We start from the raw sequence: 56122 nt of genomic DNA, 5'->3' as shown, positions 1-56122 counted from the left end.
AGCTGCTGAAGAAACTGGCCGCTCATCTGGATGTTCAGTTCATCGCAGCGACCGAGGGGCAGCTGCAGCGGATCATTCTGGAAGGCGACGAAGTCAGTGATGTCATTCGCACTGAAAGCGTCGGCTCCGGCGCTTCGCAAGTGGCTGCATTGCCCGCCGTGCGCGAGGCGCTGCTGCAACGCCAGCGTGCTTTCCAGGAAGCGCCGGGCCTTGTCGCCGATGGTCGCGACATGGGGACGGTGGTGTTTCCCGATGCTCCGCTGAAGATTTTCCTGACCGCCAGTGCCGAGGAGCGGGCGCGCCGTCGATATTTGCAGTTGAAGGGCAAAGTCGAGGGTGTTAGTCTGTCGAGTCTGCTAGATGAGATCCGTGCACGCGATGAGCGTGACACCCAGCGAGCGGTAGCCCCGCTTAAGCCGGCGGCTGACGCCATACAGCTGGATTCCACGGAGTTGTCCATCGATCAGGTGCTTGAACGCATCATGAGCGAGATCGCCATTCGCGATATCGCCGGGTGACCAAGAAGGCCGCAGGGGACCAGTCATAGTCCTGCAGCGCTTCTTTTTAATGAAACTAACCCACACCGTCTGGGGTGTGGAGATGGGCGTATCCTTCGCCCTCATTTACAGGAATTAAAATGAGCGAAAGCTTTGCGGAACTCTTTGAAGAAAGCCTAAAAACCCTGAACCTTCAGGCAGGCTCCATCATCACCGGTGTTATCGTTGATATCGATTACCAGGCTCGCTGGGTAACCGTTCACGCTGGCCTGAAGTCTGAAGCACTCATCCCGCTTGAGCAGTTCTACAACGACGCTGGCGATCTGACTATCAATGTCGGTGACGAAGTTCACGTTGCTCTGGACTCGGTTGAAGACGGTTTCGGTGAAACCAAGCTGTCCCGTGAGAAAGCCAAGCGCGCCGAGTGCTGGATCGTTCTGGAAGCAGCCTTCGCAGCTGAGGAAGTGGTCAAGGGCGTTATCAACGGTAAGGTTAAAGGCGGCTTCACTGTCGACGTTAACGGCATCCGTGCGTTCCTGCCAGGTTCCCTGGTTGACGTCCGTCCAGTGCGCGACACCACGCACCTGGAAGGCAAAGAGCTGGAATTCAAGGTCATCAAGCTGGACCAGAAGCGCAACAACGTTGTCGTTTCCCGTCGCAGCGTCCTGGAAGCCGAGAACTCCGCCGAGCGTGAAGCTCTGCTGGAATCCTTGCAGGAAGGCCAGCAAGTCAAAGGTATCGTCAAAAACCTCACCGATTACGGCGCATTCGTCGATCTGGGTGGCGTGGACGGCCTGCTGCACATCACCGACATGGCCTGGAAGCGCATCAAGCATCCTTCCGAGATCGTCAACGTTGGTGACGAAATCGACGTCAAGGTTCTGAAATACGATCGCGAACGCAACCGTGTTTCCCTGGGCCTGAAGCAACTGGGCGAAGATCCATGGGTTGCTATCAAAGCCCGTTACCCAGAAAGCACTCGCGTTACCGCTCGTGTAACCAACCTGACCGACTACGGCTGCTTCGCTGAGCTGGAAGAAGGCGTTGAAGGTCTGGTACACGTTTCGGAAATGGACTGGACCAACAAGAACATCCACCCTTCGAAAGTCGTACAAGTCGGCGACGAAGTGGAAGTCATGGTTCTGGACATCGACGAAGAGCGTCGTCGTATCTCCCTGGGCATCAAGCAGTGCAAATCTAACCCGTGGGAAGATTTCTCTGGCCAGTTCAACAAGGGCGATAAAATCTCCGGCACCATCAAGTCGATCACCGATTTCGGTATCTTCATTGGTCTGGACGGCGGCATCGACGGTCTGGTTCACCTGTCCGACATCTCCTGGAACGAAGTTGGCGAAGAAGCTGTTCGTCGTTTCAAGAAGGGCGACGAGCTGGACACCGTTATCCTGTCGGTTGACCCAGAGCGCGAGCGTATCTCCCTGGGTATCAAGCAACTGGAAAGCGATCCGTTCTCCGAGTACGTCTCGGTTAACGACAAAGGCGCAATCGTTACTGGCACCGTGAAAGAAGTTGACGCCAAAGGCGCCATCATCGTTCTGGCCGACGATATCGAAGCGACTCTGAAAGCCTCCGAAATCAGCCGTGACCGCGTTGAAGACGCGCGCAACGTTCTGAAAGAAGGCCAGGAAGTAGAAGCCAAGATCATCAGCGTTGATCGTAAGAGCCGCGTCATTCAGCTGTCGATCAAATCGAAAGACGATGCTGAAGAGAAAGAAGCTATCCAGAGCCTGAAAGCAGCTCCGGAAGGCGAAGCAGCCGACACCACTATGGCGGCACTGCTGCGTCAAGCAATGGCCAAACAGAACTGAGTTCTGCTTGATCATTAAAAAGGGCGACTTCGGTCGCCCTTTTTTGTGCCTGCGATTTGTTGATCGGCCCTTCCGTTTTACTGAAACGGGAGGGGGAAGTGAAACCAATCCATTTCCCGGGATGTCTGTTTCTTTAATCGGATCAATCGCCTATTCGCGACTAAGCTTGATTTCAGGTACGTAGTCGCCGGGCTTGGCCTGGCATAAGGAAGTGGATGAACAAGTTTATTGTCCTCGTTGCAGTGCTGATGCTGGTGGGCTGTACTACCAGTGCGAAGACTCATGCCATACGTGGCGTCAGTGGAATCGAGATCGACTGTTCGGGGTTGGGGTCTGGCTGGGAAAAATGTCAGAAGCGCGCGGCAAAGGAGTGCAAGGGCTCTGGCTACAAGGTGATCACGCGATCTGACGATGCCAGGGACGAAGACGATTATCCTTTTGGCTTTAATCCTGCGGGGTTCGTGACTCGCACCATGCTGGTGATGTGCCGCTAGATCTGCGGTCTCCCGGCTTGGCGGGATGCCCTGAAAATGGGCGTTGCGATGCTGTGGAAGATATGTCAATCCCTGGGCTGTTCAAAATCTTCCGGGCGTGCTAAAACCTTTCAAGCGCTGATCTAGCTGCTTGAAAAAGAAGGGAAAAATATGACGAAGTCGGAGTTGATCGAACGAATTGTCACCCATCAAGGGCTGCTCTCATCCAAGGATGTGGAGCTGGCCATCAAGACCATGCTCGAACAAATGTCTCAATGTCTGGCCACCGGTGATCGTATCGAGATCCGTGGGTTTGGCAGTTTCTCACTGCACTATCGCGCCCCGCGTGTCGGACGTAATCCGAAGACCGGGCAGTCCGTCAGCCTTGACGGGAAATTCGTTCCGCACTTCAAGCCGGGCAAAGAGCTGCGTGATCGTGTGAACGAGGAAGAGGAGGAGGGCGTTTGATCCTCGCTGCTCATTATCAGGGAGATGCTCATGCGTAATCTCAAGCGCATACTTCTTGGCGTTTTTGTTCTTTTGCTGGTGTTGGCGATTCTTGCGTTTGTGCTTGAGAACCAGCAATCGGTTTCGTTGTTGTTTTTGGGCTGGGCAGGTCCTGAACTTCCGGTGTCTCTGGTCGTGGTGCTGGCATTGCTGGCAGGCATGTTTATCGGCCCTATACTCGGCCTGTTCCTGGGACGCTCGTCCAGAGCTGCGCGCAAGCGCCTTGTCTGAAAACGACAAGTGCATGGCGTCTGTCGAAATTGCGCCTCTGCCTGTCTATATCCATTAGTAAAAGATTCATTAAGCTGTAAAATGCGTCCCTTGTTCGATAGTGGCCTATTCCCACATCGATTCAGACTGACTCTGACAGAAGCTTCAGTTTTGATGGCTTCTGCATTCATGGATTAGACAGTGCTCGTTGGTGTCACTGTCCGCAGCTCAAGGGTATGGTTTCGCGTGAAAATTCTAGTTACCGGCGGCGCCGGGTTCATCGGCTCGGCAGTCATCCGTCACATCATTTCCAACACTAGCGATTCTGTCGTTAACGTCGATAAGCTGACGTATGCCGGTAACCTTGAGTCGCTGGCTGAAGTTAGCGGTGATTCGCGCTACGTGTTTGAGCGTGTCGATATCTGCGACCGTGATCAGGTCGACCGCGTCCTGCGTGAGCACCAACCCGATGCCATCATGCATCTGGCTGCGGAATCTCACGTCGACCGCTCTATCTCTGGCCCGTCAGAGTTCATCCAGACCAACATCATCGGCACTTACACTTTGTTGGAAGCTGCCCGCCATTATTGGGCGGCACTGGATGACGCGCGTAAGGCCAACTTCCGCTTCCATCATATTTCGACCGACGAAGTTTACGGAGACCTCGAAGGTCCGGAAGACCTCTTCACCGAAACCACGCCTTATCAGCCAAGCTCGCCTTATTCGGCCAGCAAGGCCAGCTCTGATCACCTCGTTCGCGCCTGGGCTCGTACTTATGGCCTGCCAACGTTGGTCACCAACTGCTCGAACAACTACGGCCCTTGCCACTTCCCTGAGAAATTGATCCCGCTGATCATTCTCAACGCGCTGGAAGGCAAGCCGTTGCCGGTTTATGGCAAAGGCAACCAGGTTCGCGACTGGCTGTATGTCGAAGACCACGCCCGTGCACTGTACAAAGTCGTTACCGAAGGCGTTATTGGTGAGACCTACAACATCGGCGGCCACAACGAGAAGCAGAATATTGAAGTCGTGCACACTCTTTGTGCGCTGCTTGATGAGTTGCGTCCGGACTCGGCACATCGCCCGCATGCCAGCCTGATTACCTATGTTCAGGATCGTCCTGGTCACGACGTGCGTTATGCAATCGACGCCAGCAAGATCCAGCGAGAGCTTGGCTGGACGCCGGAAGAAACCTTCGAAACCGGTATTCGCAAGACTGTTGAATGGTACCTGAGCAACACCGAGTGGGTAGAGCACGTGAAGAGCGGCAGCTACCAGCAATGGATTGACCAGAACTACGCAGATCGCTCGAATAAAGCATGAAGATTCTCCTGCTGGGTAAGAACGGCCAGGTAGGCTGGGAATTGCAACGCGCTCTTGCTCCCCTTGGCGAGCTGGTCGCGCTTGATCGTCATGCAATCGATGGTTTGAGCGGTGATTTGGTCGATCTGGATGCCTTGCGCACGACTATCAGGCAGGTCAAGCCCGATGTTATCGTCAACGCGGCTGCCTACACGGCGGTCGACAAGGCAGAGTCCGAAGCCGAGTTGGCCCGTCGAGTGAATGGTGATGCCAGTCGGCTGATGGCCGAGGAGTCTGCGCTCCTGGGGGCCTGGCTCATTCATTACTCGACCGATTACGTCTTTAGTGGTGAAGGCTCGACGCCCTGGCAGGAAACTGATGCCGTCGCACCGGTGAATCAATACGGTGCGAGCAAGCTTGCTGGCGAGCAGGCAATTGTTGCGTCTGGCTGCAAGCATCTGATTTTTCGCACCAGTTGGGTCTACGGTGCTCGCGGCAACAACTTCGCCAAGACCATGCTGCGTCTGGCCAAAGATCGCGACACGCTGAGCGTTATCGCTGATCAGGTCGGAGCCCCGACGGGTGCAGATCTGATTGCTGACGTCACGGCGCTGGCAATTCGCCAAGTGCTGCAACAGCCACAGCTGTCGGGTTTGTATCATTTGGCGGCGAGTGGTGAAGTGTCCTGGCACGGGTATGCGAGTCACGTGATCGCGTTCGCTCAAGCCAATGGCGAGCAATTGGCTGTGACAGCAATCAATCCGATCGACACGACTGCTTATCCGACACCCGCGCGACGACCTCTGAATTCACGCTTGAATACTCAGAAGCTACGCGACAATTTTTCTCTACACTTGCCGGATTGGCAAAGTGGTGTAACCCGAATGCTTAGGGAAGTTCTGAACAAATGAACACGATAAATCGTAAAGGCATCATTCTCGCCGGTGGCTCGGGCACGCGCCTGCATCCGTTGACTCTAGGCGTGTCGAAACAGATGCTGCCTATCTACGACAAGCCGATGATCTTTTATCCGCTGTCGGTGCTGATGCTTGCCGGTATGCGCGAGATTCTGATTATCTCCACCCCTGAAGACTTGCCTTGTTTCCGCAAGCTGCTGGGCGATGGCAGCCTGTATGGCATCAAACTGACTTATGCCGAGCAACCAAGTCCTGATGGCCTTGCACAAGCTTTTATCATTGGCGAAGAATTCATCGGTAATGATCCGTGCTGCCTGATCCTGGGCGATAACATCTTTTACGGTCAGCACTTCTCCGACAACCTGCGTTCGGCGACTAGTCAGCAGCATGGCGCAACGGTATTCGGTTATCACGTTTCCGATCCGGAGCGTTTTGGTGTTGTCGAGTTCGATGCCTCCGGCCGCGCGCTGAGCATCGAAGAAAAGCCGCTCAAGCCAAAATCCAGCTACGCCGTGACCGGTTTGTATTTCTATGACAATCAGGTTGTTCAGATTGCCAAGAACATCAAGCCTTCTGAGCGAGGGGAGCTGGAGATCACTGACGTCAATCGTGCGTACCTCGAGCAGAAGTCGCTGAATGTGGAAATGCTGGGTCGTGGTTTCGCCTGGCTGGATACCGGTACCCATGATTCTTTGCTGGAAGCCAGCCACTTTGTGCATACCATCGAGCAGCGACAGGGCTTGAAAGTTGCCTGCCTGGAAGAAATTGCATTCAACAATGGCTGGATCACGGCCGAGCAGCTTGCGAGTCAGGCTGAAGCGTTGAAAAAGACTGGCTACGGCCAGTACCTGCAGAAATTGCTGGATTCGCCTTCACGCTGATTCGGGGGAGATACTCCCTTCTGTGATTATTTGTTGCAAGCAGGAATGGCATGCCATCAACACAACCCAAGGTTGCAGTTTTACTGGCTGCGTACAATGGTATGCAGTGGATCGAAGAGCAACTGGCTTCGATCCTTTGCCAGTCTGCGGTGGACGTCAGTATCCATATCAGCATCGACACTTCCGATGATGGCACAGAGGCGTGGTGTGAGTCTTTCGCGGCCTTGCACCCTAATGTAAGTGTGCTGCCATCAATCGGACGTTTTGGTGGCGCCTCGCGAAATTTCTTTCGCTTGATGCGCGACGTAAACTTCGGGGCGTACGACTTCGTCGCCTTCGCTGACCAGGATGATGTGTGGCATTCGGATAAGCTGAGCCGAGCAACCGACATGTTGCGTGGGCAGGGAGCTGATGCCTACTCCAGTAATGTGACGGCATTCTGGCCGAATGGAAAAACCCACCTTCTTGATAAGGCTCAAGTTCAAGTTGAGTGGGACTATTTGTTTGAAGCCGCCGGGCCTGGCTGTACGTATGTCTTTAGTCAGGATTTGGCTGAGGTGTTAAAGACATCGATCGTTGAAAATTGGCGGGATGTTCAGGACGTCAGTCTGCATGATTGGTATTGCTATGCTTTCTCGCGCAGCCATGGCTATGAATGGATCATCGATACTTATTCTTCAATGCAGTACCGTCAGCACGAGCGGAATCAGGTCGGGGCGAATACAGGCATTAATCCGTTAATTGCTCGTTATAAAACCATTCATGATGGCTGGTGGTTCTCGCAGGTAAAGTTGATAGCGAATCTTGTGGGTGCATCAAAGTCGCCGTTTGTCAGTCGCTGGTTCAAGCTGGGTCGAAAAGAATTGCTCGCATTGTCTTTAAGTGCGTGTAAGTGTCGGCGCAGGTTTCGCGACAAGATATTTTTCTTTTTTATATGTTTGGCGACCGCGGTTATTGGAAGTAAAACCAAATGAGTGTCTCGCGAGTTCTGGTGACAGGGGCGAGTGGGTTCGTCGGGGAGGCCGTTGTCTACAAGCTGCTTCTTGATCGGCGATACACGCCAATAGCGGCTTCGCGTGGCAGGACGCGATTGGATGGCCTCTGTCAGGTCGTGCCCTTCGAGTTGGGTGGCGCAGCTACTACGACTCCAATGATGGGAATTGACGTGGTAATCCATGCCGCCGCTCGCGTTCATGTAATGGATGACAAGGCGGTTGATGCGCTTGCGGAGTTTCGACGCATTAATGTCGACGGTACTGTCAGTCTTGCCCGGAGTGCCGCGGCGGCCGGTGTAAAGCGTTTCATTTTTATCAGCTCGATCAAAGTCAATGGCGAGTCGACCGAGCCGGGCGAACCGTTTCAAGCGGATATTGAACCGCAGCCGATGGATCCTTACGGTATTTCCAAGATGGAGGCGGAAATAGCGTTAAGGGTGGTCGCAAGAGAGACGGGGATTGAAGTGGTGATTATTCGCCCGCCCCTTGTATACGGCCCAGGCGTCAAGGCGAATTTCCTCAGTATGATGCGCTGGCTCGACAGGGGAGTGGTTCTGCCTTTGGGAGCAATCGGGAATCGGCGAAGTCTGGTGGCCATCGGTAACCTTGTGGATCTGCTGGTAACTTGCATTGACCATCCCGCGGCGGCCGGACAAACCTTTCTTGTCAGCGATGATGCTGATATGTCCACTACTCAATTGCTGGAAAACATGGCGCGTGCTCTTGGTAAAAAGGCGCGGTTGATACCCTTGCCAGTATGGGTCCTGAAGTCGGTGGCCTCATGTTTGGGAAAGCAAGGTGTTGCCCAGCGTCTGTGTAGTTCCTTGCAAGTCGATATCAAAAAAACCAGGGATGTACTCGGCTGGGTTCCACCTGTCTCCGTTGAGAAGGCGCTCCGTCAAACTGCGGATTATTACCAGGACTTAAAAAACAGATGACTGTCTGGTGGTTGTTGGGTGTGGTTTTTATCGTCGCCTGCGGGTTGACCTTGTTGTTGCGTCGTTACGCATTGGCCAAAAGCTTGATGGATATCCCGAATGAGCGCAGTTCTCATTCTGTGCCGACCCCGAGGGGCGGGGGAGTTGCAATAGTTGTCGCCTATGCGCTGGCACTCCCTGTCTTGGGGGGGATGGGGTACCTGGAAGGGGCGTCGTTGCTGGGTGTGTTGGGTGGTGGGTTGCTGATTGCAATCATTGGTTTTGCTGACGATCACGGCCATATAGACGCCAAGTGGCGGCTCCTCGGGCATTTCATAGCTGCAGGCTGGACGCTGTACTGGCTTAACGGTCTTGCACCACTCCAGTTGTTTGGTGAAAACGTCAACCTTTCGGTGTTAGGTGGTGTATTGGCCGCTTTCTATCTGGTCTGGATGCTCAATCTCTACAACTTTATGGATGGAATCGATGGGTTGGCGAGCGCGGAAGCGATCAGCGCCTGTTTGGGGATGTGTCTGATTTACTGGTGCTTTGGCACGATAGACCTGATCTGGGAGCCGCTGATTCTGATGGGGGCTGTAGCAGGTTTCTTTTGCTGGAACTTTCCTCCTGCGCGAATTTTCATGGGGGACGCAGGCAGTGGGTTCCTGGGGTTTATTCTGGGGGCATTCGCATTGGAGTCTGCCTGGGTTCGGCCTGAGTACTTTTGGTGCTGGATAATACTGCTTGGTGTTTTTATCGTTGACGCGACCTTGACACTGATCAGGAGGCTTCTTCGTGGTGAGAAGGTTTATCAGGCTCATAGGAGTCACGCCTATCAACACGCATCGCGCCGATACCAGAGCCATTTGCTGGTCTCTTCGATTGTGGTGCTGATTAACCTTGCTTGGCTATTGCCGATTGCTTTGCTTGTGGGGGCAGGTTGGTTGAGTGGCGAACTGGGGTGTCTGATAGCGTTTGTTCCGCTGGCAGTGCTTGCGTGGAAGTTTGAAGCGGGAGTAGCAAGCTGATCGAGGATCGCTGAACTACTCCGAAGATTATTTCTGATGGTCGGTTTGTTGTGTTGCCGTCGCCTTTATATTTTATTAAGTATCGCGGCGGCCACCAGGCTGATGTTTCCTTTGAGCGTCTGCCGATGAACTCCACTTTTCTTCATCAGGCAAAGTCTTGAGAGCAAGCCGCTTTTGCGTGCAGCTTCGAATCGTTCAAGGGTGCATTTATTGTCCTCTGTGAGCTCCGTTCTAATGGAGTTCAGAGTGATCAGGTTTTGCGTGCTCCACTCGCTGAAACGCCCACTTAGCATTTTCAGGATTCGAATGATCTGATTTCTGAAGGTTGCATTCGCTCCAATCAGGTTGTCCTCGTGCTGACGATAGAGCAGCGTAGGCTGCTGATCAAAGACCACCTGGCCACCGCACCCGGTTACCAACAGATACGCAAGCCAGTCATGTGCTACGACCGGGGCGTCATCGACGATCCGGCACATCAGATTACGAGCTGCATTGTTGATCAGCATCGTATTGGCACCGGCGAGGCTTTGCACCAATGCGTTTTCAAAGCACGGGCGCTTGTTGAATAGCGGAGAAAACCCCAAGGGTGCAAGGTTGGTGTTGACCAGCTTTGTTCTGGAGCAGTACATGTGGGGTTTGTTGGTGGGAGTTTGAGGTATCTGAGCGATACTTCGAGTCAGTTTGTCTGCAAGCCAGATATCGTCCTGGTCACTGAATGCGAAGTAATCAGCGACAATTTCTCGATTTTTAATTAGTGACAGAAAGTTTTTTGCAAAGCCTTGACGAGGGCCATGCCAGATGGCGATTTTATCTGCGCCCAGCTGTTTCTTGTATTCTTCAAGAATTTCCAGTGTCGCGTCGGTCGAACCATCATCCGATGCATGGATCGTCCAGTCTTCATGGGTTTGGTTAATGAAGGAGTCCAGTTGTTCCCTGAGAAAGCGCTGACCGTTGTAAGTGCAAACAAGTATGGCGACTTTTTTGCGATTTGTTGAGCGTTCAGTTATCACTGATGGGGCAGGGTCCAATTGGAAGTTATCCTTCGGTTGTTCGGCCATGTTTGAAATCTCTCGCGCCTCGGTGGTGTAGCGCATGTGCTCTGTTATTTAAGAGGCGCGTACGTTCTGCAAATAGCCTGTCAGGTAAGTTGCAGTATTGAATGTAGGTGGACTTTGCGCGAGTTTAACAGCATAGGCGGCTTGGTGGCGAGCGGCAGGGCGAGGAGGGGGCTTGGTACTGTTCGATTTCAGGCTCGATGTCTTCCGTTCAGTGGTCGTATTTCGGCGGAAAAAAGGGATACAATACCGCCGTTAATAAGGTTCAAGGAGCAGAGCGGTGATCGAGCGAATCAATGGATAAATTACGTTCATTTCTACTGGGGTTGCCACGTCGGCAGAAGCGCCTGCTACAGGTCGCCAGCGACGTTGTGCTGGTCTGGCTGGCACTCTGGTTAGCGTTCATCGTCCGCTTGGGCATTGATGACATGTACAACCCGATCAGGGTGCATGCATGGCTCTTCGTGAGCGCGCCCATTGTCGCCATCCCGCTGTTCATACGTATCGGGATGTACCGTGCGGTGATGCGGTATTTTGGTAATGACGCGCTTATTGCCATTGTCAAGGCTGTCAGTCTTTCGTCGCTGATACTCGCGGTGGTCGTCTATTGGTATAGCAATCACGCGAGCGTAGTGCCGCGTTCCATCATTTTCAATTACTGGTGGTTAAGTCTCGTGATTATTGGTGGATTGCGTTTGTGCATGCGCCAGTATTTCATGGGAGATTGGTTTTCGGCTGCCCAGCATGTGCCATTCACAAATCGCGATGATGGTTTGACAAAGGTTGCTGTTTATGGTGCCGGGGTTGCTGGCAACCAACTTGTTGCGGCATTGCGTATGGGCCGGGTAATGCGGCCTGTTGCTTTTATTGATGATGATTCGAGTATCGCCGATCGGTCGATTTCCGGACTTCAAGTTTATAAGCCAAAGCATATACAACAAATGATTGATGTGACGGGAGCTCAGGAGATTCTCCTGGCATTGCCTTCTTCAACGCGGGCGCGCCGGCGCGAAATTCTTAACTTCCTCGAAGGCTTTCCGCTGCATATCAGAAGTGTTCCCAACTTCACTGACCTGGCCAGTGGTCGAGTGAAAGTCGATGATATTCAAGAGGTGGATATTGCTGATCTTCTGGGGCGTGATTCCGTACCGGCACGAGCGGATTTGCTGGCTCATTGTATAAAAGGCAAGGTCGTGATGGTTACGGGTGCCGGCGGTTCTATCGGCGCAGAGCTTTGCCGACAGATTTTTTTATTGGGGCCTACTGCGCTTTTGTTATTTGATCATGGCGAATTCAACCTTTACAGCATTCTATCTGAGCTTGAGCGTCGAAAAGACCGTGAATCGATCTCGATTCGCCTGCTTCCGATCCTGGGCTCTATCCGTCATCCGCACAAACTTCAGGATGTGATGAAGACCTGGAAGGTCGACACGGTTTATCACGCGGCTGCTTATAAACATGTGCCAATGGTGGAACATAACATCGCCGAAGGCGTACTCAATAACGTCATTGGCACCTTGAACACTGCACAGGCGGCGTTGCAAACGGGGGTGTCGAACTTTGTTCTGATTTCTACAGACAAAGCGGTCCGTCCAACGAATGTCATGGGAAGTACAAAGCGGCTCGCGGAACTGATTTTGCAGGCGCTGAGTCGTGAAATGGCTCCGGTGCTGTTTGGTGACAAGGGCAACATCTCGCGAGTGAACAAAACCCGCTTTACGATGGTGCGCTTTGGCAACGTGCTCGGCTCGTCAGGCTCTGTGATTCCGCTCTTTCACAGCCAGATCAAGTCGGGGGGGCCCTTGACGGTCACTCATCCGAAGATCACCCGATACTTCATGACAATACCCGAGGCCGCCCAATTGGTAATCCAGGCGGGATCAATGGGGCAGGGTGGGGACGTTTTCGTTCTTGATATGGGTGAGCCGGTCAAGATTGTCGAGCTGGCAGAGAAAATGATCCATCTGTCAGGATTGAGCGTCCGATCGGAAAAAACTCCTCAAGGGGACATCGCTATCGAGTTCACCGGTCTTCGTCCGGGCGAGAAGCTCTATGAGGAACTACTGATAGGCGACAATGTTTCAGCGACTCCTCATCCCATGATCATGAGTGCGGATGAAGATCATGTGCCGTGGGATGTGCTAAAGGCCAGGTTGGGAGAATTGCTGGTCGCTGTTGAGCAGGACGACTACTCACGCGTTCGTCAGCTCCTGCGGGAAACGGTTAGTGGCTACTCGCCTGATGGCGAAATTGTGGACTGGATTTATCAGCAGCGCAGTCTCGATCCCTGAGGCTCCCGCCCGCGCTTGGCAAGGGGGGGCGGTATGATTCAGTGGCATTTTACGGTATCCTCGTTCGGCGTTTGAGGTGCCCTGTTAGCCTCGGAAAGAGAGTCGAATTTCCAGTTGTCAGGGCTCGCAATTTGTTCGTTCGAGAGATGTTCAGCTCTTCGTAGTATTGAAATGCAATCATTTTTAACAGAACTAAGTAGTCGTTTTGCTTGTCGGGGCGTTCATGAATATTACAGTTACGAAGCCGTTTGTCCCTCCCTTTGGTGAGTTTCAGACTTACCTGCAAGGGGTTTGGGAACGTGAATGGTTTACCAACAATGGGCCGTTGGTGAACGAGCTTGAATTAAAGCTCAAGGAAAAGCTTGACGTCGACCATTTGCTGTTTCTCAGTAATGGTACTATCGCGCTTCAAATTGCAATTCGAGCGCTCGATTTGCAGGGCGAAATCATCACTACTCCGTTCAGTTATGTGGCGACTACTTCCAGTATTGTCTGGGAACGTTGTGATCCTGTTATGGTTGATATCTGCCCGGATACTCTTAATATTGACCCGGAAAAAATCGAGCAGGCGATTACGTCGCGAACTTCCGCCATTTTGGCAACGCACGTTTTCGGTAATCCATGTGATGTTGAGGCCATTGAAAAAATTGCCGAAAAACATCAGTTGCGCGTTATTTACGATGCCGCTCATGCGTTCGGTACTCAATATAAAAATCGCTCGTTATTGAGCTATGGTGATGTTTCAACCTGTAGCTTTCATGCCACTAAACTTTTTCATACCATTGAAGGGGGGGCTGTAACTACGTCCAATCCTGATATCCTGAAAAATATGGCAATGATGCGAAATTTTGGTCATTCGTCGCTCACCGATTTCGGTGGCGTGGGCGTGAATGGCAAGAACTCCGAAGTGCATGCTGCGATGGGTTTGACGAATCTCAAGTATGTTGACGAGATTCTAAAAGTTAGAAAAGAGCTCTGCGAGCACTATAAATCTGAACTTACGGATCTCCCGATTCGGTTTCAGAAAATTACTGAAGACACTGAATACAATAACTCTTATTTCCCCGTCATCTTCGAAAATGAGAGTACGCTTCTGCATGTTATGGCAGAGCTGAATTTGAATAATATTTATCCTCGTCGTTATTTTTATCCGTCGCTTTCCGAGTTGCCTTACGTTCACGACCAAAGTAGCCCGATCTCTGAAGATGTTTCCAAGCGCATTATTTGCCTGCCGCTTTACCATACGCTGTCGCGTGAGGAAATCGACATGATATGCCGGATCATTAAGCGTTCGATCAGATATTGAAGAGTATTGGTTTTCAGGAGGCGGTATGAAAAAGTATTTTGGGATAATCGGCGCAGGTGGTTATGGTCGTGAAGTCATCCCACTCGCCAAGGCAATGGTAGACAAGCTCCCTGCCAGCGACGCTGCAGAGTTGTACTTTGTTGTCGAAGGAGATGTTGGGGACGAAACCATTAACGGTTATCCAGTCATTTCACTAGATGATTTTCTAGCCTTGCCGGGCGAGAGACTGTTCAATATTGCAATCGGCGCATCCGACGCTCGGGAGCGGATATCCGCTGCCTGTGAAAGTCAGGGCGCGCGAGCATTCTCGGTTATCGCTGGTAATGCGGTAATCCTTGATAATAATGATATTGCTGAAGGCGCGGTGCTTTCGCCATTTGTGACGGTAACGTCAAATGCGAAAATTGGTAAGCACTTCCACGCGAATATTTACTCTTATGTTGCCCATGACTGTGTAATCGGTGATTTTGTTACGTTTGCACCAGGTGTCAAATGTAATGGGAATGTTGTTATTGAAGATCACGCCTATATCGGTACCGGTGCTTCAATTATTCAGGGTAAACCGTCCCGGCCGCTGACTATTGGCCGAGGTGCGATCGTCGGTATGGGCGCTGTCGTGACCAAGAGTGTTCCTCCAGGCGTGACAGTCGTAGGTAATCCGGCCCGCCCTCTTACTCGAGAGGCATTGCGTAAATGACAGCGATTAATCTGTTTCCGACCGAGTTGACGATTGAGCAAATTGAAGTCGGTATGCAAGTGTCCTATTCTCATACAGTAACCGACGCTGATGTTAAAGCGTATGCGGGACTATCGGGAGATAATAACCCTGTTCATATGAGTGATGAGTACGCGCAAAACTCGAGATTCAAGGCGCGTATTGCACACGGTCTGTTTTCGGCGGGTTTCTTTTCTGCGATGTTTGGAACACGGCTGCCAGGTCCGGGGTGTGTTTATATTTCGCAAAACCTCGTTTTTAAAGCGCCCGTTTATCTTCAGGACACGGTCGAAGCTACTGTTTGTGTAAAGGCAGTGAGCACGCGTAAACGAGTAGTGACGTTCAGAACTTATTGCACTGTCAAAGGCCAGTTGGTGATTGATGGGGAAGCGGAAATTTTTATCCCTAAGAAACCAAAAATAGAAGACGGGGTGGCCAGTGCTTAAAGAGGCGGTCGGCATATCGGTTCTATTGGTTGCATACAACCACGAAAAACATATTCGCCAGGCGTTGAATGCCCTGTTTCGGCAGGTATTTGATGGGCCGATTGAGTTGGTTGTAGCGGATGATAAGTCTTCCGATAGCACGCTTTCCATTGTTAAAGAATACGAAGGTACTGATTCACGTTTTACATTCAAATATCTGGACTACAGCGAAAATCTAGGTATCACGAAAAACTATAAGCGCGGTTTTGAAGCGTGTACCTCGGAATTTGTCGCTGTGCTTGAAGGGGACGACTATTGGGTCAGTCCCTTGAAGTTGCAACGCCAAGTGGACTTTTTGACAGCGCATTGGGAATCTGATGTTTGCTCTGTCAATTATTATGTCTATGAAGAGGACCGTGCACAGCTTTCGCCGAGAGTTCCGGCTGCTACGGGGCATCGGTTTATATCGGCCAGAGAGTTGATAGCCGATAATATTGTTGGCAACTTCTCAACTTGCATGTATAGACGCAGTGCCTTGAGCCGGCTCCCCGACGGCTTGTTTGAAATAAAATCATATGACTGGATTACCAACATTGTTTTAGCCAGAACCAGCTTGATCGGTTTTTTGCAAGAGCCAATGTCGGTGTACCGTCTTCATGGTGGTGGCGTTTGGACACAAACTCCACATGTCGATAAGCTGAAAACCCAGTTAGCCATTCTGCCGGCATACGATGCGTTGACCGACAATGTGTTTCACGACGACTTCGAGCGGCTCTCCAGCCATTTGCGCCATGTGATTAATGTGTCCCAGTTAGGGCATGTTGCCGAGTCGGTTGGGAAGCCGGTATTTCGTATTATTCCGACACTTGTGAGTTTAATGCCCCCCGTTTTTATTATGGTTATCAAATTGCTTGTTCCTGTTGCTGCGATGAATCTGCTTGCCAGAGTCGTAAAGCGGAGTCGTTCGGTATGAAAAACCCAACAGTGTCCGTCATCATGGCGACTTATAACCACGCCAGTTTTGTCGAACAGGCAATTAACAGCGTGCTCGGACAGGTCGGTGTGGATTTCGAGTTTTTGATCTCTGATGACGGCTCCGCAGACTCTACCCGAGATGTGGTTGCCGCTATCAAGGATGATCGGATCAAGTTTTTCCCGAACGAAGTGAACCGAGGTGCTGGTGTTGTTACAAACGAGCTAATCGAACGTTCTTCGGGTGAATTTATCGCGCTCATCAATTCAGATGATTATTGGTGCGATGTTGATAAGCTTGCTTACCAAGTTAATACCATGCGTGAAAACCCTGAGCTTGGTGCTTGTTTCGGCAGGGCTCGCTTTGTTGATAAAGACGGCACCTCAATGGGGAAGGCGTCGGATATCTTCGATCAGGAGAACCGTTCCCAAGGTGCTTGGCTGAGGCGGTTCTTTGAATTGGGAAACTGCATCTGTCATCCAACGATGTTAATTCGCAAGAGTTGCTACGAACATCTGGGCATGTACAGCAACAGGCTGCGCCAGCTGCCCGATCTGGAGATGTGGATTCGGTTGGTCAAACATTATCCGATCCATATATCTGACAGAGAATTGATTACCTTTAGATTGATGCCAGGTGAGAATGCCAGCAGTCAAACAGTTTCCAATTCGATTCGCACTATCAATGAGCACTATCTGATAGCAGATGAGTTTTTTGATGAGGTTACTGCGAAACAATTGGAAGAAGGCTTTTCTGATCTGTTGAAGATCAAGACGATCTCGTCGGATATTCATCTTGATATAGAAAAAGCATTTTTGTACTGGATTTATAATCAGTGGTTGGGGAAACCCTACCAGATGATTGGTATGTTAAAACTGAACAAGCTGTTGAACAGTCCTGAACATCACAAAATCCTTGTTGATGATTATGGCCTGAATGATCGTTGGTTCCAGAAGGAACTGGGCGAGATCGATGTGCTTCGTCCGAAAGTCGTTGCGGTGATGAGTCAACAAAAATCAAGAGCGCTCAGAGTCTTGCAGCGGGTTTTAAGCAGGCTCTCTCGTTCTTAACCGAGCGAGGATGTATGTTTGACGTTTGCTAAAGACTCGTCGATTGATTAAATACCTCGCTCGGGCGTGCTCGAGCAGGGTTGATTTTAACTAAGTATGGCGTAATTAATGACAAGTAACTCAATATTCAACGCAGTGGTCGACATTGTTTCGTCAGCAAAACGCTATCAACTTGTCGGCATGCTGGGATGGGCTGACATCAAGCAGCGGTACAGACGCTCTGCGTTAGGAGCGTTTTGGCTAACAGTCAGCATGGGGGTGATGATTGCTTCTATTGGTCTGGTATTCGGGCAGATTTTTAATACCCCTATGCAGGAATACTTGCCATTTCTCGCGTTGGGGATCGTCCTTTGGGGCTTCATCTCGTCTAACGTGACGGAAGGTTGCGTTGCTTTTACTTCTGCTGAAGCAATTATCAAGCAACTGAATATTCCGCTTTTTGTGCATGTGCTTCGATGCTTCTGGCGCAACTTTATTGTGTTAGGGCATAACATCGTCATTATTCCGATTGTATTCCTGATTGTCGGAAAGCCACTTACCCTGACGATGCTGCTATTTGTGCCGGGTATCATTCTGGTCTCTATAAATCTGCTCTGGATTTCCTTGGTCCTTGGCGTATTGAGCACCAGATTCCGTGACATCACTCAGATCATCGTAAACGCTACCCAGGTTGTGTTTTACCTGACACCGATTATGTGGGCGCCGTCGTTACTTCCGTCTCGGCATGCGGCCTACCTGCTTAATGCAAACCCGGTTTACCATCTTCTGGAAATTACCCGTGGGCCGGTATTAGGCACCACACCTTCACCGGAAAGCTGGATTTTTGCAATCGCCATGGCGGTGTTCGGCTGGTTGTTCGCAATTGTTATATATAATCGGTATATGCGCCGTATCCCTTACTGGCTTTAATGGAACATTGTATGGCTTCTATTGATTTTAATAACGTCACTGCCGAATTTCCAATCTACAACGCTAATGGACGCTCTTTGAAGAAACGTCTTATTCAGGTTGCTACGGGAGGCAAGCTGTCTGCAGACGAACGAGGACATGTCGTTGTTCGCGCTTTGGACGATATCAATTTTTCCTTCAAGGATGGCGACAGGGTCGGCTTGCTAGGGCATAACGGCGCGGGTAAAAGCACGTTGCTACGTCTGTTGTCCGGGGTGTTCGTACCTACCTCTGGTGTTGCCAGTATCAAAGGTGATATTGGTTCATTAATTGATATCTCACTTGGTATCGATCATGAGGCAACCGGGCGAGAAAATATCTACTATCGCGCCGCTCTTCTGGGCGTCAGCAAGTCCGAGATCGAAAGCAGATTTGACGAAATCGTTGAATTCTCCGAACTGGGTGATTTCATCGACATGCCAACGCGTACGTACTCTTCCGGCATGCATCTGCGTTTGGCATTTTCTGTTTCTACCATTATCTCTCCAGAAATTCTTTTGATGGATGAGTGGTTATCTGTGGGCGATGCTAACTTCCAGCATAAAGCCGAAGCGCGCATGACCGATATTCTCAACTCTACGAAGATATTGGTCGTGGCGACTCATTCACGTGATCTCATCTTGAAAACCTGTAACAGGGTTATCTGGCTTGAACACGGAAAAATAAAAATGGACGGAGATCCAAGTGTCGTCGCGAGCGCTTATTTTGGTATTTGATTATTTATAACCAAGCTGTTTAAGTATTGCTGTTGAAAAAGCTCACCATTTCTTATGGTGGGCTTTTAGTTTGTGTGAGTCTGAGTTAAAAGAGCGGCGCTGGCCCCGTGCAGTCATGCCAGTGAGCGGTCTAAAAATTTTAGGCGCCAGGTGTGATGTAAATTTGGGGGTTAGAATGCAAAAACTAATAAATAATATGGTCGAACATTTCAAGTCTGTCGCTCGCGATTGTGTTTTTAAGATTATCAAAAAACAACCTGAAAAGTTAGATGCAGTCAAAATGGCATGCACAGAGCTACTTGACAAAGAGTTCTATCTGGAGAGGTATCCAGATATTGCTGAAGCGAATGCCGACCCACTTTTACATTACATCGAATGTGGTTTCGCAGAAGGGCGGTGGCCGCTTTCAATTGATAATTCTGATGCCGGTCGCAGAATTCAAAAGGCTCTTGAATTCGACCCCTTGAACAGCATGGCTGTAAAGTTGAACCTGATGTTGAGTCTTGGGGCGTCAGACCCTGAAACCGTCAGGCGTGGTCTGGAGTGGTTTAAGGGAGGGGTGGCAACACCTGAGTTGATTGAGTTGCATCGTCAGTTAATTGAAGATTCAGCTGTCACGCTGTTCATCAATCAATATCTTTATTCGAATAGATTTTCCGAGTTGCACTGCATTTTAATTGATTTTCAGGACTTGCTCCCGGAATCAGGCAAGATCAAAGTGGCACTCGCGTTGTGCGTGTTCAGGCTTGGTCGGCTAGAGGCTGCGGGTAAAGCCCTCGCAGAACTGGCCGAGATACCTTCGGCATTTGAAGGCTTGGTTTTGGAAGCGACCAAGACTATCGCTGAAGCAAAAATAGTCAATACAGAGTTGCCTAGCGATTCGCGGATCCTTTTGTTGGACTCGTCGTTTCCGTCCAAAGTATCTTCTTTCCGGTATGGTGAGTTTAAAAGTTATCTCGCAGAAATTGACGAATGCTCAATACAGGTGCGACCGGATGATTTGTCCAAGTATGGCGAGCCATTGCCATTTCACACTCAGGTAGAGCAATTTAGAAAGATAAGTGGGCTGCCAGCAGATCGGATTCGGTATTTCGATGCGGACTTCATTGGCAGTCCAAAAGTTGCGTATTGCGTTTTCTTGAACCTGGCAGATTATTTTTATAGTCAGATAGGCCTGCCGAGTGCAGAACACCTCTTGTTTACCCTGTATCCGGGTGGTGGGTTCAATTTGAATGACGAGGTTTCGGACAAGAAACTTCGTAAGCTATGCGACAATCCGAAGCTGACAAAGATTATTACAACGCAAAACGTCTCCTATAGATATCTGGTTGAAGGCGGTTTTTGTGACCCGGACCGAATCCTGCATATATATGGTGGTATTATTCCTAATATTTACACACTGGACGATAAAGTTCCGGTGGTGAAGAATCTGGATAAACCTCTCGATGTATGTTTTGTCGCTCAAAAATATTCAGCGACCGGTGCGGAAAAGGGATATGACGTATTTGTCGATGTGGTCAGAAAGTTTGCAAATTCAGCGGATATCCGTTTTCACGTGGTGGGTGGATTCGATGAGAAAACCATAGATTTGGGTGATGTTGGTAATATCACATTCCATGGGACGCAACCTGCGAGTTTCTTCGACGGGTTTTACACACAAATGGATTTGATTCTGTCTCCGAATATTCATGCCAGTGCTTTGGACCCTTCTCAATCGGATTCATTTGATGGGTTTCCGACAACCGCTGTTGTGGAGGCGGGTTTGAAAGGGGTCGCTGTTTTTCTTAGCGATTTCAAAAAAATGAACTTTCATCTCGATGGCAGTCGCATTTTCAAAGACAATGAGATGAAAATCATTGACCGAAATCCTGATTTGATCAGTCAAGTGATTGACGGTTATCTGTCAGATCGACAAGCATTGATGGAACTCGGGCAAAACGGAAGACGTGCGATTTTGAGAGAGTTTGGTTATGAGGTGCAGATGCGCCCCAGGATTGAACTGCTCAACAAATGTCTTTCCACTACTTGTTGAGGTTGCTGGCGATGAAGTTTTCATTCGTTAAACGTCTTTTAATAAGAATCCCGCTGCTACGTCGTGTACTTGCAAAACGTTTGGCTGCTGAAACAAAAGAAGTTACTGATAATCTGGATGCTCGCCTGGCGCTTGTTCGGCCGTATTTTGATATGGATTACTGGTTGCGCAACCATCAACAAGGCACCGTTGGCTCAAGTGAACCGGTGGTTGATTTTGTCAAGAGCGGATTTAGCATAGACGGTAGCCCTCATCCATTGTTCGACAATGGTTATTACCTGGCACAGTTGCCGGGTGTGCAATGGCTTGATATTACTCTTTTGGAACATTATGTTCTGGAAGGTGCCGCGGCGGGCCTTGATCCTTCGCCGTTCTTTTCGACACGTTATTATTATGATTCTTACCCCGATATCGAAGCGGCGAATATAAACCCTCTGTTGCACTATATACACTCTGGTATTCATGAAGGCCGTGAGCCGCTGGCGATTGCAAAGCTGGTGTCAGGTCCTTATTTCTACGATGGCTTGTCTGACACGGTTGAAAACGAATACGCTATGGCCTATCAGGCCTTACATAGCGCTTCGCTAAAAGATTTTCATCAAACCATAAAGCACTTGCGATTTGCCAAACGTTATATCCCCGCGGCGCTTTATTTAAAAGTTGCCGGTATGTGTTTTTGTTTGGCCGGGCGTTTTTTCTATGCTGAACGCATCTTCAAAGGGTTATCGCAAAATCCTGGAATTTTGGACTCTGAAAACCTGTATTCATATGTGTTGACAAAGGCAGGGGAAATTGCGGAAGGGCGAGGTGACAACGATCTGGCTTATAGAAATTTTTTCTTGGCCAATCGGCGTGGATATGAATCGGCTGGGCGTGCCTTAATAAGATTGGCTCGGGAATATTTCAATCAAGGCAAGACTGCTGAAGCGTTACGTTTAATTGGTGAAAGTAATTTCAAGAAAGGAGATTTTGGCACAAACGTCCTGAGCATGCGTTCAATCAAAACCCATTGCAACGAGTTTGGTTTTTCGTATGACGAGATTTTGCCTGCACGCCCGATTGTTTTCTCGTCATTGAGTTTTCTTGAGGAAGCTCCACAGCTTACTTCTGAAGCTGGAGATCTTTTAGCTCCTCCATTCTATATAGCAATCATGGAGAATATCGCTGCTATCACACGATGCAATGTCGTCATCAGTAATCATCAGCTCGTATTGGATGGTATTAACCATCCCGTTTTTCAACGTTCGGGATTGGGTGATATATACGATAAAGAAAATATTGTTCTCTCACGAAGGGGAGAACACGCTTTGGTGCAATGGCCAAATACGCAACCCATGGTGATCGATCATGGATTAAAAATGTTTGGTGTCCAAAGTGGGAATTATGGGCATTGGTTTCTAGAGTTTCTTCCTAGAATGCTAGCGTTTGACACTGATTTCTGCGATGACGGATTTTCAATTGTGGTCGACGCGAGCATGCCCCAGTCACATCTGGATTCGCTCTCCCTGCTGAATTCAAAAAACAGACCCATTGTCGTCTTGCCGGCTAATACAGCCGTCAACTTTTCCAGGCTTGCTGTTGCTCCGGTTCCCGCCTTTTTTCCTTTGGATGTGGAAGACGGAGTGGCTTATGACACAGTGTGGCCACGTGATATTTTTTCCCAACTCAAATCCCAAATCATTCAAGGGCTGGAAAGGGAAAAATTTGTATTCTCGGAAAAACCGACACGCTTGTTTCTCTCCAGACGTGGGTTTAGCAGTCGTCAGTTGGTGAATGAACTCGAGTTGGAGAAAGTGCTTCAGGACTTTGGGTTCACGACGATATACCCAGAAACCATGAGTTTCTCCGAGCAAGTAGATGCATTTCAATCCGCCGAGATTGTGGTTGGATCGTGTAGTTCGGCGCTTACTAATGCAATTTTCTGTAATGCAGGGGCGCGCATCGTTGCAATGATAAACGATTGCCTGGATTTCAACTTTCGCGGTTACGCGAGTTTTATCGAGTCAGGTGGTGCCGAAATCATGTTTGTGCGCGGGGTATCATGTCCGGATCAAGCCTCAGTGCATCGCTATCATCGTAGTTATGTGATTTCGACTGACGCGTTTTCCAAGGCATTGCAATGGGCGCTTCATCAATGACAGCTGTCTGACGTGATGGTGTGCGGGGGGGCACTGGGAATCTGCTGGCGATGCGAGCATTGGATAATCCCTCATGTGGATTATTCAATGTTTGGTAACAAGCTCGGTTTTGACATCCGCCAAGGGTCACCTAGATTTCAGGTGCAGCTTAGGAAAAGCTGTTTCCTCAAATCGATGTAAAGGAGTGTCACTCATGCGTACCGGTTGCTTCAACTCTCTGATTTTCGCCCTGCTCACTAGCGCCTCGGTCGCCGTATTTGCGGCGCCTGTGGCAATATTAGACATTCCGCAATCGCAAATGGCCGTGGACGCAACAGCACCTGCCCAGAGTGCGAAAATCGATCTCAACAACGCAGACGCGCCGACCTTGCAGAAGGAGCTGTCCGGCGTAGGTGAAGCCAAGGCCAAGGCAATTGTTGCATATCGAGAAACAAACGGGCCATTTGCGTCAGTGGATGAGTTGCTGGAAGTGAAAGGTATCGGCAAGGCGATTCTGGATCGCAATCGTGAAAAGCTGGAAGTGAACTAAACTAAATTTTCCAAGCCATGAGGCCGGTCATTGACCGGCCTTTTTTCTTTTGTCACTACACAGACGGACCGCAAGGTTATAAACACGTTTAGTCGGACAATGAAAAATTACGGCTATCATATGAGCTTTGGATTATGCCTATAATAAATTGCCGCCGCTGACTGCCTGTTCCTCCAGCGGCCTTTCCATTTCGAGCATTTTCAGGAGTACCGGCATGAATTCCGCAAAAAACCCAGGTGTGGCTCTCGTCACTGGCGCTTCTTCCGGCATCGGTGCGATTTACGCCGAGCGACTGGCCGCACGCGGTTTTGATCTGCTGTTGGTTGCCCGTGATCAGGAACGTCTGGAGATCGCCGCAGATAAATTGCGCGATGCGCATGGCGTTCAGGTTGAGGTGCTCAAAGCGGATCTGACGCAAAAGGATGATGTGCTCAAACTTGAGCAGCGCTTGCGCGGCGATTCGAGCATCAGCCTGCTGGTCAACAATGCCGGGGTTGCCGCTGACGGTCTGCTGGCCAATGCAGACCTCGATCAGTTGGAGCGCTTGATCCAGTTGAACATCACCGCAGTGACGCGTCTGGCATCGGCGGCCGCAGCGGGTTTTGCCAAGGCCGGACGGGGCACGATCATCAATATCGCCTCGGTAGTGGCGCTGTTTCCCGAGCGTTTCAATGCGGCCTACAGCGCTAGCAAAGCCTATGTGCTGAGCCTGACCCAGTCGCTGAACGCGGAGCTTGAAGGTACTGGCGTGCAAGTCCAGGCCGTGTTGCCGGGTGTAACCCGCACTGAAATCTGGGAGCGTTCCGGGATCGATGCCAGTGGCATTCCTGCCGAGATGGTCATGGAAGCCGGTGAAATGGTCGATGCGGCGTTGGCAGGACTGGATCAGGGCGAGTTGATCACCATTCCGTCGTTGCCCGATGCGGGCGAGTGGAAGGCCTTCGTAGCCGCGCGGCACGTCATGGCACCGAACCTTTCGCGTAGCTCGGCAGCCCAACGCTACAAGTCAGGCAATTGAATTGATCAGAGGTAACCACGGTATGGATCAGCGTCGAGTAGTGGTCACGGGTATGGGCCTGGTTTCACCGTTGGGCAGCGGTGTCGAAGCGGTTTGGCAGCGCTTGCTGGCCGGTCGCTCCGGTATACGCAATCTGCCGGAAGCGGTGGTCGCGGATCTGCCGACAAGTGTCGGCGGACGGGTGCCGACACTGGAGGAGGATGCCGAGGCCGGTTTTGACCCGGACCGCGCTACCCCACCGAAAGAACAGAAGAAAATGGACCGCTTCATTCTGTTTGCCATGGAAGCGGCCCGACAGGCATTGCAGCAGGCGGGGTGGCACCCCACTGACGCAAACGATCAGGCGCGAACGGCAACCATCATCGGCTCCGGTGTCGGCGGCTTCGGCGCGATTGCCGACGCCGTGCGCACAACCGATAGCCGAGGCCCGCGACGTTTGTCGCCATTCACCATTCCGTCGTTTCTGGTCAATCTCGCCGCAGGTCACGTTTCCATTCAGCATGGTCTGAAGGGCCCGCTCGGCGCACCGGTGACTGCCTGTGCCGCCGGGGTTCAGGCGATTGGCGATGCTGCGCGCTTGATACGCTCCGGTGAAGCGGACATCGCGGTGTGTGGCGGCGCGGAAGCCTGTATCGACCGCGTCAGTCTTGCCGGTTTCGCGGCGGCACGGGCGCTATCGAGCGGCTACAACGACACTCCCGAGCGCGCATCACGCCCCTTCGATAGCGGTCGTGACGGCTTCGTAATGGGCGAGGGCGCCGGCCTGCTGGTGATCGAGTCGCTGGAACACGCATTGGCTCGGGGCGCTCAGCCTCTGGCCGAGCTGGTTGGCTATGGCACCAGTGCCGATGCTTATCATCTGACCGCCGGGCCGGAAGACGGAAGCGGGGCGCGCAGGGCGATGGCGTTGGCGCTGGCACAGGCCGGGGTAGCCCCGGATCAGATACAGCATCTTAATGCTCATGCCACGTCCACACCGGTGGGCGATCTTGGTGAGTTGGCAGCGATCAAGTCGCTCTTTGGCACAGAGAGGAAAATCGCCGTGACCTCCACCAAGTCGTCCACAGGCCACTTGCTGGGGGCGGCGGGTGGTCTCGAGGCGATCTTCACGTTGTTGGCGATCCGCGATCAGGTGGCGCCACCGACGCTCAACTTCGACAATCCTGATCCCGCGAGCGAAGGTGTGGACATCGTCCATGGGCAAGCGCGGCCGATGCCGATCGAATATGCGTTGTCCAACGGCTTCGGTTTTGGCGGGGTCAATGCCAGTGTGTTGTTCAAGCGTTGGCAGGCTTAATCTTCGGACTGTTTGAGGTGGTCGCGGGCAACATCGAGAATGCGTTGCGCAAACTCGGCGTCCGCGACACTGCGTGACAGCAGCAGCGCCCCGACCAGTGTCGACATGATGACAATGGCCCGGTCAGCGCTGTTTTCGCCAGTCAGGGTTTCCTCTATCTGCTCCAGTCGCGCATTGAGAATCTTGTCGCTGGTCGGGCTTGCCTGGCCACGCAAGCCAAGTTCGGAAGAAATGGTCAGCAGCGGGCATCCTTCATGGGGCGAAGTCAGATGCCATTCAGACAGGTAGGTTTCGATGAATGCCTGGCGAGGGTGTTCCTGAGAAAACAATTCAGCGCATAGACCATCGACCTGATCGCCAGCCTCCTGCAAGGCCTTCTCTACCAACTCGTCCTTGGACTTGAAGTGTGAATAGAAGCCGCCATGGGTCAGCCCCAGTGCTTTCATCAACGGCTGCAGGCCTGTCGCGCCGATGCCGTCCTTGCGGAATCGCGCCGAGGCTTCCTTGATGATGCGCTGATGGGTCTGGGCTTTATGGTCCTGCGAGTAACGCATGTGGAGCTCTCCGCAACAATGCCCCCATATTAACCAAGGAAAATTAAATGGTGACTGTACTTCTACTTCTAAAAAGCATGCAGATAAGTCCGACAGGTCTTTGAAAAACAAACCCCGCCAGTCAGGCGGGGTTTTTTGTCAGCGGTCTTGCGCCTCTTTGGCGTCCGCTTCGGCATTGCGGGCCGCGACACGTTTGCGTTCTTCATCGGTCAGTTCGACCTTGTTGGCGGTGTCACGCAACATCATCAAACCGCCGACGATCGAGCCGATTGCAACGACCAGAATCAACCAGGCATACCAGGGCATAACGGCTCTCCTTAATGTCAGCGTGACGGACGAGAATTTCGCCGTGCAACACTGCATACCACTTTTGAGCGAAGTTACTTCGCAGTGGTTCCATTCTAGGCCGGTTATCCCTGCTGCACCTTAATTCCCTGTAGGAGCTGCCGCAGGCTGCGATCTTTTGATCTTGTTTCTAAAAAAACAAAGTCAACAGATCGCAGCCTTCGGCAGCTCCTACATGAAGGGTCTACTGGCCCGTGAGCATGGCGTCGGCCGGTGCATTGGCACGCAACTGGCCGGTGAGCAGGAAGTAGCCGAAGCCTACGGCCATGAAGCCGAGGAAGATCAGCCCGATCAACGTGTTGAACCACGCCATTGCCACCAGACAAACCACCGCCAGCACCAAGGCAATCATCGGAATCAACGGATAGCACGGCGCGCGGAAAGTGCGCTCCAGGTTCGGCTCCGACTTACGCAGTTTGAACAGGCTGAGCATGCTCATGATGTACATCACGATCGCGCCGAACACCGCCATGGTGATCATCGCGGCGGTGAGGGTCATACCGCCGAGGTTGATCAGACCGTCGCTGTAGATTGCCGCGATGCCAATGATGCCGCCGGCGATGATCGCGCGGTGCGGCGTTTGGAAACGCGACAGTTTCGCCAATGAAGCGGGCAGGTAACCGGCGCGGGCAAGGGCGAAGAATTGTCGCGAATAGCCAAGAATGATCCCGTGGAAACTCGCCACCAGCCCGAACAGGCCGATCCACACCAGCATGTGCAGCCATCCGGAGTTGTCACCGACCACGGTTTTCATCGCTTGCGGCAGTGGATCGTTGATGTTGGCCAGGGTACGCCAGTCGCCGACACCGCCCGCGAAGAACATCACCCCCATCGCCAGCAACACCAGCGTCAGGATGCCGCTGATGTAGGCTTTGGGAATCGTGCGCTTCGGATCCTTGGCTTCTTCGGCGGCCATCGCCGCACCTTCGATGGCGAGGAAAAACCAGATTGCAAATGGAATGGCAGCGAACATCCCGGCAATCGCCGGTGCGCCAAACACGTCCGAACCCGCCCAACCATTGAGCGCGAAATTGCTGAAGCTGAACGCCGGCGCGACCACGCCCATGAACACCAGCAGTTCAGCCACTGCCAGCACGCAGACGATCAGTTCAAAAGTCGCCGCCAGCTTCACGCCGAGAATGTTCAACCCCATGAACACGATGTACGCGCCGACCGCCGCGTGTTTCGGATCGAGCGCCGGAAACTGCACATTCAGGTAGGCGCCGATGGCCAGGGCGATTGCCGGTGGGGCGAAGACAAATTCGATCAGCGTGGCAAGGCCTGCAATCAATCCACCTTTTTCACCGAAGGCGCGACGGCTGTAGGCAAACGGCCCACCCGCATGGGGAATCGCGGTAGTGAGTTCGGTGAAGCTGAAAATGAAGCAGGTGTACATGGTCGCGACCATGAACGAAGTCACCAGAAATCCCAGTGTTCCGGCAACGCCCCAGCCGTAGCTCCAGCCGAAATACTCCCCGGAAATCACCAGCCCGACGGCAATGCCCCACAGGTGCAACGTGCCCAGCGTGGGTTTGAGTTGTGTGTTCATGCATTTGCTCCCTGAACGGTTTGGAAAGCTCGGGGGAGGGCGTGTGCAGTGGGCGTGCCAGTGCGCTGAAACAAGTCGTAATGAGTTGAAAGCTGTCGTATCGGGGATGTTCGCAGATGGATGGCCCGTATTTATGCGCCAGTTGGGTGCAGTGGTGCCTGTTTTGACGCTATCGCGAGCAGGCCTGCACAAACGCCAGAAAACCTCCCCGTAACGCCCGCATAAACCCACTCTTTACGCTTTCTTTATGCACAGCCAACACCCTCGCTCTCGTTCCTTTACAGCCTCCTTTCCGACAATCACTGCACACGCGGCAATACGCCGTAACACGGAGATCTTCCATGAGCGTTCTGGACGGGGTGTCACTGCTATTGGCAGTGGGGCTGTTCATTTATCTGTTGGTTGCGCTGTTGCGCGCGGATCGGAACTAGGAGCGGCTATGCACAGTTATGACTATTGGCTGATCCTCGCGTTTTTTGCGCTGGTCTTGCTGCCGGCGCCGCTGCTCGGGCGCTTTTACTACAAGGTGATGGAAGGTCAGCGCACCTGGCTGACGCCGGTTCTCGGCCCGGTCGAGCGCGGTTGCTATCGCATTGCGGGTGTTGATCCCGAAGCTGAGCAGAGCTGGCAGAAGTACACGCTGGCGCTGCTCGCCTTCAACCTCGCCGGTTTCCTGCTGCTGTTCGCGATCCTGTTGTTTCAGGATCACTTGCCACTGAACCCGCAGAACCTGCCGGGCCAGGAATGGACGCAGGCGTTCAACACCGCGGTCAGTTTCATGACCAACACCAACTGGCAGTCCTACAGCGGTGAAGCGACCCTCAGCTACCTCAGCCAGATGGTCGGCCTCACCGTGCAGAACTTCGTCAGCGCCGCCACCGGCCTCGCCGTGCTGGTTGCGTTGTGCCGTGGTATCGGTCGCAAGTCGACGCAAACCCTCGGCAACTTCTGGGTCGACATGACCCGCGCCACCCTCTACGGCCTGTTGCCGCTGTGCCTGCTGCTGGCGCTGTATCTGGTCTGGCAGGGCGTGCCGCAAACCTTCGCGCAGTATGTCAACGCGGTGACGATGCAAGGTGTTGATCAAGTGATTCCGCTGGGTCCTGCGGCCAGCCAGATTGCGATCAAGCAACTGGGCACCAACGGTGGTGGCTTCTTCGGCGTCAACTCGGCGCATCCGTTCGAGAACCCGACTGCGTGGAGCAACCTGTTCGAAGTCGCCTCGATCATTCTGATCCCGGTGGCGCTGGTCTTCACTTTCGGCCATTACGTCAAAGACCTGCGTCAGAGCCGCGCGATCATCGCCTGCATGCTGGCGCTGTTTCTGATCGGCGGTGCAACGTCGCTGTGGGCCGAGTATCAGCCGAATCCGACTCTGAACAACGCCGCCGTCGAACAGACCGCGCCGCTGGAAGGCAAGGAAGCACGTTTCGGCACAACCGCTACCGTGCTGTGGTCGGTGACGACGACGGCGGCTTCGAACGGCTCGGTCAACGGCATGCACGACAGCCTCAACCCGCTCAGCGGCATGGTCGCGCTGGTCAACATGATGGTTGGCGAAGTGATCTTCGGCGGCGTCGGTGCCGGGCTCTACGGCATGTTGCTCAACGTGCTGATCGCAGTGTTCCTCGCCGGTCTGATGATCGGGCGAACCCCGGAATACCTCGGCAAGAAACTCCAGGCGCGTGAGGTGCAATTGCTGGTGGTGACCTTGCTGGTGATGCCGGTGGGCGTGCTGGTGCTCGGTGCGATTGCCGCTGCGGTTCCCAGTGCTGCGGCGACCATCAGCAACCCCGGCCCGCACGGTTTCAGCCAGTTGCTTTATGCCTACACCTCAGCGAGCGCCAACAATGGTTCGGCATTCGGTGGCCTCAGCGCGAATACGCCGTTCCACAACCTGATGCTGGGCCTGGGCATGTTGATTGGTCGTTTCGGTTACATCCTCCCGGTTCTGGCTTTGGCCGGCAGCCTGGCGATGAAGAAAACCGCACCGATCGGCCAGAACAGCTTCCCGACCCATGGCCCGCTGTTCGTGACCCTACTGACCGTGACCATTCTGCTGGTGGGCGGCCTGACCTTCCTGCCGACTCTGGCTTTGGGCCCAATCGCTGAACATCTGAGCATGGGCTTCTGAGGACTTATCGATGAATATGCCCGCAATCAAACCCGCCGCCGTCAAGGCGCCGGAACAAGCGAAAACCGCGATCTCGGCCCTGTGGCGGCCGGCGCTGGTGCAAGCGTTCGTCAAGCTCGACCCTCGGCAACTGAAGCGTTCGCCGGTGATGCTGGTGGTCGAACTGACGGCAATTTTCACCACTGTGCTGTGCTTCATTCCCGATGCCGATGTGCCGACCTTCGTCGCCGCGCAAATTGCATTGTGGCTGTGGTTCACCGTGCTGTTCGCCAACTTCGCCGAAGCCTTGGCCGAAGGCCGTGGCAAGGCCCGCGCCGACAGCCTCAAGGCTGGCAGCGAAGGCCTCAGCGCCCGGCGCAAACAAGCCAATGGCAGCTTTCAGGTGGTGCCCGCGGCGAGTTTGCGCAAAGGCGATGTGGTGCGCGTCGAAGCCGGGGAGATGATCCCCGGTGACGGCGAAGTCATCGAAGGCATCGCGGCGGTCAACGAAGCGGCGATCACCGGTGAATCGGCGCCGGTGATCCGCGAGTCCGGCGGTGACCGCTCGGCCGTCACCGGTAATACCCGACTGGTGTCCGACTGGTTGCTGGTGAAAATCACCGTCAATCCCGGCGAGTCGACGCTCGACCGCATGATCGCGCTGGTCGAAGGCGCCAAACGCCAGAAGACGCCGAACGAAGTCGCGCTGGATATTCTGTTGATCGGCCTGACGTTGATCTTCCTGTTGGTGGTCGTGACCCTGCAACCGTTCGCCCATTTCGCCAACGGCAGCCTGCCGCTGGTGTTTCTGGTGGCACTGCTGGTCACGCTGATTCCGACCACCATTGGCGGTCTGCTTTCGGCGATTGGTATTGCCGGGATGGATCGTCTGGTGCGCCTCAACGTGATCGCCAAGTCCGGCCGTGCGGTGGAAGCGGCGGGTGACGTGCATGTGCTGTTGCTCGACAAGACCGGCACCATCACCTTCGGTAACCGTCGCTGCAGTGCGGTGTATGCCGCGCCCGGTGTGACAGGTCGCGAGCTGGCCGAAGGTGCGCTGTTCGCCTCGCTGGCCGACGAAACCGCTGAAGGTAAATCCATCGTCGAGTACCTGCGTGGCCTGCACCCGCAACCTGAGCCGGCGCCGGAAACCCTGACCGCTGTGCCATTCAGCGCAGAAACCCGGTTGTCCGGCGTCGACTATCAAAGTCGCGTCTACCGCAAAGGCGCGGTGGATTCGCTACTGAGTTTCCTCGGCCAGAAACGCTCCGATCTGGCTCCGGCCCTGTCGCGGGAAATCGACAAGATTGCCCAGAGTGGTGGCACGCCGTTGCTGGTCTGCGCCGACGGCAAACTGCTCGGCGCAATCCATCTCAAAGACGTGGTCAAACCGGGCATTCGCGAGCGCTTTGCCGAACTGCGCAAACTGGGGATTCGCACGGTAATGGTCACCGGCGACAACCCGTTGACCGCTGCTGCGATCGCCGCTGAAGCGGGCGTCGATGACGTCCTCGCCGAAGCCACCCCGGAGAAGAAACTCGCGCGCATTCGTCACGAGCAGAACGACGGGCGTTTGGTGGCGATGTGCGGCGACGGTGCCAACGATGCCCCGGCGCTGGCCCAGGCTGACGTCGGCATGGCGATGAACGACGGCACCCAGGCTGCCCGCGAAGCAGCGAACATGGTCGATCTCGACAGCGACCCGACCAAGCTGCTCGACGTGGTGCAGATCGGCAAGGAATTGCTGGTGACGCGCGGTGCCTTGACGACTTTTTCCATCGCCAACGACGTCGCCAAATACTTCGCGATCCTGCCGGCGCTGTTCGCCTCGATTTACCCGCAGCTTGGCGTGTTGAACATCATGCAGTTGACCAGTCCGCAGAGCGCGATTCTTTCGGCGATTGTTTTCAACGCGTTGATCATCGTCGTGCTGATCCCGCTGGCGTTGCGCGGTGTGCGCGTGCAGGCAGCGAGTGCGGCGGCGTTGTTGCGACGCAATCTGCTGATCTATGGGCTGGGCGGAATTGTGGTGCCGTTCGTGGGGATCAAGGCGATCGACATGCTGCTCACGGCGATGCATCTGGTTTGAGTTTTGAAGAGCCCCTCACCCTAACCCTCTCCCAGAGGGAGAGGGGACTGACCGAGTGGTTAAACAGAGGTACATCGACCTGAATTACCGAGCCGAACTCAGGTTTTGAAAAGCACAAGGATCGGCTCCATTTCTCCTCAGCGACATGAGGGGAGAGGGGACTGACCGAGTGGTTTTTCAGAGTTTCACCGACTTGAGATACCGAGCCGAACTCAGATTTTGAAAAGCACATAAATCGGCTCCCTTTCCCCCTCGCCCCCTTGGGGGAGAGGGCTGGGGTGAGGGGGAAAAGAGCTCCCTGACACCCCACCAAAGTTTGCCCAACGAATTCGAGGATCTTGCAATGTCCACAATGATACGTCCCGCCCTCAGCCTGCTGGTGCTGATGACCCTGGTTACCGGCGTCGCCTATCCACTGGTGGTAACCGGTGTCGCGCAAGTCGCATTCCCCGCTCAAGCCAACGGCAGCCTGGTGCATGACGCCGATGGCAAAGTCCGTGGCTCGTCGCTGATCGCCCAGGATTTCGTCGGCGATGCGTGGTTTCACCCACGTCCCTCCGCCGGTGCGTTTGCTACCGTTTCCAGCAGCGCCAGCAACCTGGCACCGAGCAATCCGGCACTCGCCACGCGGGTGATCGATGACGCCAACAAGTTGCAGGTTCCCGGCCAGGGGCCGGTGCCATTGGCCTTGCTGACCACCTCCGGCAGTGGTCTCGATCCGCACTTGCCTCCGGCAGCGATTGCCTATCAACTGGCGCGAGTCGCGGCCGCGCGAGACCTGCCGGTATCGACCTTGCAGCAACTGCTCGATGCGCACATCGAACAGCCGTTGGTGGGGCCGCCGGTGGTGAATGTGCTTGAGCTGAACATGGCGCTGGAAAAGCTGTAGATCAAAAGATCGCAGCCTGCGGCAGCTCCTACACTGGATCGGCGTACATCCGCCGTTCATGTGGCACCGGACCGGCGCCCGCGCGGCGATCATGTCCCGGATCGACAGCCCCATGTAGGAGCTGCCGCAGGCTGCGATCTTTTAAAGCTTCACATCAATTTCAAACTGAACAAGGCACTCCCAGCATGAGCGACTCCGGCCGCGCCGATGCACTGTTAGCAGATCTGCCCCGTGACGGCCGTGGCCGCCTGAAGGTTTTCCTCGGCGCCGCCCCTGGTGTCGGCAAAACCTACGCCATGCTCCAGGCCGCCCACACGCAGCTTCGCCAAGGCGTGAAAGTCCTCGCCGGCGTGGTCGAAACCCACGGCCGCGCCGAAACCGAAGCGCTGCTTGGCGGCCTGCCGCAGCAACCGTTGGTGCGCTCGGAATACCGTGGCGTGATGCTCGAAGAAATGGACCTCGACGGCATCCTCGCCGCCAGGCCGAAACTGGTGCTGGTCGATGAGCTGGCCCACAGCAACGCCCCCGGCAGCCGTCACGCGAAACGCTGGCAAGACATTCAGGAACTGCTCGCCGCCGGCATCGACGTGTTCACCACGGTCAACGTCCAGCACCTGGAAAGTCTCAACGATCAGGTGCGCGGCATCACGGGTGTGCAGGTTCGCGAAACCCTGCCGGACTGGGTCCTGCAAGAAGCCTACGAACTGTTGCTGATCGACCTGCCGCCGCGCGAATTGCTCGAGCGTCTGCGCGAAGGCAAGGTCTACGTGCCGGAGCAGGCGAGGGCGGCCATTGATGCGTTTTTCACCCAGACCAACCTCACGGCATTGCGCGAACTGGCGATGCAAACCGCTGCCGCGCAGGTCGATAACGATCTCGCCCAAGGCTATCGTCAACTCGGTCAGGCGGCGCCGGCGGTGCGTGGGCGCTTGCTGGTGGGGGTCGATGGCGATGCTCAGGCCGAACGTCTGGTGCGGCATGCCAGTCGCGTCGCTCAGCGTCGGCATTTGCCGTGGAGTCTGGTGCATGTCGACAACGGCAGCGTGCGTGACGAGCAGTCGCGGCTGCGCTTGCAAAGTGCCCAGCAGTTGGCCGAACGCCTCGGCGGTGAAGTGGTTTTACTGCGTGCCGGCGAAGTGGCTAAAACCCTGATCCAGCATGCCGCTGAACGCCGTGCGAGCCTGGTGCTGGTCGGCCAGTCGCGACCACGTTTGCGTCGGCGCCTGTTCGGTGGCGGTCTCGCTGCGCGATTACTGCGGCAGGCGCACGGTCTGGAAATCAACGTCCTCGACAGCGATCAACAACAGCATCAACCACGCCCGCGCAACCCACTGACGCTGGTGTGGTTCGACTATGCGCTGGCGCTGGTCGCCACGGTTTTGGCCAGCGCCTTGGCATGGGCGGTGTCGAGTGTGCTGCCGTTGCCGAACATCTCGTTGGTGTTCCTTGCTGCGGTGTTGCTGGTGGCGGTGCGCAGCAGCCTCGGTCCGGCGTTGGCGTGCGCGGCGTTGTCGTTTCTGACCTACGATTTTCTGTTCATTCCACCGAATTTTTCCTTCAGCATCCAGCGCGAAGAAGACGTGCTGACCCTGCTGTTTTTCCTGCTGATGGCGGCGCTCACCGGCAACCTTGCGGCGCGCCAGCGGCGGCAATTGCAGGCATTGCGCGACACGCAGGAAGAGACCACCGAACTGCTCGACCTGTCGCGCAAACTCACTGCCGCCACCGACCGTCAGGCCGTGGTCAGTGCTGCCGCGCAACACCTCAATGGCTGGAGCGATCTGCAACTGTGCCTGCTCAATCGCGATGGCCAGAACGGCTGGAAAGTCGAGACCGGTGGCCCGCTGCAATTTACCGAGTCCGAACGCGCCGCCGCTGACTGGGCCTGGCAACACGATCAACCGGCAGGCATGGGCACCGGCACGCTACCGCTCGGGCGCTGGTGGTGGTGGCCGCTTTCCGTTGAAGATGGGCCGCTGGCGTTGCTCGGTGTCTGCGCCAAAGAGGGCCAGACCTTGAGCGGTCAGCGTCGGCGCTTGCTCACCGCATTGAGTCAGCCACTGGCGCAAGCGCTGGCCCGTGCGCAACTGGCGGATGATCTCGAAGCCGCACGCCTGCATGGCGAAACCGAGCAATTGCGCAGCGCGTTGCTGGCCTCGGTGTCCCACGACTTGCGCACGCCACTGACCGCCATGCGCGGCAGCATCGACAGCCTGCTGGCGCTGGGCGAAGCGATTCCGCTGGAGGATCGCCGCGAACTGCTCGAAGGCACTCGTGATGAAGCCGAACGCCTCGATCGCTACATTCAGAACCTGCTCGACATGACCCGCCTCGGGCATGGCGCCTTGAAGCTCGCGCGGGACTGGGTGTCGCCGGCGGACATCGTCGGCAGTTCGCTCAATCGGCTGCGCGCGGTGCTGGCGCCGTTGCAGGTCAGTACCGGTGTGCCTGGCGAGTTGCCGTTGCTGTTCGTACATGCCGCGCTGATCGAACAGGCGCTGGTCAATGTGCTGGAAAACGCTGCACGGTTCTCGCCGGCCAACGGTCGTCTGGAATTGCGTGCCGGCGCCGCTGACCAAGAGATTTTCTTCTCGGTCAGCGACGAAGGACCAGGGATTCCGGAAGACGAGCGGGCGAAGATTTTCGACATGTTCTACACCGCCGCGCGCGGTGATCGCGGCGGCCAGGGCACCGGTCTTGGCCTCGCGATCTGTCAGGGCATGGTCGGCGCGCACGGCGGGCGGATCAGCGTTGCCGATGGCATCGAAGGGCGCGGCACCTGCATCACCTTGCACCTGCCCTTGCAGACCCAGCCGGGGATGGATGATGAAGCCTGACTTCGCTTGCGCTACTCTCTTGCCACTCTTTTCTGTTGATGTGAATCCATGAGCCAGACCGCGACCATTCTGGTCATCGACGACGAACCGCAGATCCGCAAGTTCCTGCGCATCAGCCTCGCCTCACAGGGCTACAAAGTGCTTGAGGCCGGCACCGGTGCCGAAGGTCTCGCGCAAGCGGCGCTGAACAAACCGGACCTGCTGGTGCTCGATCTCGGCCTGCCGGACATGGACGGCCAGCAAGTGCTGCGCGAGTTTCGCGAATGGGCTACGGCGCCAGTGTTGGTGCTGTCGGTGCGCGCAAGTGAAGGGCAGAAAGTCCAGGCGCTGGATGGCGGCGCCAATGACTACGTGACCAAGCCGTTCGGGATTCAGGAGTTTCTGGCGCGGGTGCGGGCATTGTTGCGCCAGGCCCCGGCAGGCGAGGCGCAGCAAGCGGCGCTGAATTTCGGCCCGCTGACTGTCGATCTGGCGTACCGGCGGGTGTTGCTCGACGGCGTCGAAGTGGCGCTGACCCGCAAGGAATACGCAGTGCTGGCGCAACTGGCGCGGCATCCGGGGCGGGTGATTACCCAGCAACAACTGCTCAAGGATATCTGGGGACCGACGCACACCGAGGACAGCCATTACCTGCGGATAGTGGTGGGGCATTTGCGCCAGAAACTGGCGGATGACCCGACGCGGCCGCGGTTTATTGTCACTGAAGCCGGGGTTGGTTATCGGTTGTTGGAATCTGCGGGATAGCTAAAAGATCGCAGCCTTCGGCAGCTCCTACATTGGAATGCGTTCCCCTGTAGGAGCTGCCGAAGGCTGCGATCTTTTGATCTTTATTGCTGCTGCTCACTCTCATACCGATCCAGCGTATCCCGCGCAATCTCTCGCCCCAACGCGATCAACTCCGGTGCCTTGTAAAACTCGAAAAACCGGCACACCCGCTTCGGCACGTTGATCAGGATATCCGGCGGATAACCGGCAATCTTGTACTGCGCCAGCGAGGTCTGCATCACCTCGAAACTCTGGTTGATCAAGTCCAGCAGCGACGCCGGCCCGACGTTATCGATGATGAACGAACCGGTCGCGGATTTCGGTGCACCTTCACGTTCGGGCGCGGCGGCCGGTTGCTGGCTCTCCGGCTCGGCGCCTTCGAGCCATGGGTTGATATCTGCCGCCTCGGCGCGCAGTGCTTCCTGTTCCAGCTTCAACAACTGCTCAGCCTGTTTGCGGCGGAACGGCATCTTCGACCCCAACGAATTGATCAGGCTGTCGAATCGCGAGCGGAACGCCGGCGGGCGCTGGATCACCGGCAATTTGTAATGGCGCTGGTTGGTCGAATTGAGATTGACCGCAATGATCAGATCACAGTGACTGGAGACCACTGGCACGATCGGCAATGGATTGAGAATGCCGCCGTCGACCAGCATGCGATTGCCTTGCATGACTGGCGTGAACAGGCTTGGAATCGCTGCCGAGGCGCGCATTGCCTGATGCAGACAACCTTCCTGAAACCAGATTTCCTGTTGATTGGTGAGGTCGGCGGCGACGGCGGTGTAGGGGATGCGCAAGTCTTCGATGTTGATCTCGCCGACGATCTTGCGGATCTGCCCGAAGACCTTCTCGCCACGAATCGCGCCGAGACGAAAACTCACGTCGACCAGCCGCAGCACATCCAGATAGTCGAGACTTTCGATCCAGTTCTTGTATACATCGAGTTTGCCGGCGGCGTAGATCCCGCCGACCACCGCGCCCATCGAACATCCGGCAATGCAGGCGATGTCATAACCGCGTCGTTCAATCTCTTCAATGACCCCGATATGGGCGTAGCCCCGGGCGCCACCGGAGCCCAGCACCAATGCGACACGCTTTTTCATCCAGCTTCCTCCCCGACAAGGTTCCACAATGCACCCATCGCTGGGCGGGCTCAATCGCCATGGTCGTTGAGTGCGCCGGTGACGTCGTTTTTTCGATATTGCATGACCCTTCAGCGCTATCCTTCTCAGTTGCGCGGTTTCACCCGCCGGCAAGGCACTTTTTCGCAGCCTTACCGTCTTACCTGCACGACTGTTGACCTATTTTGAGGTGTGAGTGATGAAAGCCTGGATCTGTGTGCCGTTGATGGCTCTGGCATTGGCCGGTTGCGCCGGTAAAACCGCTTACCGCGACAGCTGTGGCAGCCAGCTCGACGCCGCTTGGCATGAATTGGATCTGGCCAAGGCCGAAGGTTTTGCCGGCACCGTCAGTTATTCCAAAGCGCTGTCGCTGCTGACCGCGGCCAAGACCCAGCAGCAATTCGAGGGCTTTGAAGGTTGCAGCAAGAAAGCCGAGAAGGCGCGCTTCTACATTCGCGAATCCCGCGCCGGGCGCTAAGCTGCTGACGTGAAGCAAGGATGCAGGGTTGGCAAAGCGCCAGACTCATCCCCGAGGCCATTTGAAACGGGAGCAAGAGATGTCTGCGTTGGTTGACCGCTTGGTGGCTCATGTCCTGAGCCTTGAGGTGCGCTTGCTGGCTTGTCAGGCGCGGTTGAGCGCGCGCACCGATCCCGAGGCGCTGCATGATCTGCGCACTACGGTGCGGCGTTTGCGCAGTCTGCTGCGGCCATTGCGCGGTTTGCCGGGTGTCGAGCAACTCGAAGACGCGGCTTCTGCTGTTGGCCAGTTGACCACACCCTGGCGTGATCGCGAGGTGTTGGCGGCGTATCTGCTCAAGCATGATCAGCCGCAAGCTGCGCAACGGCGCATGGCGCAGATGGCGGAGGCCTATCCGGCGCTGGCGGCGAGTGCCGAGGTGGCTTCGCTGCTGATGATTCTCGACGCTTTCCCGCGATTCCTGCGCGCCTCTCAGCGTCAGGGTTTGCTCAAGGGCTTGGGCAAACGCATCGAAAAACGCTTGGGCAAGCAATGGCAGAAACTTGACGAGGCGTTGCATGATCCCGCTCACGACCGTCATCGTCTGCGTCTGTTGATCAAACGAGTGCGCTACGGCATCGAAGCTTATCCCGAACTGGATCGTCTGCCCGAGGCGGCGCTGGCGCGATTGAAGTCGGCCCAAGGCGCGTTGGGCGACTGGCACGATTGCTGGCAATGGCTGGCGAAAGCCGAGCTGGAAGCAGACCTTCAGCCCTGCGTTGCAACCTGGCAGGCGACCATGATCCAGGCCGAAATCAAGGCTGATCGTGTGCTCGAAAAACTCAGTTCAGCCTGTTTCAAATCCTGAAATCACCACAATCCCCTGTAGGAGTGAGCCTGCTCGCGATAGCGGCCTGACACTCAACAAATGTCAGGCCGCTATCGCGAGCAGGCTCACTCCTACAGGGGATCTCCAATGTGGCTGATATTTAATGAAGGCCTTTCTGTCAGCCCATTTGACCGGAATAGACGCTGCGGCGCGGTGCAGCTCTGGTTAAGATCCCTGCATTCCTTTCTCGTTTTCTGAGGTTGCCATGCGCTTTAGCGATCTGCTCGATGCGGTCCGCCGTCAACCGGAACTGACCATTCCTGCCGAATGGGGCCAAGGTCGCGCCAGTTTCGGTGGCCTGGTAGCGGCGCTGCAATACGAAGCCATGCGTGCGCAAGTGCCGGCGGATCGCCCGGTGCGTTCGCTGGCGATCACCTTTGTCGGCCCTGTCGAACCCGAAGTCCCGGTGCGTTTCGAAGTGGACGTGCTGCGCGAAGGCAAAGCGGTCAGCCAGGTCATGGGCCGGGCGATGCAGAATGGCCAGGTGGTGACCATCGTCCAAGGCAGTTTTGGCGCTTCGCGGCCATCGGAGGTTGCCGTCGAAGCGTATCCGGCGCCGTCAATGAAACACTGGGACGAATGCCAGGAGCTGCCTTACATCAAAGGCGTGACCCCGGAATTCATGCGTCATCTGGCGATGCGTTGGAGCGTCGGCGGCATGCCGTTCACCGGCAATCAATCGCGTTTGATGGGAGGCTGGGTGCGCTTGCGTGGGGATGTCAAAGAAGAGCCGGTCAAAGAGGCGCATCTGCTGGCCTTGGTGGATGCGTGGCCACCCGCGTTGTTGCCGTATCTGAAGAAGCCTGCACCGGGCAGCACGCTGACCTGGACCATCGAATTCGTTCAGCCGCTACGTGACTTGAGCACACTGGACTGGTGCCAATATCTAGCCGACATCGAGTACGCCGCTGACGGCTACGGCCATGTGGCCGCCAAGCTGTGGAGCTCAGAAGGCGAGTTGATTGCGATGAGTCGCCAGACCGTCACGATCTTCGCCTGACTCAATGCCGACGGTGGCGCTCACGCCAGGCGCGCCACCAGCCGCCACTGAGAAAGAAGCGCGGAAAAGTCAGAAACTGCTCGACCAGTAACCGCGACACCGCATCTTTTCGATCACTGAACGGCTCGGAGGCTTGCGCCTCCAGGCTGTGGCCGTGACGCTGCAAACCCAGCGCCGCGACGATGCCGATTACGCCGATGGCCACACTGGCCAGGCTCAGGCTGAAAACCCCGGACACAATCAGCAGAAACGCGACGATGAACAGCGGTACGGCAATCAGGTGCAACACCAGATTAGTCGGGTGTTGATGGTTACCCGGGTACGCGCGCCATTGCCACGCGGGAAGGTTGGGGTGACGTTTGCCCATGTTTTCTACTCCTCGATCCATGTTGAACTCATGGTTGAAGAATAGGCCCGGGCGCGGAGGGCGGCGAATCAAGGTTGGCTATTGGCATCATAGTAATGATGGACAAAAAAGATCGCAGCCTTCGGCAGCTCCTACATTGAAATGCGTACACCTGCAGGAGCTGCCGAAGGCTACGATCTTTTGATCTTCAAAGTTTCAATTGACCTATGGCCTTGCTCAGTTCCCCAGCCAACGTCGCCAACTCATTACTGGTCGTCGCCGAATCCACGGTCTGCTGCACGGTGTTCTCGGTCACATCACGAATACTCACCACCGCCCGGTTCATCTCTTCGGCAACCTGACTTTGCTGCTCCGCCGCGACGGCAATCTGCGTATTGCTTTCACGCATCTGCGCCACCGCCCCGGTGATCTCTGCCAGCGCCTCGCCAGCCTCCTGCGCCTGCTGCACGCAGTCGTCGGCCTTGTAAGAACTTTCCTGCATGAAATCCACCGCATCGCGAGTGCCCGCCTGCAAAGCCGACACCATGGTGGTGATCTCGTCGGTGGAGGTTTGCACGCGTTTGGCGAGGTTACGCACCTCATCGGCCACTACCGCAAAACCTCGACCCATCTCACCGGCGCGGGCTGCTTCGATGGCGGCGTTCAACGCCAGCAGGTTGGTCTGCTCGGCGATACTGTGAATCACGCTGACCACGCCGTTGATCTTCTGACTGTCTTCGGCCAGGCGCTGGATCATTTCGGCTGTCTGTTGTACGCCGTTGGACAAACCGGCAATCGAATGCTGCACCCGGGCCACCACTTGCTGACCGCTGCCGGCGAGGCCATCAGCAGTCTGCGAAAGATCACGGGTGGCGCCGGCGTGCTGGGCGATGTGATAAACCGTGGCGGTCATTTCGTTGATCGCAGTGGCGGCCTGATCGGTTTCGCTCTGCTGGCCGAGCATGCCGTGGCGCACCTCGTTCATGCTCGACGCCAACCGTGCCGCGCCGACATCCAGTTGCCGTGCGGTGTTGGCCACTGTGGTGACGACGCGCTGGTAACCAGCCTGCATCGCGTTGAACGCATTGGCCATCTGTCCGACTTCGTCTTTACCGGCCAGCGGCACTCGGGCTGAAAGATCGCCGCTTTTTTCGACGTGGAGCATGACGTCTTTCAAGGTGTTGAGCTGGCTGAGCAGGAAACGGATCAGCAGTTGTGAAGCGCCGAGCATCGCCAGCATCAGGATGAACACCGCCACCGCGTAGTTGGCGAAACGCTCGCTGAACACTTGGCTCAGGCTCGGGCCATGAGCAATTACTGCGACCTGTTGGCCATCGGTGCGGCTGAACACTTCGGCACCCATCAGCAGGTTATCGCCAAACAGCGGCATGTGATTGATGTCGATCCAGCCGTTGTTGTCAGTGATCTCCAGCAGCGGTTGATCATTGAGGCGCGGCGCTTCCCCACGTTTGAAGGTCAGCACCTGATCAGCTTTGGGCAGGGCCAGGCTGGCTGGCCAGGCCTTGAGCAATTGCGCCTGGGCTTGTGCCGAGGCACGTGACGCGTGACTGCGCGCCTGTTGTTCGAGTTGCACGGCGTACAACACCAGCAGCAGGGTGGTGACGAAGGCGACTGCATTGACCGCCCAGAATTTGTATTTCAGCGAGATATTGCTAAGCCAGGCACCCATGGAGGTCTTCTCTGATAGCGGAAACAGTTTTGGCAAGGTGCCATTATTGTGCCGCTATGCAGATCTGCGGATCTTGATATGAGTCAACAGACCGCACGGTCCCGCCCTTGTAGGAGTGAGCCTGCTCGCGATGACGGTGTGTCAGTCACCTCAATGTTGAATGAGCTGCCGCCATCGCGAGCAGGCTCACTCCTACAGAGGGAATTGGGGTGTGTCAGGAGAGGGTGGGGAGGTTGTAGAACGCACGGGCACACGCGGTGGTGTGTGCCGCCAGATCTTCCTCGGTTTCGCCACGATGCAACGCCACTTCGCGCAGGACTTCAGTCAGATACGCCGGCTCATTGCGGCCGTTCTTCGGTTTCGGTCGCAAGGTGCGTGGCAGCAAGTACGGCGCGTCACTTTCCAGCATCAAGCGTCCGCGTTTGATCTCTTTCACCAGCGGATGCAGATGCGTGCCACGGCGCTCGTCGCAGATCCAGCCGGTAATGCCGATGTGCAGGTCCAGATCGAGATAGCTGAACAAAGCTTTTTGCTCGCCGGTGAAGCAGTGCACGACAGCGGCGGGCAGTTGATCGCGGAAGTCTTTGAGGATTTCCAGCAAACGCTGGCTGGCATCGCGTTCGTGCAGGAACACCGGCAACTGCAATTCAACGGCCATGGCCAAGTGTTCTTCGAGGACTTTCTCCTGCTGCGGGCGCGGGGAGAAATCGCGGTTGAAATCCAGCCCGCATTCACCCACGGCGACGACGTTGGTTTCCGACAACAAACTGCGCAGACGTCGCGCGCTGTCTGCGTTCCAGTCACTGGCCGAATGTGGATGAATACCGGCGGTAGCGAACAGTCGCTGGCCACCCTCATCGAGTTGCTGGCACAGTTCCAGTGCCTGCTCGCTGCCCTCGACGCTGGTGCCGGTCAGCACCAGTTGGCAGACCCCGGCGGCATAGGCGCGGTCGAGCACGGCCTGGTGTTTGTCGGCGAAACTTGGGTTGGTCAGGTTGACGCCGATATCGATGAGTTGCATGGTTGCTACCTCGGGCCGAAGGCCGGAAAGCATACCAGAGCTGTAGATTCATAAGAAAAGCCAAGAACTACAACGAGTTATAGCTGTCTCTTGAGGCCGCGAGGCAGCCCGGTTTGGCAAAGATGCCATCACTGTGCCAGTCTCTTGCACTTTGCCAGCGCTCAAGGCGCTCTGTTTCCGTCGGTGATTTCGACCGTTCAGCGGTGAAATTGCCCCGTATTCTTTCCGGAGAGTGGATGGTTCGTCCCTCGGTTTTGCTGCTGTTGTGTGCCTCGTTGCTACTGCCGATCACGGCGGTCGCGCGCCTGCCCGGGCCGCTGCAAGCCGTGCCGGCCGCCAAAGTGCGCGACTTGTCCGAGATTCGCAGCAGTCGAGTGTTGCGCGTATTGGTCAACCAGAGCCGCAACAGTTCCGGCGAAGTCCAGGGCCAGGCCATCGGCGTCGAATACCATCGCCTGCGCGCCTTCGAGCAATACCTCAATGGCCACGCCCGTGATGGCCAGGAAATCACCCTCAAGATCATTCCCAAAGCCAAGGATCAACTGCTCGGCGCGTTGCAGCGTGGTGAAGGTGATCTGGTCGCGCCGGGTGAATTGCTCGATTTGCAGCCAGGCTATGCGGTCGCCAGTAGCGAGCCGATCTCCAGCAACGTGCCGCTGGTGCTGGTCGGCATCAAAGGCGAGCGGCGCTACACCAAAGTCGAGCAGCTCTCCGGCAAAACCCTGGCGTTGCCCACCGGCAGTGCGGCGGGGGAGGCGGTCAGTCAGCTCAATCAGAAACTGGCGTTGCACAAACTGGCGCCGATCAAGATTGAATGGGTTGATCCGACACTGGCCGTCGAAGACGTGCTGGAGATGGTTCAGGGCGGAATTTTTCATCTGACGATTGTCGAGCAACCGATCGCCGAACGCTGGGGCAAGATTTTGCCGAAGTTGCGTTTCGACCGGCAAGTGATGATCAGTGAGCCGGGCGAGGAGTACTGGTTCGTACGTCGTGATGCTTCGATGTTGCGGGCGAGCATTGATCGCTTTCTCGGTGGTTACAAGAAGCCCTCCAACGAGGACGTAGCGTTTCTGCGCATCTACCGCCGTCTCTATCAAGTCCACTATCCATTGGCCAAGGCTGATCGCCAGCGCCTGGAAAAACTGCGCCCGACCCTGCAAAAGCACGCCCAGGCGCAGAACATGGACTGGCTCAATCTGGCCGCACTGGCGTTCAAGGAATCACGCCTGCAACCCAATGCGCGCAGCGGCAGTGGCCCGACCGGGCTGATGCAGATCACGCCTTCCGCCGCTCAGCGAGTCGGCGTGAACAACATTCAGAATCTCGATGCGAATGTGCAGGCAGGGGCCAAATATCTGGCGATGATCCGCCGCAAATTCTTCAACAGCCCCAAGCTCAATGAGCGCGAACGCATGGCCTTCACTCTGGCGGCCTACAACATCGGCCCCGAGCGCGTGCAGGGTATGCGCGCTGAGGCCCGACGCCGGGGGCTGAATCCCAATCAGTGGTTCTTTCAGGTCGAGCGCATCGCCATGGAGCAGGTGGGAATGGGGCCGGTCAGCTATGTTAATAGCGTGAACAAGTACTACTTGGCGTTCGACCGGGAGCGGGAGTCGTTGGAGCCCGGGGCGCAGAAAGTCGTCTCACGTAAATGATCTAATAATTTGATTGTTATGGCGGAATATTTGCGCTTTTAACATGAGATTTACTGATTAATATAGCGGCCAACCAACACACAACACTTTTCGCAAAACAAGGAATGCCCCATGAACTCTCTGATCAACAAAGTCCTGTTCACCCGCGCCGGCTACGGTCTGACCATCCTGCGCATCGCTGTCGGCGTGATCTTCGCAGCTCACGGCTCGCAAAAACTCTTCGGTCTGTTCGGTGGTTATGGTCTGGCAGGCACGGCGCAGTACATGGACAGCATCGGCCTGCACCCGGGTTACGTGATGGCCACGCTGGCCGGCGGTACCGAGTTCTTCGCCGGCCTGGCCTTGATCATCGGCTTGCTGGTGCGTCCTGCGGCGTTGGGCCTGACCTTCCTGTCGCTGGTGGCGATCTTCACCGTGCACATCAGCAACGGTTTGTTCATGGCCAACAACGGTTATGAGTTCGCTCTGGCCCTGCTGGGTGGCAGCCTCGCGGTACTGATCGAAGGCGCCGGCAAGCTTTCGGTGGATCGCGCCATCGCCGGTTGAAGGCTCTGGCTCAAGGAAAAGGCCCGCATTGTGCGGGCCTTTTTTGTTGCGGCTGATTCTTGACACTCATCGGTCACGTTCTCTAGGATGTTGCCCATGCGCCGATTTAAACAGCTACTTGCGGGGCGCCAGGTGACTTGAACAGTTGCCGTCAGAAGCCGGAACAGGGCTTCGAAATACCGCTAAAGCGCTGGTTCGGTGTTGCCTCTCACCTGCCATGCAGACTTTTGAGGCAGAGACACGACACGATGAATGCACTACGCCCTCCAGCACGTCCCGCGCCGATCACGGCACATATCACCCAGCGCAACCCGAAAATTCTTCTTGGCGGCAAACATCAGCCGACGCTGTTGCGTTATCTCGATGGCTGGCCACGTCGCAGCGGCGGTCCTGCCGCGTTCCTGATCCAGTTCGTTGAGGACGGCGAGTCGCTGGCGCGTTTCGCCACTGACAGTTTTGATCTGGCAGTGATTCAGGCCCCGGCTTCCGAAGATGCGCCAGAGATGATCAAACAACTGGTCCGCGTTGCGCGGCAGGGCCTGATCACTCGCCGCTGATACGCTTCACGGATAGTCGATGGCGACGATGTAAACGAATTGCTCGCCAGTCGGCGTCTGCACTCGAACTTCGGCGTCCAGCGCCTTGCCGATCAAGGCACGGGCCAGTGGCGAGTCGATGCTGATCAGGCCCAGTTTCAGATCCAGTTCGTCCGGGCCGACGATGCGGTAGCGCGATTGCTTGCCGTCTTCGTCTTCGATGGTTACCCAGGCGCCGAAGTAGACCTTGTTCGGATCGCTGGGCTTTTCGCTGACGACCTTGAGTGCTTCCAGGCGTTTGGTGAGAAAGCGCACGCGACTGTCGATCTCGCGCAGCATCTTCTTGCCGTAGGTGTATTCGGCGTTTTCCGAGCGATCACCCTGAGCCGCCGCTTCGCTGACCGATTGCGTCACCTGCGGGCGGCGCACATGCCACAGCTCATGAAATTCGGCACGCATCCGCGCTTCACCTTCAGGGGTGATCAGCGCGGTGCCGGCGGTGCGAGGAGGGCGATAACGGCTCATGGCTACTTCTTGTGGTTAAGAGCGGTTGAGTCTATCAACCCTCGCGCAACACTGTCAGTGGGCTCGCATTCAGCGCCCGACGTGTGCCGAACACGCCGGCACCGCCAATCAGCACTGCGCCAATCAAAGGCAGCACCAGCAACCACGGATGCGGATGCCACGGCAGGTCGAAGGCGTAGCGATACAGCACCAGACTCACCACTTCCGAACCGATTGCCGCGAGCAGACCGCTGACCGCGCCGAGCAGGCCGAACTCGATGCGCCTTGCCTTGATCAGCAACTGTCGTTCCGCGCCCAGTGCACGCAGCAAGGCACCCTGGCGAATGCGTTCATCCAGCGTCGCTTGCAAGCCTGAGAACAGCACGGCCATTCCCGCCGCCAACACGAACAACAAGACATATTCCACGGCCAGGGTGACCTGAGCGAGGATGCTGCGCAGTTGTTCCAGCAATGCTTCGACCTGCAGGATGGTGACGGCCGGGAAGGTTCGCGACAGCTCGACGATCTGCTGATCATGACCCGGTGCCAGATAGAAACTGGTCAGGTACGTCGCCGGCAGATCCTTCAATGTGCCTGGCTGGAAGATCATGAAGAAGTTCGGCTGGAAGTTGTCCCAGTTGATCTCGCGCAGGCTGCTGACCTTCGCTTCACGATTGACCCCACCGACGCTGAACACCATGTGATCGCCGAGTTTGAGCTTGAGGCTTTCGGCGACCTTACCTTCCACCGAGACACCGGGAACATCGTCGGTCGGTTGATCCTTCCACCATTCACCTGCGGTGAGCTTGTTGCCCGCCGGCAAGTCCGCCGCCCAGGTCAGGCTCAGGTCACGTTGAATCGCCCGGTCTCCGGCCGAGTCCTTGCTGACGATTTGCTGCACCGGATCGCCATTGATGCTGATCAGCCGCCCGGGCACGACCGGATAGAGCGGCGCCGCTTGCGCAGAGACATTGACCAGATGATCGGCAAAGGCCTGTTTGTCTGCCGGCAGGATGTTCAGGGCGAAGTAGTTCGGTGCATTTTTCGGCAACTGGTTTTGCCAGGTGTCGAGCAGTTCACCGCGCAGCAAAGCGATCAGGGCCATCGACAGCAGAATCAAACCGAATGCCAACGACTGACCGGCCGCTGCCAAGGGATGGCGTAGCAACTGGCCCAAGCCCAGGCGCCACGGCAGAGAAGCGCGGGCGAGCATTCGCCGCAGGCTTCGCAGCAACAACAACAGCAGCCCCCCCAACACCAGCGCGGCGACTACGCCACCGCCGAGCAGGGCAAAGGTCAGCAGTAGATCCAGGCTCAGGCGCCACATGATCAGGCCAAGCGCGCCCAGTGCCGCGCCGTAAATCATCCAGGTGCTCGATGGAATTGGCAGCATGTCGCGACGCAATACGCGCAACGGCGGCACGCGGCCCAGCGCAGCCAGCGGCGGCAAGGCAAATCCGGCCAATGCCACCAGCCCGGTGCCGATCCCGGCAATGGCCGGAAACAGGCCGCCCGGAGGAACGTCACTTGGCAGCAGATCATGCAGCAGGGCGAACAGGCCCAATTGCGCCAGCCAGCCAAGCAACGCGCCGCTGAGGGCGGCGAACAGTCCGAGCACCGTCAGTTGAATACTGAACAGCAGCATGGTTTCCCGGCGTGACAACCCTAGGCAGCGCAACAAGGCACTGGCATCGAAACGCCGGCTGGCGAAACGGTTCGCTGACAACGCCACGGCCACGCCGGCCAGCAGCACGGCGACCAGACTGGCCATGTTCAGATAACGCTCGGCTTTGCCCAGCGCACCGCCAATCTGCCGGTTGCCGTCGCGGGCATCCTGAATCCGCTGGTTGGCCGCAAGCCCCGGTTTGATCAGTTGCCGATAGGTTTCCAGCGCCTGCGGTTCGCCGCGCCACAGTTCGCGGTAACTTACGCGGCTGCCGGGTTGCACGACGCCGGTCGCGGCGAGGTCGTCGAGGTTGATCATGACCCGAGGCGTCAGGCTATAGAAGTTGCCGGCGCGATCCGGTTCGTAGGTCAGCACGCGGGTCAGCTTCAGCGTCTTCATGCCAACGTCGATACTGTCGCCGATCTTCAGGTCCAGCGCCGTCAACAGACGCGCCTCGACCCAGGCTTCGCCCGATTGCGGTTCGCCGCCAATATCTTCGGTTGCGAAGGGCGCTGGAGCACTTTTCAGTTCGCCACGCAAAGGATACGCGCGGTCGACGGCCTTGATGCTCGACAGCTGAATGCCGTTGTCGGTGGCGATAACACTGGAGAACTCCACCACTTGCGCATGGTTGAGGCGTAATTCGGTGCCGCTCTTGATTTGTTCCTCGCGCGCCGGTGAACTGCCTTCGAGCACCAGATCGGCACCGAGAAACTCGGTGGCGCGCAGGGTCATGGCGCCGTTGAGGCGAGCACCGAAATAACCGATGGCGGTACTCGCCGCCACCGCCACCACCAACGCGAAGAACAACACGCGCAATTCACCGGCGCGGGCATCGCGCATGAGTTGGCGTATGGCGAGACTGAACAGACGCAACAGCGGCAAACGTGCCATCAAGGCTCCAGAGGGGCGACCAACAGCCCGGCTTCAAGGCGGATCAGGCGCCGGCAGCGATGGGCCAGGCGTTCGTCGTGGGTCACCAGCACCAGGGTGGTGCCGCGTTCCTTGTTCAATTCGAAGAGCAAATCGCTGATGCGCTCACCGGTATGGCTGTCGAGGTTGCCGGTCGGCTCGTCAGCGAACAGCACGTCAGGCTCGGCGGCAAACGCGCGCGCTATCGCCACGCGCTGCTGTTCACCACCCGAGAGCTGGCGCGGCGAATGTGTCAGGCGCTGGCCGAGGCCAACGCGCTGGAGTAATTCGGTCGCCCGTTCACGGGCGTCTTTGCGGCCATCAAGCTCCAGCGGCAGCATGACGTTTTCCAGCGCATTGAGGCTGTCGAGCAGTTGAAACGATTGAAAGACGAAACCGACGTGCTCGGCACGAATGCGCGCGCGCTGGTCTTCATCGAGATTGCTCAGGCTCTGTCCGGCGAGGATGACTTCGCCACTGCTCGGCAGGTCGAGGCCGGCGAGCAGGCCGAGGAGGGTGGATTTGCCCGAACCGGACGCGCCTACAATGGCCAGGCTGTCGCCCTTGTTCAGTTCCAGGCTGAGTTCGTGCAGGATAGTCAGTTCACCTTCCGCGCTGGGAACCACTTTGCTGAGGTTCTTCGCGGTGAGAATGCTTGCGCCCATGGAGAATCCGATGCGTGTGTGGTTTTTGAGTGCTGGCCTGGCCTTGATGTGCATGGCCCAGAACGCAGCGGCGGGTACTGTCCTGATCGTTGGCGATAGTATCAGCGCCGGTTTCGGACTGGATACCCGTTTGGGGTGGGTGTCGTTGCTCGAGCAACGGCTCAAACAGGAGGGTTTCGACGATAAAGTGGTCAATGCCTCCATCAGCGGCGACACCAGTGCCGGAGGCCAGGCGCGCCTGCCGGCGCTGCTTGCAGAGCATAAGCCGGAACTGGTGATCCTCGAACTTGGCGGCAACGATGGCCTGCGCGGAATGCCGCCAATTCAATTGCAACAAAATCTTGCCTCGATGATCGACAGCTCCCGCCAGAGCGGTGCCAAGGTGCTGTTGCTCGGCATGCAGTTGCCGCCCAATTACGGCAAGCGCTACACCGACGCTTTCGCCGAGGTCTACGGCAAACTCGCGGACGATAAAAAGATCCCGCTGGTACCGTTTTTCCTCGACGGCGTCGGCGGTCATCCGGACTTGATGCAGGCCGATGGTCTGCACCCGGCAGCCGGGGCTCAGGGCAAGTTGCTGGAAAATGTCTGGCCGACGCTAAAACCGCTGTTATGAGGCTTTTCTAAGGGCAGGCTTTCGGCTAATGTGGCGCCCCCTTATTTGGAGCCCCCGATGTCGCGTTCTGCCTGGTCCCTGTTTGCCTACCAACTGATCGAGCCCGACGAGCAGCTGGATCTGTTCGCCTGCCAGGAAGTGCGGGTGCATCTGGTGACCCGGCAACTCGAACTCGGTGGCTCGGCCGATCGCACCCTGTGCGGCAGTCTGCTGCCAGCGCAACCGCGCTGGTCGAGCGTGGATCGCCGGGTGTTTCAGGATCAGCGACTGTGCTCGCTGTGCCGGGCGATTCTGGAATCGCAGAAGCGCGGCACATCGCCGATCTGGCCGGAATTGCGTTTCGAGCTTTAAGGTCAAAAGATCGCAGCCTGCGGCAGCTCCTGCAAGGAAGGGCGTACACCTGTAGGAGCTGCCGCAGGCTGCGATCTTTTCAAGGCCTGACGCGGTCCATCGGGCTGTCTCCCCCAATATTCAAAGCGCGGTGTACAATCGCGCTCTTATACCCTTGTTGATCATGCGAAGGATTTTCCGGATGTTGCCGCGCTTTCCTGCCGTCACCCGCTGCCTGTCACTTGCCGCCCTGTGTGTGGCCGGTCCCGTTGCTGCATTGGAGTTTCCCCTGCCACCACCTGGTGAGGACATCATCGGCCAGGTGCAGGTGATCAAAGCCAAGTACGAAGACACCTTTGCCGATCTGGGCACGAAGTACGATCTGGGTTACTCGGAAATGGTCGCGGCCAACCCGGGCGTCGATGCCTGGTTGCCGGGCGCGGGTACAGAAATCGTCTTGCCGACCCGTTTCATTCTGCCGCCGGGCCCGCGCGAAGGCATTGTGATCAACCTCGCCGAGTACCGCCTCTACTATTTCCCGAAGGGCAAGAACGTGGTTTACACGTTCCCGCTGGGTATCGGACGTGAGGGCTGGGGTTCGCCGATTGCGCATACCTCGATCACCGCCAAGACGCCAAACCCGACCTGGACGCCTCCTGCGTCGATCAAGGCTGAACACGCCGCTGACGGTGATCCGCTGCCAAACGTGGTGCCGGCCGGCCCTGACAACCCACTGGGGCCGTTCAAGTTCACCCTTGGCACGCCAGGCTACCTGATCCACGGTTCGAACAAGAAATTCGGTATCGGCATGCGTACCAGTCACGGCTGCTTCCGCATGTTCAATAACAACGTGCTGGAAATGGCCGGCATGGTGCCGGTCGGGACTTCGGTGCGCATCCTCAACGATGCGTACAAGTTCGGCAGCAGTGGCGGCAAGGTTTATCTGGAAGCGCACACGCCGATCGACGACAAGGGCAACCCCTCGGTGGTCGACAAACACACAGCAGTGATCAACGCGATGCTCAAGCGTGAAGACGTCACCAGCAACCTGCGTGTGAACTGGGACGTGGTGCGTGATGTGGTCGCGGCCGAAGATGGCCTGCCAACGGAAATCGGCACGCCGAATACTTCGGCACCGATTGTTGCCAATACACCGATCGACCTGCAGCAGTAAGTCGTACCCCGGAACCCGTCGATGCGTGAAGCGTCGGCGGGTTTTTTATTGCCTGATCAAAAACGATGGGCAATAAAAAAGCCGACCCGATAAATCGGGTCGGCTCGATAACAATCCCGAGGGATTATTACTTGCGGCTAGCTTTGTCCAGCATGCGCAGAGCACGCTCGTTAGCTTCGTCAGCAGTCTGTTGTGCTTTTTGAGCAGCAGCCAGAGCTTCATCAGCTTTACGGTAAGCTTCGTCTGCACGAGCCTGGGAGCGAGCAGCTGCGTCTTCAGTAGCGGTCAGACGTGCTTCGGTTTCTTTCGATGCGCTGCTGCAACCGGTAGCCAGAACTGCGGCCAGAGCCAGAGCAGAGAATTTCAGAACGTTGTTCATCGTGTTCCCCTTCAAGGACTTTCAAATTAAGTGGCTGTCTCCTCACGATTGAGGAAATAGCCGGCGTACATACTACCCATTACTTGTAGTAAGTAAACTGACGTAGCGCAAGAAGCAAAAAAAATTGTAGTTGCTGATTCTTTTTCGAGCAACTTTTAACCTGGTTGTTTAAAAAACACCCAGCTACAAGTCCCGCGCAGAGCGAGCTAATGAGAAAAAGTTCCCGTTGTCATGTGCTGTTTTTGCAGTCTTGGCTAAAGTCTGTCTAAATGAATTCGTCCATACTTTTGTTCCGATTTTGCGTGCTGCTTCGCTTATCTTTTGTCCATGTTGAGGTGACTTTAAAAAAGGCCGCACGTCTTAAGTCTCAACATCCGGCAATGTTCAGGTGAGCGGCCCGGGAAGATCTTCTCCCACGCCACCCCTGCGTCCATCGGAGCAACCCCCGTCAACCGGCTTGATGACGAGCGCACCTTGAGCATTTTTGCCAATGATGCCTACTATTTATCAGGTGCTCGGTTGCGCGAGATCGGTGTGGCTCTTCTCGGTGTCCATCAGGCACGGGGTGGCGTAGTTGTTCCTTCGCCGGAAAAACATCGGTAAGGTAGGGGTCAGAATTCAAGACCCGCGAGGAGTAGTGATGAGCGAGGCGTTGTCCATCCACCATGACCAGGCTGGTCATCAGTTCGAGACCAATGTGGACGGTCATCGTGCCTACCTGACCTATATGGATCTGGGAAAACAGACCCTGGATATCTATCGCACGTTTGTGCCCAACGCCCTGCGTGGCCGTGGCATTGCTGCTGCGCTGACCGAAAGCGCGCTGCAATACGCCGAAGAAATGGGCTACACGGTGATTCCGTCGTGCTCCTACGTCGAGCGCTACATGGAGCGTCACCAGCGCCGCGCCGCCAAGATCTGAACCGCAGACACAAAAAAAACGCCGGGCAATGCCCGGCGTTTTTTTATGCCTGTAGAACGCGTATCAGCTGCGCTGGCGTTTCGGCAGAACATCCTTGAGCTTGGCGTGCATGCTGCGCAGGGTGTTCTCGGTGGCGGACCAGTCGATGCAGGCATCGGTGATCGACACGCCGTATTGCAGGTCGGCGAGGTCTTTCGGAATTGCCTGGCAACCCCAGTTCAGATGACTCTCGACCATCAGGCCGATGATCGACTGGTTGCCTTCGAGGATCTGGTTGGCGACGTTCTCCATCACCAGCGGTTGCAGGGCCGGGTCCTTGTTGGAGTTGGCGTGGCTGCAATCGACCATGATGTTCGGCTTGATCTTCGCCTTGTTCAGCGCCTGCTCACACAGGGCAACGCTGACCGAATCGTAGTTCGGCTTGCCGTTACCACCGCGCAACACCACGTGACCGTAGGCGTTGCCTTTGGTGGTGACGATCGACACGCCACCTTCCTGGTTGATACCGAGGAAGCGGTGTGGGCTGGACACTGACTGCAAGGCGTTGATCGCCACGGTCAGGCCGCCGTCAGTGCCGTTCTTGAAGCCGACGGCCGAGGACAGGCCGGAAGCCATTTCACGGTGAGTCTGCGATTCCGTGGTGCGCGCGCCGATCGCCGACCAGCTGATCAGGTCCTGCAGATACTGCGGGGAGATCGGGTCGAGGGCTTCGGTGGCGGTTGGCAGGCCTTTTTCGGCCAGATCCAGCAGCAACTGACGACCGATGTGCAGACCGTCCTGGATCTTGAACGAGTCGTCCAGGTACGGATCGTTGATCAGGCCTTTCCAGCCAACGGTGGTCCGTGGCTTCTCGAAATACACGCGCATGACCAGATACAGGGTGTCGGAGACTTCCTCCGCCAGCACCTTGAGGCGGTCGGCGTATTCGTGGGCAGCCTTGATGTCGTGGATCGAGCACGGGCCGATCACTACGAACAGACGGTGGTCGGTGCCATCAAGAATGTTGCGAATGACTTCGCGGCCCTTGGTGACGGTGCGCAGGGCAGCGTCGCTCAGAGGGATATCACGCTTGAGCTGATCGGGAGTGATCAGGGTCTCGTTAGAGGCGACGTTTAGGTCGTTGATCGGTAAATCAGCCATCGTTTACTCGTCAGGTCACGGGTGCCGGCCGCCAGCGATCCCCGCGCGGCGGAGCACAGCAGATTTAAGCGCGTCGGGGAGCGGAACCTTAGCGCGTAAAGCGCCTGCTCGACAATGGGCAAAAGGTGCTTTAGTCCAGCGCTGGCTGCGCAAAAGCCTTGCGCACGCTGTCGTGGGAGAACTCGTCGGCGTGTTGCTCGACCCATTGCAGGGCCACCGCCTGAATTTCTTGCAGGTCATCGTGGGTGTCGTGCATGCGGCAGTAGCGCTCGATCTGACACACCTGCTCACCCATTCGCGCGCTGAACAGCGTCTGCTCATCGGTAAACGCGATGCCCACCAGATAGCCTTTTTTGCGGCGCAGGCACCACGCGACATAGCCCGGATAACAGATGTCGGCATTCAGTGTCGGCATACGCACTTGCAGCGCCGTGCCATGGCGCCAGGCACGGTGGTAATTGCAAGCGATGCCGCCGAGGCTGATAGTGTGCAGCTGTTGCCTGGAAATACACTCAGGCTTGAGCAAGGTTAATTCAACCGGCACCTCGTCCGGATGAGGTATGAAACGTCCCATGAGCACAGACTCCCTGTGTCGGTCATTTGACATTGTTTCCCCCAGTATAGTGGTCGAATCCGAACTGACCGATTTCGACGCCGATCAACGGCTATTGGCGATGAGCGGCGTTTCCCTGGTGATTTTCACCAGTGTCGGCTGCGCCAGTTGCCGTTATGCCCGCGAGGTGTTGCCGGGACTCGATCTGGCCATCGATCAGTTGTGCTGGATCGATGCCGGCGACAACGGCGGGTTGGTCGAGCGTTATCAGGTCTTTCATTTGCCGGCGCTGTTTGTCGTGCGCGACGGCGAATTCTTTGGGGCATTGCATACACGCCTGACGGCCGATGCACTCAACGAGGCATTGGCGCAGGCACTGGGTCGAATTGCAGAGGAGTTGCCATGATGGGGGCAGTGAATAAACCGGGCTTTGATAAACCGAAAGTGGGGATCATTGGCACCGGCGCGATTGGTGGTTTCTACGGTGTGATGCTGGCGCGTGCCGGCTTCGATGTGCACTTTCTGTTGCGCAGCGAGTTTTCGGCGGTGGCTGAACGCGGTTTGCAGGTGAACAGCGCGGTGCATGGCCCGCTGACATTGAATCCGGTGCAGGCCTATTCGGCGGCCGAGGATATGCCCAAGTGCGACTGGCTGTTGGTCGGGGCGAAAACCACCAGCAATGCCGGTCTCGCGCCTTCTATCATTCAAGCGGCCAAACCCGATGCGAAAGTGCTGGTGCTGCAAAACGGCCTCGACGTCGAAGACAGCTTGCGTGAATTGCTTCCCGATT

Annotated in this window: 56 protein-coding genes (2 of these 56 only partly in view); 42 read left to right on the top strand and 14 right to left on the bottom strand. The window is 55.9% G+C overall.

The window, feature by feature from the left end:
- The 11 genes from cmk to CQ009_RS06705 all read left to right on the top strand — a co-directional run.
- Positions 1-518, top strand: the 3' portion of a protein-coding gene (gene cmk, locus CQ009_RS06755; RefSeq protein WP_064391442.1) for a (d)CMP kinase. Its footprint begins 172 nt before the window's first position; only the last 518 of its 690 coding nucleotides appear in the window; its start codon lies off the left edge, out of view; its stop codon occupies positions 516-518.
- 119 nt (positions 519-637) lie between these two features.
- Positions 638-2323 carry a 30S ribosomal protein S1 gene (rpsA, locus tag CQ009_RS06750; protein WP_007963626.1) on the top strand — a complete coding sequence of 562 codons (1686 nt, stop codon included), beginning with the start codon at positions 638-640 and terminating at the stop codon, positions 2321-2323.
- A gap of 215 nt (positions 2324-2538) precedes the next feature.
- On the top strand, positions 2539-2817 hold the full coding sequence (locus CQ009_RS06745; RefSeq protein ID WP_105705245.1) for a hypothetical protein: 279 nt from the start codon (positions 2539-2541) through the stop codon (positions 2815-2817).
- Positions 2818-2967: 150 nt separating this feature from the next.
- Complete coding sequence (ihfB, locus tag CQ009_RS06740) at positions 2968-3264, top strand: integration host factor subunit beta (protein WP_003189779.1); 297 nt, start codon at positions 2968-2970, stop codon at positions 3262-3264.
- 30 nt (positions 3265-3294) lie between these two features.
- A complete protein-coding gene (locus CQ009_RS06735; RefSeq protein ID WP_064391440.1) occupies positions 3295-3534 on the top strand; it encodes a lipopolysaccharide assembly protein LapA domain-containing protein in 240 nt (79 codons plus the stop codon).
- Between the two features lie 225 nt (positions 3535-3759).
- Positions 3760-4836, top strand: a complete 1077-nt coding sequence (gene rfbB, locus CQ009_RS06730) for a dTDP-glucose 4,6-dehydratase (RefSeq protein WP_177330969.1) — start codon at positions 3760-3762, stop codon at positions 4834-4836.
- Positions 4833-5726: a dTDP-4-dehydrorhamnose reductase gene (rfbD, locus tag CQ009_RS06725; protein WP_105705244.1), complete on the top strand. Its 894-nt coding sequence runs from the start codon at positions 4833-4835 to the stop codon at positions 5724-5726. Before rfbB ends, rfbD begins: the two co-directional genes overlap by 4 nt.
- On the top strand, positions 5723-6613 hold the full coding sequence (rfbA, locus tag CQ009_RS06720) for a glucose-1-phosphate thymidylyltransferase RfbA (protein ID WP_064391437.1): 891 nt from the start codon (positions 5723-5725) through the stop codon (positions 6611-6613). Before rfbD ends, rfbA begins: the two co-directional genes overlap by 4 nt.
- 50 nt (positions 6614-6663) lie before the next feature.
- Positions 6664-7587: a glycosyltransferase gene (locus tag CQ009_RS06715; RefSeq protein ID WP_105705243.1), complete on the top strand. Its 924-nt coding sequence runs from the start codon at positions 6664-6666 to the stop codon at positions 7585-7587.
- Complete coding sequence (locus CQ009_RS06710) at positions 7584-8546, top strand: SDR family oxidoreductase (RefSeq protein ID WP_064391435.1); 963 nt, start codon at positions 7584-7586, stop codon at positions 8544-8546. The genes CQ009_RS06715 and CQ009_RS06710 overlap by 4 nt, the downstream gene beginning before the upstream one ends.
- The gene (locus CQ009_RS06705) at positions 8543-9553 is read left to right on the top strand and encodes a glycosyltransferase family 4 protein (protein WP_105705242.1); all 1011 of its coding nucleotides are present in this window, start codon (positions 8543-8545) and stop codon (positions 9551-9553) included. The genes CQ009_RS06710 and CQ009_RS06705 overlap by 4 nt, the downstream gene beginning before the upstream one ends.
- 65 nt (positions 9554-9618) lie before the next feature.
- Here CQ009_RS06705 and CQ009_RS06700 read toward each other — a convergent pair whose 3' ends face one another.
- Positions 9619-10647 carry a glycosyltransferase family 2 protein gene (locus CQ009_RS06700; RefSeq protein WP_256585380.1) on the bottom strand — a complete coding sequence of 343 codons (1029 nt, stop codon included), beginning with the start codon at positions 10645-10647 and terminating at the stop codon, positions 9619-9621.
- Positions 10648-10904: 257 nt separating this feature from the next.
- Between CQ009_RS06700 and CQ009_RS06695 the strand changes: the two genes are divergently transcribed.
- The 13 genes from CQ009_RS06695 (at position 10905) to fabF (ending at position 26066) form a co-directional block, all read left to right on the top strand.
- Positions 10905-12899 carry a nucleoside-diphosphate sugar epimerase/dehydratase gene (locus CQ009_RS06695; protein ID WP_064391433.1) on the top strand — a complete coding sequence of 665 codons (1995 nt, stop codon included), beginning with the start codon at positions 10905-10907 and terminating at the stop codon, positions 12897-12899.
- A gap of 223 nt (positions 12900-13122) precedes the next feature.
- The gene (locus CQ009_RS06690) at positions 13123-14205 is read left to right on the top strand and encodes a DegT/DnrJ/EryC1/StrS aminotransferase family protein (RefSeq protein ID WP_064391674.1); all 1083 of its coding nucleotides are present in this window, start codon (positions 13123-13125) and stop codon (positions 14203-14205) included.
- A 25-nt stretch (positions 14206-14230) separates the two neighbouring features.
- The gene (locus CQ009_RS06685; protein ID WP_064391432.1) at positions 14231-14902 is read left to right on the top strand and encodes an acetyltransferase; all 672 of its coding nucleotides are present in this window, start codon (positions 14231-14233) and stop codon (positions 14900-14902) included.
- Entirely contained in the window at positions 14899-15366 is a 468-nt protein-coding gene (locus tag CQ009_RS06680; protein ID WP_064391431.1) for a MaoC family dehydratase, read from the top strand. Before CQ009_RS06685 ends, CQ009_RS06680 begins: the two co-directional genes overlap by 4 nt.
- Positions 15359-16318 (top strand): glycosyltransferase, encoded by a 960-nt coding sequence (locus tag CQ009_RS06675; protein WP_064391430.1) that lies wholly within the window; start codon positions 15359-15361, stop codon positions 16316-16318. The genes CQ009_RS06680 and CQ009_RS06675 overlap by 8 nt, the downstream gene beginning before the upstream one ends.
- Positions 16315-17388: a glycosyltransferase gene (locus tag CQ009_RS06670; RefSeq protein WP_064391429.1), complete on the top strand. Its 1074-nt coding sequence runs from the start codon at positions 16315-16317 to the stop codon at positions 17386-17388. Before CQ009_RS06675 ends, CQ009_RS06670 begins: the two co-directional genes overlap by 4 nt.
- Positions 17389-17496: 108 nt before the next feature.
- Entirely contained in the window at positions 17497-18297 is an 801-nt protein-coding gene (locus CQ009_RS06665) for an ABC transporter permease (protein ID WP_064391428.1), read from the top strand.
- A gap of 11 nt (positions 18298-18308) precedes the next feature.
- Entirely contained in the window at positions 18309-19052 is a 744-nt protein-coding gene (locus CQ009_RS06660) for an ABC transporter ATP-binding protein (protein ID WP_064391427.1), read from the top strand.
- A gap of 175 nt (positions 19053-19227) precedes the next feature.
- On the top strand, positions 19228-21084 hold the full coding sequence (locus CQ009_RS06655; protein WP_146117527.1) for a glycosyltransferase family 4 protein: 1857 nt from the start codon (positions 19228-19230) through the stop codon (positions 21082-21084).
- Between the two features lie 11 nt (positions 21085-21095).
- Positions 21096-23222 (top strand): DUF563 domain-containing protein, encoded by a 2127-nt coding sequence (locus tag CQ009_RS06650; protein WP_158260946.1) that lies wholly within the window; start codon positions 21096-21098, stop codon positions 23220-23222.
- 193 nt (positions 23223-23415) lie between these two features.
- A complete protein-coding gene (locus CQ009_RS06645) occupies positions 23416-23751 on the top strand; it encodes a helix-hairpin-helix domain-containing protein (protein ID WP_105705239.1) in 336 nt (111 codons plus the stop codon).
- Between the two features lie 214 nt (positions 23752-23965).
- Complete coding sequence (locus CQ009_RS06640; RefSeq protein ID WP_105705238.1) at positions 23966-24769, top strand: SDR family oxidoreductase; 804 nt, start codon at positions 23966-23968, stop codon at positions 24767-24769.
- 22 nt (positions 24770-24791) lie between these two features.
- Positions 24792-26066, top strand: coding sequence for a beta-ketoacyl-ACP synthase II (gene fabF / locus CQ009_RS06635; RefSeq protein WP_105705237.1), 1275 nt, complete (start codon positions 24792-24794; stop codon positions 26064-26066).
- On the opposite strand, the gene CQ009_RS06630 is transcribed toward fabF, so the two are convergent.
- From CQ009_RS06630 to eat, 3 genes are all read right to left on the bottom strand, one after another.
- On the bottom strand, positions 26063-26620 hold the full coding sequence (locus tag CQ009_RS06630; protein ID WP_105705236.1) for a TetR/AcrR family transcriptional regulator: 558 nt from the start codon (positions 26618-26620) through the stop codon (positions 26063-26065). The genes fabF and CQ009_RS06630 overlap by 4 nt on opposite strands.
- 138 nt (positions 26621-26758) lie before the next feature.
- The gene (locus CQ009_RS06625) at positions 26759-26926 is read right to left on the bottom strand and encodes a DUF2897 family protein (RefSeq protein WP_080896048.1); all 168 of its coding nucleotides are present in this window, start codon (positions 26924-26926) and stop codon (positions 26759-26761) included.
- Between the two features lie 223 nt (positions 26927-27149).
- Positions 27150-28514, bottom strand: a complete 1365-nt coding sequence (gene eat / locus CQ009_RS06620; protein WP_105705235.1) for an ethanolamine permease — start codon at positions 28512-28514, stop codon at positions 27150-27152.
- A gap of 341 nt (positions 28515-28855) precedes the next feature.
- Here eat and kdpF point away from each other — a divergent pair, with 341 nt between their 5' ends.
- The 6 genes from kdpF (at position 28856) to CQ009_RS06590 (ending at position 37186) form a co-directional block, all read left to right on the top strand.
- Positions 28856-28945, top strand: coding sequence for a K(+)-transporting ATPase subunit F (gene kdpF / locus CQ009_RS06615; protein ID WP_007899818.1), 90 nt, complete (start codon positions 28856-28858; stop codon positions 28943-28945).
- Positions 28946-28953: 8 nt separating this feature from the next.
- Positions 28954-30648 (top strand): potassium-transporting ATPase subunit KdpA, encoded by a 1695-nt coding sequence (gene kdpA, locus CQ009_RS06610; RefSeq protein WP_105705234.1) that lies wholly within the window; start codon positions 28954-28956, stop codon positions 30646-30648.
- 10 nt (positions 30649-30658) lie between these two features.
- Complete coding sequence (kdpB, locus tag CQ009_RS06605) at positions 30659-32716, top strand: potassium-transporting ATPase subunit KdpB (protein WP_105705233.1); 2058 nt, start codon at positions 30659-30661, stop codon at positions 32714-32716.
- A 343-nt stretch (positions 32717-33059) separates the two neighbouring features.
- Positions 33060-33605, top strand: coding sequence for a potassium-transporting ATPase subunit KdpC (gene kdpC / locus CQ009_RS06600; protein ID WP_064391417.1), 546 nt, complete (start codon positions 33060-33062; stop codon positions 33603-33605).
- Positions 33606-33790: 185 nt separating this feature from the next.
- Positions 33791-36442 (top strand): sensor histidine kinase KdpD, encoded by a 2652-nt coding sequence (locus tag CQ009_RS06595; protein WP_105705232.1) that lies wholly within the window; start codon positions 33791-33793, stop codon positions 36440-36442.
- Positions 36443-36490: 48 nt separating this feature from the next.
- Positions 36491-37186: a response regulator gene (locus CQ009_RS06590; protein WP_064391415.1), complete on the top strand. Its 696-nt coding sequence runs from the start codon at positions 36491-36493 to the stop codon at positions 37184-37186.
- 83 nt (positions 37187-37269) lie between these two features.
- Here CQ009_RS06590 and CQ009_RS06585 read toward each other — a convergent pair whose 3' ends face one another.
- A complete protein-coding gene (locus CQ009_RS06585; protein ID WP_064391414.1) occupies positions 37270-38310 on the bottom strand; it encodes a patatin-like phospholipase family protein in 1041 nt (346 codons plus the stop codon).
- A 217-nt stretch (positions 38311-38527) separates the two neighbouring features.
- Here CQ009_RS06585 and CQ009_RS06580 point away from each other — a divergent pair, with 217 nt between their 5' ends.
- From CQ009_RS06580 to CQ009_RS06565, 3 genes are all read left to right on the top strand, one after another.
- Entirely contained in the window at positions 38528-38806 is a 279-nt protein-coding gene (locus tag CQ009_RS06580) for a hypothetical protein (RefSeq protein ID WP_007908543.1), read from the top strand.
- Positions 38807-38885: 79 nt separating this feature from the next.
- The gene (locus CQ009_RS06575; RefSeq protein ID WP_105705231.1) at positions 38886-39653 is read left to right on the top strand and encodes a CHAD domain-containing protein; all 768 of its coding nucleotides are present in this window, start codon (positions 38886-38888) and stop codon (positions 39651-39653) included.
- A 226-nt stretch (positions 39654-39879) separates the two neighbouring features.
- Positions 39880-40674 (top strand): acyl-CoA thioesterase II, encoded by a 795-nt coding sequence (locus tag CQ009_RS06565; protein WP_105705230.1) that lies wholly within the window; start codon positions 39880-39882, stop codon positions 40672-40674.
- A 1-nt stretch (position 40675) separates the two neighbouring features.
- Here CQ009_RS06565 and CQ009_RS06560 read toward each other — a convergent pair whose 3' ends face one another.
- The 3 genes from CQ009_RS06560 to CQ009_RS06550 all read right to left on the bottom strand — a co-directional run bounded on the left by CQ009_RS06560 (position 40676) and on the right by CQ009_RS06550 (position 43731).
- On the bottom strand, positions 40676-41041 hold the full coding sequence (locus tag CQ009_RS06560; RefSeq protein ID WP_007908547.1) for an Mpo1-like protein: 366 nt from the start codon (positions 41039-41041) through the stop codon (positions 40676-40678).
- A 187-nt stretch (positions 41042-41228) separates the two neighbouring features.
- On the bottom strand, positions 41229-42710 hold the full coding sequence (locus CQ009_RS06555; protein ID WP_105705229.1) for a methyl-accepting chemotaxis protein: 1482 nt from the start codon (positions 42708-42710) through the stop codon (positions 41229-41231).
- A 214-nt stretch (positions 42711-42924) separates the two neighbouring features.
- Positions 42925-43731: a TatD family hydrolase gene (locus tag CQ009_RS06550; RefSeq protein WP_105705228.1), complete on the bottom strand. Its 807-nt coding sequence runs from the start codon at positions 43729-43731 to the stop codon at positions 42925-42927.
- A 236-nt stretch (positions 43732-43967) separates the two neighbouring features.
- Between CQ009_RS06550 and CQ009_RS06545 the strand changes: the two genes are divergently transcribed.
- The 3 genes from CQ009_RS06545 (at position 43968) to CQ009_RS06535 (ending at position 46492) form a co-directional block, all read left to right on the top strand.
- Positions 43968-45389 carry a transglycosylase SLT domain-containing protein gene (locus CQ009_RS06545; RefSeq protein WP_105705227.1) on the top strand — a complete coding sequence of 474 codons (1422 nt, stop codon included), beginning with the start codon at positions 43968-43970 and terminating at the stop codon, positions 45387-45389.
- A 111-nt stretch (positions 45390-45500) separates the two neighbouring features.
- The gene (locus CQ009_RS06540; RefSeq protein ID WP_064391407.1) at positions 45501-45935 is read left to right on the top strand and encodes a DoxX family protein; all 435 of its coding nucleotides are present in this window, start codon (positions 45501-45503) and stop codon (positions 45933-45935) included.
- 248 nt (positions 45936-46183) lie between these two features.
- Positions 46184-46492, top strand: coding sequence for a hypothetical protein (locus CQ009_RS06535; protein WP_064391406.1), 309 nt, complete (start codon positions 46184-46186; stop codon positions 46490-46492).
- A 6-nt stretch (positions 46493-46498) separates the two neighbouring features.
- Here CQ009_RS06535 and greB read toward each other — a convergent pair whose 3' ends face one another.
- Genes greB through CQ009_RS06520 form a run of 3 tightly spaced genes read right to left on the bottom strand, consistent with a single transcriptional unit; the run spans position 46499 to position 50218 of the window.
- Positions 46499-46996 (bottom strand): transcription elongation factor GreB, encoded by a 498-nt coding sequence (gene greB / locus CQ009_RS06530; RefSeq protein WP_003226818.1) that lies wholly within the window; start codon positions 46994-46996, stop codon positions 46499-46501.
- Positions 46997-47030: 34 nt separating this feature from the next.
- Positions 47031-49535 carry an ABC transporter permease gene (locus CQ009_RS06525; RefSeq protein ID WP_105705226.1) on the bottom strand — a complete coding sequence of 835 codons (2505 nt, stop codon included), beginning with the start codon at positions 49533-49535 and terminating at the stop codon, positions 47031-47033.
- On the bottom strand, positions 49535-50218 hold the full coding sequence (locus CQ009_RS06520; RefSeq protein ID WP_008079923.1) for an ABC transporter ATP-binding protein: 684 nt from the start codon (positions 50216-50218) through the stop codon (positions 49535-49537). Before CQ009_RS06520 ends, CQ009_RS06525 begins: the two co-directional genes overlap by 1 nt.
- Positions 50219-50228: 10 nt before the next feature.
- On the opposite strand from CQ009_RS06520, the gene CQ009_RS06515 reads away from it, so the two are divergent.
- The 3 genes from CQ009_RS06515 (at position 50229) to CQ009_RS06505 (ending at position 52338) form a co-directional block, all read left to right on the top strand.
- Positions 50229-50834 (top strand): arylesterase, encoded by a 606-nt coding sequence (locus CQ009_RS06515; protein ID WP_064391404.1) that lies wholly within the window; start codon positions 50229-50231, stop codon positions 50832-50834.
- Between the two features lie 57 nt (positions 50835-50891).
- Entirely contained in the window at positions 50892-51185 is a 294-nt protein-coding gene (locus CQ009_RS06510; RefSeq protein ID WP_007908575.1) for a hypothetical protein, read from the top strand.
- Between the two features lie 181 nt (positions 51186-51366).
- On the top strand, positions 51367-52338 hold the full coding sequence (locus CQ009_RS06505; protein ID WP_105705224.1) for a L,D-transpeptidase family protein: 972 nt from the start codon (positions 51367-51369) through the stop codon (positions 52336-52338).
- Positions 52339-52465: 127 nt separating this feature from the next.
- On the opposite strand, the gene oprI is transcribed toward CQ009_RS06505, so the two are convergent.
- The gene (gene oprI, locus CQ009_RS06500) at positions 52466-52717 is read right to left on the bottom strand and encodes an outer membrane lipoprotei OprI (RefSeq protein ID WP_003199355.1); all 252 of its coding nucleotides are present in this window, start codon (positions 52715-52717) and stop codon (positions 52466-52468) included.
- 640 nt (positions 52718-53357) lie between these two features.
- Here oprI and CQ009_RS06495 point away from each other — a divergent pair.
- The gene (locus tag CQ009_RS06495) at positions 53358-53639 is read left to right on the top strand and encodes a GNAT family N-acetyltransferase (RefSeq protein WP_003226804.1); all 282 of its coding nucleotides are present in this window, start codon (positions 53358-53360) and stop codon (positions 53637-53639) included.
- 63 nt (positions 53640-53702) lie between these two features.
- Here the strand turns inward: CQ009_RS06495 and CQ009_RS06490 are convergent, their stop codons facing one another.
- Both CQ009_RS06490 and CQ009_RS06485 read right to left on the bottom strand, forming a co-directional pair.
- Complete coding sequence (locus CQ009_RS06490) at positions 53703-54779, bottom strand: 3-deoxy-7-phosphoheptulonate synthase (protein ID WP_003226802.1); 1077 nt, start codon at positions 54777-54779, stop codon at positions 53703-53705.
- Between the two features lie 130 nt (positions 54780-54909).
- Positions 54910-55353, bottom strand: coding sequence for a PilZ domain-containing protein (locus CQ009_RS06485; protein WP_007908584.1), 444 nt, complete (start codon positions 55351-55353; stop codon positions 54910-54912).
- Here CQ009_RS06485 and CQ009_RS06480 point away from each other — a divergent pair.
- Together CQ009_RS06480 and CQ009_RS06475 are read left to right on the top strand one after the other, a co-directional pair.
- Positions 55352-55738 (top strand): co-chaperone YbbN, encoded by a 387-nt coding sequence (locus tag CQ009_RS06480; protein ID WP_105705223.1) that lies wholly within the window; start codon positions 55352-55354, stop codon positions 55736-55738. The genes CQ009_RS06485 and CQ009_RS06480 overlap by 2 nt on opposite strands.
- A protein-coding gene (locus CQ009_RS06475; protein ID WP_177431005.1) for a putative 2-dehydropantoate 2-reductase crosses the window boundary here: on the top strand, positions 55735-56122 show its beginning. 584 nt of this gene lie beyond the right edge of the window; 388 of the gene's 972 nt are visible here — the first part of the coding sequence; it begins with the start codon at positions 55735-55737; its stop codon lies off the right edge, out of view. The genes CQ009_RS06480 and CQ009_RS06475 overlap by 4 nt, the downstream gene beginning before the upstream one ends.

Source organism: Pseudomonas sp. MYb2, assembly GCF_002979955.1.
Lineage (GTDB): Bacteria > Pseudomonadota > Gammaproteobacteria > Pseudomonadales > Pseudomonadaceae > Aquipseudomonas.
The sequence above is the reverse complement of the archived record's forward strand: the minus strand, read 5'-3'. Positions and strand labels throughout refer to the sequence as shown.

Coding starts and splice junctions, on each gene's coding strand:
- CQ009_RS06515 (WP_064391404.1), top strand. CDS start 50,229: ATGCGTGTGTGGTTTTTGAGTGCTGGCCTGGCCTTGATGTGCATGGCC.
- kdpA (WP_105705234.1), top strand. CDS start 28,954: ATGCACAGTTATGACTATTGGCTGATCCTCGCGTTTTTTGCGCTGGTC.
- CQ009_RS06495 (WP_003226804.1), top strand. CDS start 53,358: ATGAGCGAGGCGTTGTCCATCCACCATGACCAGGCTGGTCATCAGTTC.
- kdpF (WP_007899818.1), top strand. CDS start 28,856: ATGAGCGTTCTGGACGGGGTGTCACTGCTATTGGCAGTGGGGCTGTTC.
- CQ009_RS06565 (WP_105705230.1), top strand. CDS start 39,880: ATGCGCTTTAGCGATCTGCTCGATGCGGTCCGCCGTCAACCGGAACTG.
- CQ009_RS06660 (WP_064391427.1), top strand. CDS start 18,309: ATGGCTTCTATTGATTTTAATAACGTCACTGCCGAATTTCCAATCTAC.
- CQ009_RS06590 (WP_064391415.1), top strand. CDS start 36,491: ATGAGCCAGACCGCGACCATTCTGGTCATCGACGACGAACCGCAGATC.
- CQ009_RS06575 (WP_105705231.1), top strand. CDS start 38,886: ATGTCTGCGTTGGTTGACCGCTTGGTGGCTCATGTCCTGAGCCTTGAG.
- CQ009_RS06580 (WP_007908543.1), top strand. CDS start 38,528: ATGAAAGCCTGGATCTGTGTGCCGTTGATGGCTCTGGCATTGGCCGGT.
- rfbA (WP_064391437.1), top strand. CDS start 5,723: ATGAACACGATAAATCGTAAAGGCATCATTCTCGCCGGTGGCTCGGGC.
- CQ009_RS06560 (WP_007908547.1), bottom strand. CDS start 41,041: ATGGGCAAACGTCACCCCAACCTTCCCGCGTGGCAATGGCGCGCGTAC.
- kdpB (WP_105705233.1), top strand. CDS start 30,659: ATGAATATGCCCGCAATCAAACCCGCCGCCGTCAAGGCGCCGGAACAA.
- CQ009_RS06695 (WP_064391433.1), top strand. CDS start 10,905: ATGGATAAATTACGTTCATTTCTACTGGGGTTGCCACGTCGGCAGAAG.
- CQ009_RS06700 (WP_256585380.1), bottom strand. CDS start 10,647: ATGCGCTACACCACCGAGGCGCGAGAGATTTCAAACATGGCCGAACAA.
- CQ009_RS06735 (WP_064391440.1), top strand. CDS start 3,295: ATGCGTAATCTCAAGCGCATACTTCTTGGCGTTTTTGTTCTTTTGCTG.
- CQ009_RS06525 (WP_105705226.1), bottom strand. CDS start 49,535: ATGGCACGTTTGCCGCTGTTGCGTCTGTTCAGTCTCGCCATACGCCAA.
- kdpC (WP_064391417.1), top strand. CDS start 33,060: ATGTCCACAATGATACGTCCCGCCCTCAGCCTGCTGGTGCTGATGACC.
- CQ009_RS06705 (WP_105705242.1), top strand. CDS start 8,543: ATGACTGTCTGGTGGTTGTTGGGTGTGGTTTTTATCGTCGCCTGCGGG.
- CQ009_RS06645 (WP_105705239.1), top strand. CDS start 23,416: ATGCGTACCGGTTGCTTCAACTCTCTGATTTTCGCCCTGCTCACTAGC.
- oprI (WP_003199355.1), bottom strand. CDS start 52,717: ATGAACAACGTTCTGAAATTCTCTGCTCTGGCTCTGGCCGCAGTTCTG.
- CQ009_RS06670 (WP_064391429.1), top strand. CDS start 16,315: ATGAAAAACCCAACAGTGTCCGTCATCATGGCGACTTATAACCACGCC.
- CQ009_RS06535 (WP_064391406.1), top strand. CDS start 46,184: ATGAATGCACTACGCCCTCCAGCACGTCCCGCGCCGATCACGGCACAT.
- CQ009_RS06585 (WP_064391414.1), bottom strand. CDS start 38,310: ATGAAAAAGCGTGTCGCATTGGTGCTGGGCTCCGGTGGCGCCCGGGGC.
- CQ009_RS06685 (WP_064391432.1), top strand. CDS start 14,231: ATGAAAAAGTATTTTGGGATAATCGGCGCAGGTGGTTATGGTCGTGAA.
- CQ009_RS06485 (WP_007908584.1), bottom strand. CDS start 55,353: ATGGGACGTTTCATACCTCATCCGGACGAGGTGCCGGTTGAATTAACC.
- CQ009_RS06655 (WP_146117527.1), top strand. CDS start 19,228: ATGCAAAAACTAATAAATAATATGGTCGAACATTTCAAGTCTGTCGCT.
- CQ009_RS06520 (WP_008079923.1), bottom strand. CDS start 50,218: ATGGGCGCAAGCATTCTCACCGCGAAGAACCTCAGCAAAGTGGTTCCC.
- CQ009_RS06630 (WP_105705236.1), bottom strand. CDS start 26,620: ATGCGTTACTCGCAGGACCATAAAGCCCAGACCCATCAGCGCATCATC.
- ihfB (WP_003189779.1), top strand. CDS start 2,968: ATGACGAAGTCGGAGTTGATCGAACGAATTGTCACCCATCAAGGGCTG.
- CQ009_RS06690 (WP_064391674.1), top strand. CDS start 13,123: ATGAATATTACAGTTACGAAGCCGTTTGTCCCTCCCTTTGGTGAGTTT.
- CQ009_RS06480 (WP_105705223.1), top strand. CDS start 55,352: ATGAGCACAGACTCCCTGTGTCGGTCATTTGACATTGTTTCCCCCAGT.
- CQ009_RS06555 (WP_105705229.1), bottom strand. CDS start 42,710: ATGGGTGCCTGGCTTAGCAATATCTCGCTGAAATACAAATTCTGGGCG.
- greB (WP_003226818.1), bottom strand. CDS start 46,996: ATGAGCCGTTATCGCCCTCCTCGCACCGCCGGCACCGCGCTGATCACC.
- eat (WP_105705235.1), bottom strand. CDS start 28,514: ATGAACACACAACTCAAACCCACGCTGGGCACGTTGCACCTGTGGGGC.
- rpsA (WP_007963626.1), top strand. CDS start 638: ATGAGCGAAAGCTTTGCGGAACTCTTTGAAGAAAGCCTAAAAACCCTG.
- CQ009_RS06490 (WP_003226802.1), bottom strand. CDS start 54,779: ATGGCTGATTTACCGATCAACGACCTAAACGTCGCCTCTAACGAGACC.
- CQ009_RS06510 (WP_007908575.1), top strand. CDS start 50,892: ATGTCGCGTTCTGCCTGGTCCCTGTTTGCCTACCAACTGATCGAGCCC.
- CQ009_RS06680 (WP_064391431.1), top strand. CDS start 14,899: ATGACAGCGATTAATCTGTTTCCGACCGAGTTGACGATTGAGCAAATT.
- CQ009_RS06710 (WP_064391435.1), top strand. CDS start 7,584: ATGAGTGTCTCGCGAGTTCTGGTGACAGGGGCGAGTGGGTTCGTCGGG.
- CQ009_RS06745 (WP_105705245.1), top strand. CDS start 2,539: ATGAACAAGTTTATTGTCCTCGTTGCAGTGCTGATGCTGGTGGGCTGT.
- CQ009_RS06545 (WP_105705227.1), top strand. CDS start 43,968: ATGGTTCGTCCCTCGGTTTTGCTGCTGTTGTGTGCCTCGTTGCTACTG.
- CQ009_RS06650 (WP_158260946.1), top strand. CDS start 21,096: ATGAAGTTTTCATTCGTTAAACGTCTTTTAATAAGAATCCCGCTGCTA.
- fabF (WP_105705237.1), top strand. CDS start 24,792: ATGGATCAGCGTCGAGTAGTGGTCACGGGTATGGGCCTGGTTTCACCG.
- CQ009_RS06715 (WP_105705243.1), top strand. CDS start 6,664: ATGCCATCAACACAACCCAAGGTTGCAGTTTTACTGGCTGCGTACAAT.
- CQ009_RS06625 (WP_080896048.1), bottom strand. CDS start 26,926: ATGCCCTGGTATGCCTGGTTGATTCTGGTCGTTGCAATCGGCTCGATC.
- CQ009_RS06640 (WP_105705238.1), top strand. CDS start 23,966: ATGAATTCCGCAAAAAACCCAGGTGTGGCTCTCGTCACTGGCGCTTCT.
- CQ009_RS06665 (WP_064391428.1), top strand. CDS start 17,497: ATGACAAGTAACTCAATATTCAACGCAGTGGTCGACATTGTTTCGTCA.
- CQ009_RS06550 (WP_105705228.1), bottom strand. CDS start 43,731: ATGCAACTCATCGATATCGGCGTCAACCTGACCAACCCAAGTTTCGCC.
- rfbD (WP_105705244.1), top strand. CDS start 4,833: ATGAAGATTCTCCTGCTGGGTAAGAACGGCCAGGTAGGCTGGGAATTG.
- CQ009_RS06505 (WP_105705224.1), top strand. CDS start 51,367: ATGTTGCCGCGCTTTCCTGCCGTCACCCGCTGCCTGTCACTTGCCGCC.
- CQ009_RS06540 (WP_064391407.1), top strand. CDS start 45,501: ATGAACTCTCTGATCAACAAAGTCCTGTTCACCCGCGCCGGCTACGGT.
- CQ009_RS06595 (WP_105705232.1), top strand. CDS start 33,791: ATGAGCGACTCCGGCCGCGCCGATGCACTGTTAGCAGATCTGCCCCGT.